Below are 55589 nucleotides of genomic sequence, written 5' to 3' on the forward strand. Positions count from 1 at the left end.
CTCTCAGCCTGAACACCCGGCTTGCGGCCGACAGCGCACCCGTCAGGTCGGCACGGCCGCCAGTGCCCTGGTTCGTGCTCGGCTTTGTTGCCGTCGTCTGCGTCAACAGCGTCATTGTCATCCCTGCCGATGCCAGGAAAATGATCGTGACTCTGACGACCTTCCTGCTGTCGGTTGCGCTGCCGCCATGGGCTTGGAGACCGATATCTCCAAACTCCGCGCGCAAGGACTCCGTCCCGCTATACTGGGTGCCTCGGCGTTTCTCTTTATCGCGAGCTTTTCCTTACTCCTCATCAAACTTGTAGGATGATCTCATCATGACGCTTGAACAGCTCCGGATCTTCGCCGCGGTTGGCGACAAGCAGCATGTTACCCAGGCGGCCCACGAGCTGCATCTCACGCAATCGGCCACCAGTGCAGCGATCGCTGCACTGGAAGGGCGTTATGGCGTCAAGCTGTTCGATCGCGTCGGCCGCGGCATTGTGCTCACTCACACGGGCCGCACCTTTCTTGCGGAAGCGCGCGCGGTGCTGGCGCGTGCCCACGCCGCCGAGCAGGTCTTGCGCGACCTCGCCGGCCTGAAGATGGGCAAGTTGGTCATTGCCGTCAGCCAGACTGTTGCCAATTACTGGCTGCCATCGCGTCTGCAGGCCTTTCAAGCAGCCCATCCGGGCATCGACATCGACGTCAGGATCGCAAATACGGAGCGTGTTGCAGCGGACGTGCACGAAAGCCAAGCGGATATCGGCTTCATCGAAGGCGACATCGACGACGGCGCGCTGTCCGTCCGCCGCATCGATGGTGACACACTGGTCATCGTGGTCGGACAAAAACATCCATTCGCGCGACAGAGAAGGCTTCCGGCCGACTGGCTGACCAGAACGCCGTGGATCCTGCGGGAACCGGGCTCGGGCACCCGCAGGATGTTCGAACTGGCACTGAAGAAGCGCGACTTGCGGCTCGCCGACCTGACCGTACAGCTCGAACTTGCGTCCAACGAAGCCATCCAAACCGCCATCGAGTCAGGTTTTTGCGCTACGGCGATCTCCGATCTGGTTGTCGAGAAATCACTCGCAGCCAAGACGCTGGTCCGGCTCGAAGGGGAGCTCGCCAAACGTTCCTTCTATATCTTGCGCCACAAGGAGCGGCACGTGAGCAAGGCCGAAGCAGCTTTGCTGACGAGCATCGGGGCCCCGAAATAAGCGGCCTCGTCCTGCAAGAACGGACAAAACAACGGCAGGTGCAGAGCAGACGCTCCCCGACGAAGCCGATGTAGCTGCGATCGTCGACTATCTCGTGAGAACCAAGGGCAAGAACTAGCAATCGAGAGCACCGTGATGAAGCGGTTACTTCTGATCGAGGACGACGAAGAGCTGGCTGAGCTAATAACGGCCGGGCTCATCGATCACGGCTTTGGGGTGGAGTGGGCGTCAAATGGGCTCGAAGGTCTGGACAAGGCTCGTTCGTTAAAGCCGGATGTCCTGATCGTCGACCGTCAGTTGCCCGGAATGAACGGTCTTGGGGTCATTGAGCACTTGCGCGATGAACAGGTGCGAACACCAGTCTTGGTGTTAAGCGCGCTTCGCGCAGTCGAGGATCGCGTCCAGGGACTACGTGTGGGAGGGGATGACTATCTCACCAAACCGTTCGCGCTTGTCGAGCTCGTTGCGAGAATAGACGCGCTGCTGCGTCGGCCCTCTGACATGCGCGAGACCATCCTGCGTGTCGGGGCGATCGAGCTTGATCTTATCGAGCGAACCGTGAAGCGCCGCAACCGCCAGATCAAACTCTTGCCGCGGGAATTTCGGCTGCTCGAATATATGATGCGGCGAAGCGACCGGTTGCTCACCCGGGCAATGCTGCTCAAGGATGTTTGGAACTACAATTTCGTGCCGGAAACCAACCTTGTCGACGTCCACATGAGCCGCCTGCGCCACAAGGTTGACGGCTCGGGTGGAATGCCGATGATCTACAATATCCGTGGTGCCGGCTTTATTCTTCGTGAACTCGTCGGCAATCCGGTTGTCTCACCGATTGCGCGCTCGCGCATTACAGCTAGGGCCTGAATTTTTGTGCTCCGCTCTTGCGCGCGCCGATGGGCGGTAACTTTACTCATCTCCCGGCAACTGTTCGGGCGTTGTCACGCGCAGGAGTGAGAAAATCATCCCGACACCAGGGTCGCACTATGTCTCGGGCCTCCGAGCATCGATGTCGGTTCGGGCCGAAGCCTTGTCTTGTCCTCGCCGCGCATTGCGATCTTAAACGCTCATCCAGATGCCGCCGAATGCGAACCGGGAGCGGTCGTGTTGACCGCGAACCACATGACCTAGCGCGGCCCTGTAATTCCAGCGAGCACGGGTCGTGCGAGCCGGAGGTTCCGGCATCGTTTCATCCCATGGAGCGATCAGATCGATCTCATAATTGTGTTGGAGCGCCACCTCGCGGCTCCTACCTCACAAGGAAGGCGGGCGTGTGGACAATGCTCCATTCGTTCGCCGTAACAAGCAACAAGGAGACACGGATGACGATCGATAACTCACGGCGCACCGCTCTTGTCGGCTTTGGAGCGTTGGCGGTCGGCGCCGCTGCGCTTGCAGCTGGTCCCTCGCGCGCCGCGACGGCTGAGCGCATCATCCCGCCCGGCGCCCGGGAACTCTCCGATTTGATGGAAAAGCTGCGCCGCGCGCCCCGCCGGCGAGACTTCAAGACCGTGCCGATGATTCTTCAGCATCCCGATTTCTGGGACAATGAAGCGCTCAGGGAGATCATCGCCTATCGCGGCACCCACAAGCAGGTGTGGGACAACACCAATATTGCGGGTCCTTGGCTCAACTTGATGCGCAATTCGATCAATGCGCAGATATTCTCCTTCGGACACAAGGATTTTCTTGCCGTTTCCGCCACGCACGGCACGGCCCACCTCGCCTTGTTCGATCAGGCGATGTGGGACAAGTACGAACTCGCAGCACTTGCCGGCGCCAAGTTCAGGACCAACACGCTGGCAGTGCCCAAGCCGGTCGCAACTGCTTTCGCAGAAAGTGAAGATCCCAAAAGCGTGTTCGGGGCGGACGGCGACACCGTCCCGGCGCTGCAGGCCCGCGGCGTGGTGTTCATGGCTTGCCATAATGCGATCTGGGAGGTCACGGCAAAGCTCATCGGCTCCGGCAAGAATCCGGATCACACCTCGCACGAAGCGATGGCCGCCGAGCTAACCAACCATCTCATCGACGGCGCGGTGCTGACCCCCGGAATCGTTGCGACGATTCCGGAGCTGCAGCAGGTCGGCTTTCACTATGCAGCGTGAGAAGGTTCAAATGCGCAAGACTGCCTTTGGCGCCGCCATGCTGGCCGCCGTCCTCGTTCTGCCGCTCGCTGCACACTCCGCGGAGCCGGTCCAGCACGATTCGATTTTTCCACCCTGGCAGCACGGAGAGAACAACGACGCAACGCGGCGCGGGCTCTCATTTACAGTTCCTCAGGTGGACGACCTCGCCGATTTCCATGGCAACGTGTCTGACCCGAAACTCGTGCTCTACGTCGGTGGCAATTACTTCTTCGCCATGGCACCGCTGGTTGCGGCCTTCGAGCAACAGCATCCCGAGTTCAAAGGCAGAATTTACTGGGAGACTCTTCCGCCCGGCCTGCTCGAGAAGCAGATCGAGGCTGGCGGTATCGTCACCTCGGGCAATATGACCTGGACGGCGAAGCCGGATGCCTATTTTGCAGGGCTCAAGAAGGTTCAGGGCCTGATCAATCAGGGCGTGCTGACCGGTCCGGCCGTTCCTTACGCCACCAACACTCTGACCATCATGGTGCCAGCTGGCAATCCGGGCCATGTCAAGAGTCTCTCCGATCTGGCGCGGCCTGACCTTCAAGTGGTCATGCCGAATCCCGACTTCGAAGGTGTCGCCCGTCAGATCGAGGCGTCGCTGAAGAAAGCCGGCGGCGACGCCTTAGCCGCGACCGTCTACAAAACGAAGGTCGCCGACGGCAGCACGGTTCTGACCCATATCCACCATCGACAAACGCCGCTCTTCCTGATGCAGGGACGCGCGCAGGTAGGCGTGACCTGGCAGTCCGAAGCGATCTTCCAGGAGCAGGCCGGGCATCCGATCGGCCATATCGACATCCCACCCGCACAGAACACAACTGCGATCTATGCCGGCGCCGAAGTAAGCGGAGCTCCGCATGCGGAGGCAGCGCGGCTCTGGCTCTCGTTCGTCCGCTCGCCCAAGGCGCTCTCGATCTTCGAGCGCTACGGATTCAAGCCGTTCACCACAGCTGCGTCGGCCGGCTGATCGTTTGAGGAGAAACGCGCCCATGTCCACTCTATCTTTCACATCTGCACCCAACGTACGACAGGTCAACAATGCCGTTGGCCTGACCGAGGCACAACGCATGTGGCGCACGGCCGCGCTTGCCTTGCTGTCGGTCCGCGTCATTCAAGGCTTCATCTACTGGGGCGGCGGCTCCCGGCGCTTCATCTACGCGCGCTCAAAGCTCGACCCGAGCGCACACACGTGGATGGCGAACAAGTTTCAGACCGCAATGCCTGGAGCGCTGTTCGGCACCGACCACCTGATCAGCTTCATGCTGCATCACTTCTGGCTGCTCTATGCCGGCGTGATCCTGTTCAGCGCCGCCGAACTCATCGTCGGCGCGATGCTGATGGCCGGAGCCCTGACCCGCGTCGCCGCTTTGGTATCGATGGGTTTTTCTGTGCTGCTGATGGCGATGTTCGGCTGGCAGGGCGCGACCTGCATCGATGAATGGACCATGGCGGCCTGTAATCTCGCGATGGGTGCAACACTACTGCTCGGCGGCAGCGGCGCCTGCTCGATCGACAACGTTCTGATCCGGCGCAATCCCGCGCTGGCAGAAAAATACTGGTTCCGCTGGATGGCCGGAAGCCTGCCGTTGCCGCTCAAGGACATCGCCTTCCGCCACCTGGCGCTCGCGGTGCTCGGTTTCGTACTAGTGTTCGATATTGGGACCTACAGCTACTATCGCGGCTCCGTGGTCACGCCGTTCCATGGCGGACCGGTCAGCCCGACGAAGCATCATCTCACGCTCAGCGACGCCAGATTGCTGCCGGATGGCTCCGTTCGCTTTCACGCCTATCTCGATGCCGGTACGCCTGAAGCGCCAGTGCATGTCGTCGCAGCCGACCTGCTTGACGCCAACAGCCAGCCAGTCGCGCATTACGACGCCGCCGCTCTCTCCGCATTGCCGAAGACCGCTTTCGTGAACGATTACGCCTACAACAAGTTCGCGCCCGGTCCATTCGGGATCCGAGCTCCGATGGGGGCTGCCGCCACGGTGACACTGCCTGCCTCTGGTGCTGCTCCCCAAGCGAGATTCATCCGGCTCACGGATGTCGACGGCCGAACCTTCTCGGCAACGCTCGACAGCAAACCGTAGGCTGCTCGTGGCACATGACGCAACGCGGAACTCAGCGGCACTGCTTGTATGAAGAAGATTTTAATGGGTGAGCGAGCGGCTGCCCACTAGCTAAACATTGTCCGCACAACGAGGGACACTGATGTTCTGCAGATCCGGTGTACGACAATTTTTGAAGGAGAAGACATGAACCCGAAGCGAATCCTTGGCCTTGCGATTGCAGCCTCCGCCGCCCTTGCTTCATCCGCAGCGCTCGCTGCGACAGGGACGCCGGAGCGCGTGCGCGGGACCATAGCGTCGGCCACCGCGGACTCGGTGACCGTCGATAGCCATACGGACAAACCGGTCACGGTTGCCCTGACGGGCGACACCTCATACTTGAAAGTGGAAAAAACGAACCTCAACAAGGTTGAGAAAGGCAGCTACATCGGCACCGCAACCAAGGACGTCGGGGGCACGCAGGTTGCGCTGGAAGTCGTGATCTTCCCGCCCTCGATGCGCGGCGCGGGTGATGGCCACTACGCCTGGGATAAGATCCGCGACACGACTCTCTCCGGGGGCGCGCAGACCAGCAGCAGCATGACGAACGGCAATGTCTCTGCCGTCTCGACCTCGGCGGCGACGGTGAACAGTACGATGACCAATGGCGACGTCGCCGCGTCGCAGTCGCAGGGTGGCCTTACGCATCTTGTCGTCACTTACAAAGGTGGCCAGCAGGACGTGCTGGTGCCTCCGACCGCTCCGATCGTGACCTTCCGCCCCGGCACGAAGGCCCTGGTGGCCAAGGGGAACGATGTTTTCATCAAGGCGGCGCAGACCGGCTCGGGTCTCGTGGCGAACACGGTCGCGGTCGGCGTCGACGGCGTGAAGCCGCCGATGTGATGCCACTCCCCGCCACCGGCGCGGGAGCTTCCCACCGCGAGAAGGAACATCCGCTATGGGACAACGTGAAACGAGCCGCCGCCTGACACATTCTTCCGCGATCCGCGTCATGCACTGGATCGGCGTCTATGCCATGGGCTGCATGATCTTCAGCGGCTGGGAAATCTACAACGCCTCGCCCAGCCTGCACTTCCTATTCCCGGCTTGGACCGGCCTCGGCGGCTGGCTGGGCGGCGCGCTGGCTTGGCACCTGAGCGCGATGTGGCTGCTGTTCGCAGACGGCATCGCCTATCTGGTCTATGGCTTCGCCAGCGGTCATTTCCGGCGCGACCTGAAACCGCCGCGCCCCGCCGAGCTTGGGCAGGACCTGGGCGCCGCGCTGCGCTTTCGCCTGAAGCACCACATGGGGCACTACAACGCCGTGCAGCGCGTGCTCTACGCCGGGGTCATCATCGCCGTCATCCTGCAGGTGATGACCGGGCTCGCCATCTGGAAGCCGGTGCAGTTAGGCTGGCTGGCTGGGTTGTTCGGCGGTTATCCGATCGCCCGCGGCATCCACCTCGCCATCATGTTCGGCATCGTCGCCTTCGTTCTTGTCCACGTCGCGCTGGTGATGGTCCACCCGCGCACGCTGAAGTCGATGATCGTCACCGTGCCGCAGAGATCGAGGAAAGCCGATGAGCGACCAGCGTAACAAACCGGCCGTCAGCATGGCCGAGATCAGGCCGGAGCTGGAAAGGCTGCACCGGCGCGGCTTCCTGCGGGGCGCGCTCTCGCTCGGCGCCTCGCTTGGCTCGCTGACGTTGCTGACCGGCTGCGACCTTTCGACCCATTCCGGCGTCGACGGCGCGCTGGAGGCGATCCTGTGCTTCGACGACCGGGTCCAGGCGGCTCTGTTCAGCCGCAAACGCCTGGCGAAGACCTATCCGGCCAGCGCCATCACTCGCCCGTTCCGCTTCAACGCCTATTACGCGGAGTGGCAGGTGCGCCCGGTACCGGATAACTGGGTACTCAGTGTCGCCGGCCTCGTCGCCGACCGGCGGCCGTGGACGTTGCCGGCGCTGATGGCGCTGCCGCAGCAGGGGCAGATCACCCGGCATATCTGCATCGAGGGCTGGAGCCAGATCGGCCAGTGGAGCGGCGTGCCGCTAGGCGCGTTCCTGCGCCGTGTCGGCGCCGACCTGTCAGCCCGCTACGTCTATTTCAAATGCTTCGATGGCTATTCGACCAGCATCGACATGGCGAGCGCGCTGCAACCGCAGACCATTCTGGCGCTCGACTTCGAGGAAAAGCCGCTGGCGCCGCAATGGGGCGCGCCGCTGCGGCTTCGCATCCCCACCAAGCTCGGCTTCAAGAGCGCCAAGAACCTGGAGGCGATTGAGGTCACCAATAAGTATCCCGGCGGCTATTGGGAGAACCGGGGCTATGATTGGTTCGCTGGCGTTTGACGGCGCCGCTGGAAATGCAGCAGATCGTTGATCCATAATCCCTCCCCGCTTAAGCGGGAAGCATGCACGGGCGCACATGACCTGGACGCTTTCAGTCCGACTGTCTGCTGAGTGGCGGATATCCGCGCGGCATTGACCCAACAGCCAAACTGGTCGGAGCAGGGCGATTGCTACGCCCCGGCAAAACAATCATTCAGGTGCCGACGCGCCAAGAGCTGAACGCGTTTCGGCAATACCTGGGGCGCTGTTCGGCGTCGATCACCAGATCAGTGTCATGCTGCACCACTTCTGGCTGCTCTATTCCGGTGCTGATCCTGTTCAGTGCCGCCGAACTCATCGTCGGCGCGATGTTGACGGCGGGAGCCCACGTCGCCGCATTGATGTTCGGCCGGCAGGGCGCGCCCTGCATTGACGAATAGACAATGGCCGCGTGCAATCTCGCGATGGGTGCAACGCGTCCACTGCGAAATCGTACGGTCGGTTACCTTGTGCTTCGAGCCAATCGAGAACTCCCGCATCTGCATCGTCGACCGGCCGCGTTCCACGGATTGCCTCTAAGTCTGCTCGGTGTCATTCTTGACTGATCCAGTCCGGTCTGCCTGCCATTTGATGTCCGCTCCGGTCCAAAAGCGACCGGTGCGCTGCATCGCCGCGAAATGGGGCATCGGTCGCGTTGCGATCGGCCGCAGCAATTTCGATCCTGCGCAAGTATACCTGCCGATGCTGAAAGACCGGCCGACGGTTGTGCCAGCGGCAACGACTTCGTCACCGGCATAAATCGAGGCCGTATCGACATGGCAACCCTTACTTGCGAGAGGCGTTCCGTTTCATCGGTAATCGGCAACGTGCGCTTCGTGCCGATCGGCCCGCAACGCTAACGCCAGTGACGCAGCCTCCGCCAACGGCGACGGTGCAAACGTTCGTATGATCCTTCCATCCTTTATCCATATAGACGATCGTATACGCGTACAATTGAGCGAGCCATCCCGGCGCCTCTAATCTCCGTGCTAATCGACCGCCTGCAGTGACTGACGTCTACTACTCCGTCCAAACGGATTCTCAATGCATCAGCTGCGCTACCTCCCGACGAATGCCAACACATCACGGCACATACTGTACGATCAGCCGGCTGATCTGCACCGCTTCTGTCGACGCGGTTGTGAGCAAGACGAGCTCGCGATGCCGTCCCTGCAACGCTGGAAACGGCGTGACGACACTTTCCTCATAGAACACTTTCGGCACCGCCACAGGCACTTCGAGGCACGGACGAGGACATGTCATGAAGATCGGAATTGTCGGAGCGGGAGCCGTCGGGGCTGCATGTGCAATGGCAACCCTCATGAGAGGTTGCGCCAGCGAGTTAGTTCTGGTCAACCGAGGCCGCGATCGCGCGAAAGGCATGGCGATCGACATGGGCTACGGGGCCCCCTGTCATCCACCACCAGGGTGACAGATGGGGACTATTCCGATCTGGCAGGCGCCGCGCTCGTCATGATCACCGTCGGCGTCAACGAGAAATCCGGCGGGGCAACGGATCGCAGCGATCCGCTAGGCCGCCTGCGCCTCCTGGAAAAGAATGCATAAGTCTACCGTCAGGTAATTCCGCCGATCACCGCAGCCGCGCCGAACGCTGTTCTGCTCGTCGTCACTGACCCTCCTGATCCGCTTGCCTATCTGACACGCGAACTGGCCGGTCATGAACGCGTTCTCTCTACCGGCACGCTGCTCGACAGCCTGCGCTTTCGCGTGCATTTGGGCCGAAGGCTCAAGGTAGCTCCGACAGACGTTGAAGCGCAGGTTCTCGGCGAACACGGAACATGCCAGATCTTTCATTGGTCTGCCGCCCGCGTAGGCGGAGTCCCGATCTTGGAGGCGCTTGAGCATTCCGGCCTGATGCGGGGCGATAACGTCCGCGCGACGATAGAGAATGAAGTGCGCTATGCAAACATCACGATCATCGAAGGTATTGGCGCCAGCCAGTATGGAATTGGAATGGTTTGCGCACGGATCGCCGAAATCGTGCTGCGCGACGAACGCGCCGTAGTACCGATTGGGGTTTACAACGCAAAACTTGGAGTGACACTCTCGCTACCCGGCGTGGTCGGCCGCGACGGCTGCCTCCAAATCCTTCTCCCTTCTCTGTCGAATGACGAACATGCTGGCCTAGAAAAGTGCATCGAAACACTGCATAAGGCCCAAGAGCGAATTCGCTGACTATCTATCGGAGCAAATGCGACCAGAGCTCCGGCGCACGCACAGACCGGACTGAGCCACGGGACGATTACGGGAAAGCCCTCGGCAGCCGAACGTTCATGCCGCCGCACGAACAAGGCGCGCAGCCCCGATCTCCTCGAAGAGATCATCGACACCGGCAAGTGCGAAGCCGATCGCAGCCTCGTCAATGAGGCGCCCGTCGCGCACCTTCTCATGCACGCCGCCGATCACGATCTGTGGCCGGAGAACAGGACGTGCCGGTATCGACGCGAGCGTCTCGTTCATCTGCTGCTGCGCACGCACACCACCGGTGAAGGCTGGAGAGGCCGTCATTGTCAGCACCGGCTTGCCCTTCAGTACCGACACGCCGTAAGGCCGAGAGGCCCAGTCGAGCGCATTCTTCCGGACGCCCGACATGCCATGATTGTATTCCGGCGAGATCATGATCACGCCGTCGCTCGCGTCAATCGCCGAACGCAAGGCACACACCGATTCAGGTGCGTGCTCGCCGTCATCATCCTCGTTGTAAAGCGGAATTGCGTGCAACGGGAAAATCTCAAGTGCAGCCCGGGACCCAAGCGCGCCCTGTAGGCCGCGAAGCACTGCCGTGCTGTTGGAGGCGCGGCGCAGGCTGCCGGAGAGGCCGAGAAGCGAGAGTTGGGTCATCGGGAGCGGCTCCAAAGGGGTGGAATTTCAATTGGCGACCAGAGGAGCATCACGACGACACCGATCGGCTCAAGTAAATTCGATTTTAAGTTCGACCCCGTGTATAGCAACAGGATCGGCCACCTCAACAGCCGGTCATGCATTCCGGGTTCTTGACGTCAGGCCTGGGATCGCCAACGAACATATTGCGATTTGGCATCTTGATTACGGCAAGCGACTTGGCATCAAGCGTCGCATTCGCCTGCAGCAGGCCGTTGAGGCTAAGGATATAGGCGGACAACGCATAGACGTCGTCGTTGCTTAGCGATTGCGGCGCGTTCTGTGGCATGGCGCGGCGGATGTAATCAAACAAGGTCGGCGCGTATGGCCAATAGCTGCCGATTGTACGTACGGGCTTTGGCGTTCCGAGCGTGCCCTGCCCGCCGACGAGCCGGTCGCCGACACCGCCCTCGCCCTTTGCGCCGTGACAGGCCGCGCATTGCTGATCGAATACTTCACTTCCATGGCTGACGGTGCCGCTTCCGGGCGGCAGGTTGCTGCCGTCGCCGCCGACATCGATGTTCCAACCTGCGATCTCCGCAGGCGTCGCCGCGCGGCCGATGCCATACGGGCTTTGCGCCTCCGCGCGGGTCGCGCATAGCAGTATAGCAACAGCGAACGCTGCGGGCACAAGCCTAGGCGTTGGCATTGGTCACCTCGCCGTCTTCAGCAATACGCCAGGGCCAGATCGCGTTGTTATGGTAGACGTAATTATCGCCGCGTACCGCGAGCAGTTCGGCCAGCGTCGGCTGCACGTAGCCGGTCTCGTCGACGGCGCGGCTCTGAATTACCGCAGGCTTGCCATCCCAATGCCACGGCAGACGGAAGCGGGTCAGCGCCCGCGTCAGCACCGGCTCCTGCAGTTGTGCCACCTGCCAGCTCTTTCCGTCATCGACCGATACATCGACACGCCTGACTTTGCCGCGTCCGCTCCAGGCGATGCCGCTGATTTCGTGGAAACCCGGCGCTGTCAGCCGCTGGCCGCCTGACGGCCGCGTGATGATGGATTTGGCTTCCATGTAGAAGGTGAACTCGCGCGCCGTACCGTCGGGCATTGGGTCGGTGTATTTGGAGGTCTCCTCGCGCGAGTAAGCCGGCTCCGCGGCGACATGCAGGCGGCGCAGCCACTTCACATTCATATTGCCTTCGAAGCCCGGTACCAGCAGGCGAAGCGGATAGCCCTGCTGCGGGCGCAGCCGCTCGCCATTCTGGCTGTACGCCAGCATCGCATCGTCAAGGCATTTTTCGATCGGAATACTTCGGGTCATTGCCGCGGAATCGGCGCCTTCGGCCACGACCCATTTTGCGCCTGGCTGTAATCCTGCTTCCTGCAATACCAGTTTCAGGCTGACCCCGGTCCATTCGGCGCAGCTCACCAGCCCGACGAGATCGGAAGCTGTCTTGCCGTAGGGCTTTTTGTATTCCGGGTTGCCCGAGCATTCGAGGAAATAGATGTGTGATTCCGAAGGAAAGCGACGGATGTCATCCATGGTAAAGATCAGGGGTCTGTCGACGAGGCCATGGAGCATCAGCCGATGCTGTGCAGGATCAATGGTGGGAACGCCGCCATGGTGGCGCTCGTAGAACAGACCGTTCGGCGTGATGATGCCGTCGAGATCCTGCAACGGCGTCCGCCCCGAGGCGGAGAGGTACTGCTTCAGATCTTTCGGAATATTCTTGACTACATTCTTCTCGAACGTCGATGGCGTTCCATAGGGCTGGCTTCCCAAGGGATCGCCAGGCGTCTTCATCCATTGCGGGACATTCGGAGGCAGGTTCCCTGCATTTTCCGCCGCCGACGCTTTGCTGCCGACGAAACCAGTCGCAACGGCGGCCCCGCCCACCAGCGCACCACCTTCTATTAGAAATCGTCGGCGGGATGTGGAGGTAACATTCTTGTCGATGTCGGTTGGCCTGGTCATTCTTATCCTCTACGCGAAATCGGTGTGCCTGGAACAAATCGGCGAGGCGCGGCCCTGTCCCAGAGGAAGGCATCCTGATGGTAGTTAGAAAGCGCGGCGGTGCTTGTCGCGGATTGCTACGCCTTATCCGCTCTTGCCGATCCAACAGGGCAGACAAGAATTACCTCCGTCTGTCCTTCCACTCAGATGCGGAAAGGGCCGCGTCATTCCGATGCGGCCATTCTCGAAGCGTTGCGAACATCAGCGACAGAATCGCTGCCGCACTAAAAAATCCTGAATTTGTTCATCGTCGTTCTCGTCGTTCGGCTGTTGCCTTCGATGTGTTCCGCTACGTCAATTGTTCGACGCAGAATGGGGATTACTTGATGACACCCGCCACACGGTGTCTCCAACGTCGTCCGCGATCAGCAGTCCGCCGGTCCGATCGACTGCCAAACCAACCGGTCTTCCGCGCGCGTGATTGTTTGGATCGAGGAAGCCGGTGACGACGTCCTGCGCCGGGCCACTGGGTTTTCCGCCGCTGAATGGCACGAACACTACCTTGTAGCCGTTGAGAGGCGTTCGATCCCAGCTTCCATGTTCGCTGACAAACGCACCGCTGCGATAGTTTGCCGGAAGCCCGGCGCCTGTGTACATGGCTACACCCAAGGGCGCGACGTGGGAGCTCAGCGCGTAGTCCGGTACAATCGCCTTAGCCGCCAGATCGGGACGTTGAGGCTGGACCCGCGGGTCGAGGTGCCGGCCGTAATAGCTATAGGGCCAGCCATAGAAACCGCCGTCCTGTACAGAGGTCAGATAGTCCGGAACCAGATCGGGGCCGATCTCATCGCGTTCGTTGACGATGGCCCAGAGTTTGCGGGTCTCGGGCTCCCACGCGAGGCCCGTGGGATTGCGCGTGCCGCTGGCGAATATGCGATGGGCGCCCGATGTCAGGTCGACCTCCCAGATCGCGGCTCGTTCATACTCGGCTCCAATTCCGTTTTCGGTGATGTTGCTGTTGGATCCAACACCGACATAGAGTTTGGAGCCATCCGGGCTGGCCAACAAAGCCTTGGTCCAGTGATGATTGATCGGGCCGCCAGGAAGGTCGGCCAGCTTGGTGCCAGGGGCAGTGATGCTGGTTTGCCCTTCCTGATAGGGATAGCGGACGATGGCGTCGGTGTTAGCGACATATAGATCATTACCAACTAAAGCGACGCCGAACGGCGAATTGAGGTGATCCAGGAAGACGGTTCGGAGATCGGGAATCCCATCGCCATTGCTGTCGCGCAGCAGCGTGATGCGGTTTCCGCCCTTGGCTGCGGCGCCGGCGAGCCACGTTACCCAGTCGGTGAGGATGTCCTTGGGCCGGTGAGTCGGCGCTTTCGGACCATTGCTCTCGACCACCAGCACGTCTCCATTAGGCAGGACGTAGAGGGAGCGCGGATGCTGGAAGCCAGTCGCCAATGCATGGACTTGCAGCCCCTCCGGCACGGTGGGAGTTTCATTTCCCCATGCGGCGACTCTCGCGATCTGTATCGGCGGTACCAAGTACTGCTGTAGCGCGGGCAGCGGGGGATTGGCACCGATTTCTTTCCTCGGATCGCCGCCCTCATAATTACAGCCAGCGAGTCCGAGCCCGGCGACGGCGACAAGGAGGGCGGCGAGGCGCGAAAGCTTCGCCGAGCGCGCATTCTTGAGCGTATACATCATGCTCATACTCCAAACCGGTGGCGATTTGTCAGGGCCCTGGCGGCCAGCGCCGTCAACGCGAGAACGATGACGACAAGCGTCGAAAGCATCAGGCCGGTCGGTACCACAGCGGTATAACCGTCGCGGCTATGAACGAAGGCGTTGGTGAGCGCGAGCAAGACCGCGATCGCGTAGCCGATCGCGCGGGGCCAGGCCGGCCTGTCGATTCGCGTTCCGCCCACGAGATCGATCACGTAAGCAATAGCGGCCAGCCCCGCCATGATCAGGCCGGCGGTGATCAGCCAGATGGAGAACCTCTCCCACATCACATCGGGCATCTGCCAATAGACAATGTCTGTGACCAGAGCGCCCGCGAAATAGGCGGCGGAAAACGACACCAGCATCCGGTGGAACGGTCGTCCACGCAGTCTCCGCGCTGGCCTCAAATCGACATCGCGTATAAAAGTTGTCGCCGTCACCGTAGTGTCCTGCATGCCTCAATCCTTCGCAACGATCCGCGCATCTGCGCCCCCGCCCCGACTTTCGGGCATTTAGTCGCCTTCAAACCTGAATCCTCTAAATTCGAGTTTAGTCTTCTGAGATCAATTTTGGCGGCTCACCCGCGCCGCGAGATTTTGCACTTCGACGTTGTACCGGTAGTGCACGGGTGCTCGCGGTCCAAATCCCGACTACTTCGAGTCTGGTCTTCAGAAATCGATCGCGGATAGGGCAATCCCAACCGCTCGGCGCGCGAGCGGGAGGCGTAAGATGCTAAAGAGGTTCCCACTCGAATTAATCACGGCGATTCCGGCCGCAGCCTCGGCGCCGGAGAGGACGGTGGCCGGCACGATCCGGAATACCGGGAGGTTAGCGAAAATGCCGAGGCGAAGGTTAGCGAAGAGTCTCGTTCACCTCCGCCCTCACAACACTAAACGCCAATTTAGTTGGGAGCCCGCAGCGCGTCGCTACATAGAGGAGAAGATGACGACGGCAATCGCGCCGCGGACAAAGGAGTTCTCAAATGGCCTGGAAAACACCGAAGATTTTTGAACTGCAAGTTGGCATGGAAATCAACATGTACGCCTGCGCAACGAGCAAGTAGCTTCGGCAACACCGTTAGGCCAAGCACCGGGTACGGTCCCTCGGGGGGCCGTGAAGTTTGTCCCCGGAGGAAGGTGCAGCCTGCATCCAACGCTTCAGGATGAAGCGCCATGACACTTGTTCCTGACTTCGTTCATCGCAAAACTACAAGGGATCTGGACTGGGGCAAGCTCTTTGCGAGACGCCGTGGATCGTCACGCACCCACGATGTGATTGTTGCTGCCACGATGCTCGCATTGCTTGTCGTGGCAATCGCGACCCGCGCCACCATCTCTGATGAAATCGCGGATAGCAACGTGGATCGCCAGAGTTATGTTGCGTTTGTGCTCGACGTCGTCGCAACCCTGGGCTTGAGCATTGGACTGGCGTTGCTGCTGTTCTCCAGTCGCGCCCGCGCTGACGACGAAGGAGCGGGGTTATGAGCAACCCCTTCTCGCGCCGCCGATTTCTGCATACTGCACTTGCTGCGAGCGTACTGCCGATCTTGCCCGATGCCGCGCGCGGGGCTCCGCCTGCTCCCAAGCGTCTTGTCGCAGGAACGCGCATGCTGGAGGTGAACGGCCGACCAGCCAAAGTCTTCGGGCTGACAGGTCCGGACGGGCGTCCCGGCATTCGCCTCGCTGCGGGTGAACGATTTCGCGTGGAGCTCGCCAACGAATCCGGCGCACGCACTCTTGTCCACTGGCATGGGCAGCTTCCACCCTGGACGCAGGATGGTTTTCCCTGGCCGCAGACCCCGCCGATCGCAAACGGCGCTGTTCAATCTTATGACTATGCTCCGATTCCCGGCACGTACTGGATGCACTCGCATCACGATGTGCAGGAGCAGAGCCTGATGACCGCGCCCCTTATCGTCCATAGAGACGCGGAGCTTCGCGAGGATCGCCAGGACGTCGTCCTCATGCTGCATGACTTCACCTTCCGAACGCCGCAGGAGGTGCTCGCGGGTCTCACTGGCACGAGCGTCGCCGCTGCACAGGCCGTGGCGCGCAAGGCCGAGGAGGCCCCAGCTAGCAAGGGCGACGCCACTGCACCCAAACCACGCGTCGTGAAAACGGACGCCGATGTGCCAGGCGTAGCAATGCCCGGAATGACCGTGCCAGCACCAGGCGACACGCAAATGCACATGGATCTGAATGACGTTCACTACGACGCGTTCCTTGCCAATGATCGAACCTTGGCAGATCCCGAGATCGTGCCCGTCGAACGCGGCGGTCGCATACGCCTCCGGGTCATCAATGGCGCGTCCTCAAGTCAGTTCTGGGTCGACCTCGGTGAACTCGTCGGCCGCGTGGTCGCGACCGATGGCCATCCCGCACATGCAGTGGCGGGCAACCGCTTTCCGCTCGCGATGGCCCAACGCCTCGATATACTCATCGATTTACCGGGGGCCGGCGCGTTTCCCATTCTTGCACAACTGGAAGGCGACAGCCGGCAGACGGGGATCGTCCTGGCCACGCCAGGTGCGCGCATTCCGCGGATAGCCGACGGCGCGCAAGCCGCCCCGCCGGTCGACCTGTCGCTGGAGGCCCGGCTTATGGCCGTGGAGCCGCTGCCGCCGCGCTCCGCGGATATCGTCCAGACCATCGTTCTCGGTGGCGGAATGAAGCCATATGCATGGTCCATGAACGGCGAGTATTGGCCGCGGGTCTCGCCGCTCATGCTCACAAAGGGACAACGCGTCGAGATCGATCTGGTCAACCGCACCATGATGGCGCATCCGATCCATCTGCACGGCCATGTGTTCCAGGTGATCGCTATTGATGGGCAACCGATTCACGGGGCCGTGCGCGACACGCTCCTGGTGATGCCGATGGGCCGGGTCCGGATTGCTTTCGACGCCGACAATCCGGGACGATGGGCGTTGCACTGTCACAATCTCTACCACATGGTTACCGGCATGATGACAGAGTTCAGATATCCGGGAATTGTCATTTGACGGTCCGCTTCGTCTCCAGCCCGTCACAGGTGGTCGCGAACTGTTCGATGTGAAGGACACAGCATGATGCTCGATTGGAACGACTATCGCAAACAACTGGCGGCCGGCGTCAAAGAAATCGGCCAACTCAGCCCCGACACGATCAAGGGATATATGGCCCTGAGTGCGGCTGGCCAAAAGACGGATCTGCTTGGCGCAAAAGTCCGCGAACTCATCGCTCTGGCGGTGGCCGTCACCTTGCGTTGCGACGGTTGCATTACGGTGCATACTGAGGCCGCAATCAAACGCGGCGCGACCAAGGAAGAGATTGCCGAAGCTCTGGGAGTCGCCACGGCCGTCAACGCCGGGGCTGCGCTTGTCTACTCCGCACGTGTGATAGATGCGTTCAACGAATATCCGAGCGCTGCCTCGCCGCGCACGCCGGATTCCCTCGCCAATCCGCGGGGGTAAACTCGGATGCTCGACCGCGTGCTCAAGTCTTGGTGCACGCTGCATCGCCCTGATATATTCGGTTGCCCCTGGATGGCCGGGCTGCTCAGCTTTTTGACCTGGCTCCATTTTCGAGATGTCGGGCTCTTCCTGATCCCGCCTTTCGCGGCGACACTGACGATCCTGGTCTATCTGCCGAATGTCCCGATCGCCCAACCCATCGCAGTGGTGTTCGGCTCGGTATTCGGCGCTGCGATAGGTACCGTGCTCAGCGTGGTACTTGGCTTCGGTCCCGGCACAGCGCTGCTGGCAGCGCTCGCCGCGATGATCATCCTGCCCTTGCTCCGGGTCTTTCATCCGCCAGCGGTTGCTCTGGCGATGTGTCCTGCTCTGTTGCACTCCGGACCATGGTTTGCGTTTCCGGTCGTGTTGCCCTTCACGCTTGTCGCGGTGATCTCTCGCGCGGTGCTGAGCCGCCTGGTCAGCAACTGGTCGCAATACCCTGCGCCGTTCTGAGCTGCCTGCCGGGTGTTCTGTACGGGAAGATCGCCCGTCGGACGTCAGGCAGCACGGGCGTCACCGTGTGCAAACGGAGACGCCCGCGGCCGAACAATTGGTCCAATGCGACTACTCGGCCGCCAGCACACTGTGTTCCAGCCCGAGGGCTTTGGCGACGCCAGCGCCGTACGCAGGATCGGCACGGGTGCAATTGACGACGTGGCGCTGCTTGATGTGCAGCTTGGCATCGCCCATTGCGCGCGCCGTGTTTTCGAACAGCGCCCGGCGCTGCGCCGTGCTCATTTTTCGGAATAGGTTGCCCGGCTGCTCCCAGTGATCATCGTCGACGCGATGATCGAAGTGCGCCGCTTCGCCCTCGATCGGCATGGGCGGCTCGGCGAAATCGGGCTGGTTGTCCCAAAGTCCTGCACTGTTGGGATTATAGGTAAGCGCTCCGCCCGAATTGCCGTCGGTGCGCATCTTGCCATCGCGGTGATAGCTGCGGAACGGGCATTGGGGGGCATTGACCGGGATGTGGTTGAAATTGATACCGAGCCGGTAGCGCTGGGTGTCGCCATAGGAGAACAGTCTTCCCTGGAGCATCTTGTCCGGCGAGAAACCGATGCCGGGCACGATGTTGGCGGGTGAGAAGGCCGCCTGTTCCACTTCCGCGAAATAGTTCTCCGGATAGCGGTTGAGCTCCATCACGCCGACCTCGATTAGCGGATACTCCGCCTTCGGCCAGACCTTCGTCACGTCGAAAGGATTGTGCCGATGCGTCTTCGCCTGAGCGTCAGTCATCACCTGAATGAAAAGCGTCCATCGCGGAAAGTCGTCCTCCTCGATCGCGTTGAGGAGGTCGCGGCCGTTGCTTTCGCGATCCCTGGCGACGATGGCCTCGGCCTCCGCGTCGGTGAGGTTCGCGATTCCCTGCTGGGTGCGGAAGTGAAACTTGACCCAGACACGTTCATTGGCGGCATTGATCATCGAGTAGGTATGGCTGCCGAAGAGATGCATGTTGCGGAAGCTCTTCGGGATGCCGCGATCGGACATGGTGATGGTGACCTGATGCAGCGCCTCGGGGAGCAGCGTCCAGAAATCCCAATTGTTGTCCGCGCTGCGCAGCCCGGTGCGCGGGTCGCGCTTGATGGCATGGTTGAGATCCGAGAACCGCAGCGGGTCGCGGAAGAAGAATACCGGCGTGTTGTTGCCGACGATGTCCCAGTTGCCCTCCTCGGTGTAGAACTTGAGGGCGGTACCGCGAATGTCGCGTTCCGCATCGGCCGCGCCGCGCTCGCCGGCGACGGTCGAGAAGCGCGCGAACATCGGTGTCTGCTTCCCGATCTTCGAGAAAATCCTGGCCTTGGTCAAACGGGTGATGTCGTGGGTCACCGTGAAGGCGCCGTAGGCACCCCAGCCCTTGGCGTGCATACGCCGCTCCGGGATCACCTCCCGGTCGAAATGCGCCATCTTCTCGATCAGCCAGATATCCTGCAGCAGCGCCGGACCGCGTCGACCGGCCGTCATGATGTTGGTGTTGTCTGCGACCGGCGCCCCGGTTGCGTTCGTAAACAGTTTCTCTGTAGCCATGATCAGCTCCTCTGTTGTGTTAAATCGCGTACGCAGTCATTGAGCCTGCCTGTTCGGCCGACGTTTGGAACAGCGTCAGTGCTTTGCTTTCGATCGTACGGGTAGCGGGGCTTACCCGCGCCAGGCAGATCCTCGGATGACGCTGCAGAAATTGCTGCGATGGAAGTGTGGATCCTTGTCCGCGAGCACGTCTGCATTGACGTTGCCGAAGGTCGTCTTCGGCTTGTGCTTGTTGCCGTCGTAGAAGGCTTGGATGATGTCTTCTTTGAAACGCGCGCTACGCGGATGGGCATGCACCACCGCCTCGCGCTCGGCGGCGCTGTATTCGGGATAAGCCAGTCCCATCACATCCATTTCGACGCCGGCCGTCACCAGAGCTACGACCGGGTGCATGTGCTGGGGGATACCCGGCGTCGTATGCAAGGCGATCGCGGTCCAGACGGTTTCAATGTCTTGTTGATGGACTCCGTGGCTTCGCAGGAAGTCGCGTGCGGCATTTGCGCTGTCAACCTCGAAGCGTTCCTGCGTGCTGCTGTGCTGATGGGTCAAACCCATGTCGTGGAACATCGCGCCGGTGTAGAGCAATTCGGGATCGAACTTGAGGCCGCGGCTCTTTCCCGCGAGCCCGCCGAAGTAATAGACGCGGCTGGAATGATGGAAGAGCAGCGGCGTTTCGGTATCGCGCACCAATTCAGTGACAGCGCGGGCGAGCTTGCTGTCGGGAACTTTGATCCCCGCAATCGACGAGGTCGCTATCAAGGTCGAAGTCATGGGCCTTCTCCAGTGTGATCCATTGCCGGAAAAGTTGGTCGCGTCGTTGTCCAGCTGCCACCGATGCACTACGTCGAAATCTGCCATTATCGGTCCAAAACAGACACGCCGGTTGCCTATGCCGAAAGCCAACTCTCAGAAGCCAGTCACCCGCACGATCGCGATCCTCGCGCTGCCAGGCGTCCAGCTTCTCGACGTATCAGGCCCGCTTGATGTGTTCGCCGAAGCCAATGTGCAGGCCGGCAGGGAGTCCTACCGACTGCGCGTGATTGCCACCGCCGCTGGCGACATCCGCTCGTCCTCCGGCGCACGGCTGCTGCCGGATGGCGTTATCGGCCACATGCACTTTGAGGCGATCGACACGCTCTTGATCGCCGGTTCGCCGAATGCCGCGCAGATGCAACTCGATCACCTGATCGTGAGCTGGCTGCGGCGGGTCGCTTCGACCGCGCGACGCTACGGCTCGGTGTGCAGCGGCGCCTTTTTCCTGGGCGCGGCGGGCTTGCTCGACGGCAAGCACGTGACCACGCACTGGGCGGTCGCCGAGCGGCTTGCGCGGGCCTATCCTTTAACCAAGTTGGACGCCGACGCCATTCATGTACGCGACGGCAGACTGCGCACGGCGGCTGGCGTCACCGCCGGGCTCGATCTCGCCTTGGCGCTTGTCGAGGAAGACCTTGGTCGCGATATCGCCAAGCGCGTGGCGAGCCAGCTCGTGATGTTCTTCAGGCGCCCCGGCGGCCAATTGCAGTTCAGCCGCAAGGGCGAGGTGGCGCCTTTGGGACGTTCAGCGCTGCAGCAGGTCCAGCGCTTTATCGCCGCGCACCCCGCCGACAATCATGGTGTCGACAAGCTCGCCGCGCGCGCGGGCCTGAGCCCACGCCATTTCGCGCGGCTGTTTCGACATGAGGTTGGGATGACCCCGGCAGCGTGGGTCGAAACCGCGCGTGTCTCCACCGCTCGGCGGCTCCTGGAGACGGGACGCAACGCGCCCAAGCAGGTGGCGGTACAGTGCGGCTTCGCCAACGCGGACACGCTGCGCCGCGTCTTTGTTCGCCATATCGGTGTGACACCTGCCGTGTATCGCAAGCGATACGGGCACGGTTAACCCGATCGCCGCGAACGGTGCGGGATGATTACTAAACTACTATTTAATGGCGCGATCTGGTTTCGGGGCCTAGACCATGCTTGGAACAGCCGCGCCGCGCTTGTCCCTCGCGGCGTTATCATGCGGTTGTGCGGCGGACGGCGTGCGCCACGCCTTAGTCCCTCCTCCCTGCAGGAGGCGGGCGCGCGTCGTCCGACTTTTTTGGAGTAACAGCGCGTCTGCAGCCGCGATCAGTCTCTGCGTGAGCTGGTCCGAAAAAATCGGCCAGCGGCGTTCCAGTGCGACGTGCCGAGTGAAGCATCCTGGCTTCGTGAATTCGAATTTAATAGAGGCGAGAACCAAGCATCCCCATCTTCGCTCCATCGTGGCGGTGGCGTTTGCCTTCCGCGGAAGCGCCGGCGCGAGAAGACCTGTGGCGGATAGTCCGCCAATTCCAAAGGAGAATATCATGAGAGGACGAGTGATGATGATTTTGGCGAGCGCAGTGCTCGCAGGCAGCCTGTTGGCTACTGGTGCCCAAGCCCGCGGCGGTGGTGGCGGCGGCGGTGGTCATGGCGGCGGCGGCTTTGGCGGCGGTCACATCGGCGGCTTTGGTGGCGGCCACATCGGTGGCTTTGGTGGCGGCCGCGTCGGCGGCTTTGGTGGCGGCCACATCGGTAGCTTTGGTGCCGGCCGCGTCGGCAGCTTTGGCGCAGGTGCCATCGCGCATGTCGGCCACGGCCGCTTTGGCGGCGAACGGCACCGCTTCGCCGGCGGCGGCTATTACGACTACGGACTCGGTTGTCCGTACTATCCATACCACACATACAACCATCCGTACTACTGCGACTACTGAACGGATAGGCCGATCCGGAAACCTCGAACGCGCGGCTTCAACGGGCTCACCTCGAGAATTGGCGAAAAACAGAACGCCAGCTCTGCCGGGTGAGCCGAACTGAATGCCGCGCGCCATTGCCGAAGCGAATCAAAGCGGCGCTGCTACAGAGGCCCGCGAGCGGCCGCTTTCGTGCAGTAAGGAAGTTTTTGAAAGCGCGCCCAATGTTTGAATTCGAATTTAATGTCCTAAACGTCAATTTAATAGGCCGTCCGCGCGCTACGCCTATCATCTGGTGATCCGCTCGACTTTCAGTGGCGGACGATATCCAGCCTGCACGACGGAGCGACTGATATGAGCATTGAGGGACAATTCGCAGGCTTCACAGTTCGAACACGGCGCGAACCAGCGTTCGCTAGAAGCGGGCGCGGCAGAAGTTACCTCGACGGCATCAGGCGTTTCGCGATGCTGGAAAGACACGAGGAATACAACCTCGCCAAACGTTGGCGCGAACACGGCGACCGTGATGCTGCGAATCAGCTCGTTACAAGTCATCTGCGTCTCGCCGTCAAGATCGCCATGGGTTACCGCGGCTACGGTTTGCCCGTTTCGGAAATTATCGCTGAAGGGAACGTTGGCCTGATGCAGGCCGTGAACCGCTTTGAACCTGAAAAAGGCTTTCGCTTTGCCACCTACGCGATGTGGTGGATCAGGGCTTCCATACACGATTACATCCTGCGTTCGTGGTCACTTGTGAAGATTGGCACCACCGCGAACCAAAAGAAGCTGTTCTTCAAGCTACGATCCGCGAAAAGCAGGATCGCCGCATTGGAAAGCGGCGACCTGCACCCCGACCAGGTGGCACTGATCGCAAAGGACCTTGATGTCACGAGCCAGGACGTCGTCGACATGAATCGACGGCTCGGCGGTGATAAATCGATCAATGCTCCGATGCACAGTAACGGTGAAACCGGCGAATGGCAGGATCATCTCGTTGATCAATCTCTCTCGCCGGAAGCCATCGTGGTCGAACAGGACGAGAAGGAGCGCCGGCTCAAGGCTTTGACCGCCGCAATCGATGTGCTGGACCACCGCGAGCGCCGCGTCTTCGAGGCGCGACGTTTGGCCGACGAACCAATGACACTTGAGGACCTGGCGGCGAACTTCAATGTCTCCCGCGAACGCATACGGCAGATCGAGGCGCGCGCGTTCGAAAAGGTGCGAAAAGCGGCCAAGAATCTCGCCTTGCAGGCACCGGCGTAGGTTCAGCAGGCTTGGGCGGGCTGAACCAGGTTCCGACCCGCCCTTTAAATTCCCGTCGCTAATCCGCAGATCAGCCCGCTCCCTTAGAGCATTGCACTGGTCAGATCCCTTGAGATTGATGCCCGCACGTCCGCGCGCGTGCCCTCCACGTCCGGCTTTCGCGAAGCGCGGATCAAAACCGGAGTCGACTTGTAGGACGGCGTTCCGGATTTAGCGTCGTAATGATCGAGCGCAACCAGGACATTCGCCTCCGGATAATACGTCGCGATCGAACCCTGCGCGATATTGTAGGCGACAGCCGTCAGGTTGCGCATGATCCGCTCGCCAGCTTTCGATCTGGTATCGGACACGACGGTGATATCGACGGGATCGCCATGCTTCAAGCCGCAGCTGGCGAGGTCGCTCTCATTGACGAACACAACGTTGCGCCGCCCCGTAATTCCACGATAGCGATCATTCATGCCGTAGATCGTCGTGTTGTACTGATCGTGACTTCTGATCGTTGCGAGCGTGAGGGCTTCACGATCCGGCACGCAGGGATCCTCATCTATCCCGGGATAAACGATGAAATTGGCCTTCTTCGTCGGCGTCCGCCACCGCTTTCAGAGCGCCCCACCCCGCCGCAGCTCCCTCGTATTCGTGGACGCCTACGACACCATCGTCGCTCATTGTGCTCTCCATAATCGCGGTGATGTATGGCCGAAAGACCATTTCGGTGTCGGAACGACGTTTCCATCTGAGATCATGAACGTCGCCATCGAGCGCGATATGCTCAACTAAAAAAAGATTTAGCGTTGGGAAAGTTGCTCAGTCGCGCCAGTCATCGGCGCCAGCTAGAGCGGATCTGCGTCAGAGAATAAACGCATTTTTAATTGCACCGATCGGGACGCCAGCCATTTACTGGTCGAAGCCTAAAACCGGCAGCGGCTTGCGGAAAGGTGCTCGCTTCCGATGCCGACAGCTCTCGCCGCGACGTCGCGGGTTTCGACAGGGGAATGACAATGAGATTCGCGTTGATTGCTGCAGTGCTTCCGGCGCTCTTTGCCTGCAACGGCGCCATCGCACAGGTTGGTGCATTGCCGACGACGCCCACACTTGGCGCGACCTCGCCGCTTGGACAGGGCCCCGGTACGTCAGTCGGACCGACCGGAATCCCGCTTGGGTCCACCGAGATCATCTCGGGGGGACTTAGTCCAGCGCCCACCGGCGTGACCGGCACAATTACAATACCGAGCACGAGCAGCGGCACTGCATGCACGACCGTGGGAACCTCACCATCAACAATGTTCGGATCCACTACGAGTTTCGATGGCGGCGGAATGGGAATGGGCGTTGGAAGCGGAACGCCTGCCACTGCGGGAACGGCCGGCGGGGCAACGTCAAGCAGCACGGCGATGTCCGGATCGTCAGCGTCATCGGGGATCTCGAACTCTTCCGGACCCTTGAGCACGTCGGCAGTGTCGACCACCTCAGGAACGTTGGGCACGGCGGGAATGTCGGGAATGTGCGGCTCCGGCTCAAGCAGCGTGGCCTCATCGTCGACCCCAACATCAACGTCGCCGACCGCGCCTGGTGGCGTCAATCGAACCGGAATTCCGTTTGGTTCGACCGAGATCAGCAACCTTGGGGTCAGTGGCACGCCGGCGGTGCCATTGCCGACCATCTCGCCAACGCTCGGTATCGCCGGAACTTCTGCTCCGGCGGTGCCGCCGGTGCCCACGGTTACATCTCCGTCCACGGCTTCATCCTCCACGACAGGCACAAGCAGCTTCCAGTGTCTCAGCACAGGTACCGGCTGCTGAACAGTCTTGTGTCTCAACGAGGAGCATCATGAAACGCAAAATCCTTGTGTCGTGCTTGCTGACTGCCGTTTGTGCGGCCGGCGGCCTGCTGTACTCCATACATTCTCATCCCTTCGAGAAGGCGGATGCCTCGCCCGCTCCACCGACGGTGCCGATCGTCGCCACGACGGTCGCGCAGCATGACGTGCCGATCTATCTTACGGGCGTCGGTACGGTGATCGCGTACAACACCGATGTCGTGCGCGCCCAGATCCAGGGGCAGATCATCAGCATCAACTTCACCGAAGGCCAAACCGTGCATGCAGGCGACCTGCTCGCGCAGATCGACCCACGCCCCTACCAGGCCCTGGTTGATCAGTACACGGGCAATCTGGACCGCGATCAGGCGCAACTGGTAAATGCCCAGGCCAATCTCACCCGCTACACGACGCTGGGCGAGAAAGGCTGGGCAACTCCGCAATTGCTCGAAACACAAAAGGCGCAAGTCGGTCAGCTGAAGGCGGCCATCAAGGCCGATCAGGCGCTGATCGACGCTGCGAAGGTGCAGCTTAGCTTCACACGCCTGACGTCGCCGATCGATGGCGTGGTCGGGATTCGTCAGATCGACGTCGGCAACATCATCAGTCCGTCGACTGCAAACGGCCTCGTCGTCGTCACGCAGCTCGACCCGATTTCGCTGATCTTCACGTTACCGGAGACGGTCCTGCCGCAAATCCAACAGCAACAGCAACAAACCAAAACGGCGCTCCCGGTTCTCGCCTACAGCCAAGACAATTCAGTCAAACTGGATCAGGGCGTGCTCGGACTCGTCAACAATGAGATTCTTCAGACTACCGGCTCAATCCAGCTCAAGGCGAATTTTTCCAACAAGTCGCGCCGGCTCTGGCCTGGCCAACTCGTCAACGCGCGACTGCTGGTCGACACGCGGCACAACGGCCTGACCATTCCCGCGGGCGTCGTGCAGCAAGGCCCGACCGGCCCCTACGCCTACGTGGTCAATCCGGACAACACCGCCGCAGTTCGCCAAATCAAGGTCGCGCAAATCAGCGACGGACAGGCGCTGATTGATTCCGGCCTGCAGGCAAACGAGCAGGTCGTGGTCGATGGGCAGTACAAGCTGCAGCCGGGGGCGCATGTCACGATGCTGCACGGCAAGGCAGCACAGGAAGAAGCCGCACAGGACGCCCTGCAGGCGCCCATCCCATGAACATTTCCGCACCCTTTATCTATCGGCCGATCGCGACCGCGCTGCTGATGGTCGCCCTGTTGGTGGGCGGTCTGGTCGCCTATCCGCTGTTGCCGGTCGCGTCGCTGCCGAACGTCAACTACCCGACGCTCACTGTCACCGCGCAGCTCCCGGGCGCCGATCCGCAGACCATGGCCTCCACCGTAGCTTCGCCGCTCGAACTGCAATTCGGGGAAATCCCGGGTCTCACCCAGATGACGTCCGCCAGCGCGCTCGGCTACACCCAGATCACCCTGCAGTTCGAGCTGAATCGCCAGATCGACGGCGCGGTCAGCGACACGCTGTCGGCCATCAACGCCGCCAATGCGTACCTGCCGGCGGGCCTGCCCTATCCGCCACTGATCCGCAAGGTTAACCCGGCGGAGACGCCGATTTTAGTTCTGGGCATCACCTCGGACAGCCTGCCGCTGACCGTTGTCGACGCCTACGCGCAAAATATTCTGCTGCAAAAGATCTCGCAGGTATCCGGCGTCGGCCTCGTCGGCGTCGGAGGTACACAGCAGCCGACCGTCCGCGTCCAGGTCGATCCGGAGGCACTGGCAGCTCGCGGCATCAACCTCGAGGACGTGCGAACGGTGCTTGGGCAAGCGAACGTCGACCTCCCCAAGGGTACGCTCAACAGCCCGCGCCAGACCTATACGCTGAACACCAATGATCAGCTGTTCAAACCCGACCAATACGCTGACCTCGTCATCGCCTATCGCAACGGATCGCCGGTCCGCATCCGCGATATCGGCCGCGCCGTCAGCGCGGGAGAAAATGAGTTGATCGCCGGCTGGTACAACAACAAGCGGGCGATCATTCTGGCGATCCAGCGTCAGCCCGGCGCCAACGTTATCGAAACGGTGAGTCGGATCAAGGCGATGATGCCTGTGCTTCAAGCCTCGATCCCGGCTGCCGTCAAGGTAAATGTCATTTCCGATCGTACCCAGACCATCCGCGCATCGGTCGCCGACGTGCAGTTTACCCTGCTGCTGACCGTTGCACTGGTCGTCATGGTCATCTTCATATTCCTGCGCAATCTCTGGGCGACCATTATCCCGGCTGTCACCGTGCCGTTGTCATTGATCGGCACTTTCGCGGTTCTCTACGAAATGGGCTACAGCCTGGACAACCTTTCGCTCATGGCCCTGTCCATCGCAGTCGGATTCGTGGTCGACGACGCCGTCGTCGAGATCGAGAACATCACACGACATATAGAGGATGGCATGTCGCCGTATGACGCGGCGCTCAAGGGGTCCGGCGAGATCGGCTTCACCGTCATGGCGATCACGTTCTCGCTGATTGCGGTGTTTATTCCATTGTTCTTGATGGGCGGCTATGTCGGCCTGCTGTTCCGCGAGTTCGCGATCACCGTGAGCGTCGCGCTCGTTCTGTCGCTGATCATCTCGCGGACGCTCACGCCGATGATGTGCGCTTATCTGCTCAAGCCTGAAAGCAAGGAGCACGGGTGGCTCTACCGGATGTCGGAGCGCGGCTTTGACGGTCTGCTCTACGCATATGAGGGCGGCCTCAGGATCGTGCTGCGTCACCGCTTCACCACGCTGATGGTGATGCTGGGCACGATTGCGCTGACCGGTTACCTCTATGTTGTCATTCCAAAAGGCTTCTTCCCCCAACAGGATACCGGATTGATCATCGGGCAGTCAGAGGCGGCACAGGACATTTCCTTCCAGGCGATGAAGGAGCGCCAGCAAGCCTTGCTCGACGCCATCATGAGGGATCCGGCCGTCGCGACTATCGGTTCGGCCGTCGGTGCCGGCGGCGGCAGCTACACACTTAACGATGGCCGCGTCTTCATTCAACTCAAGCCCGCCAACCAGCGTGAGCCGATCGAGAAGGTGATCGCCAGGCTGCGGACCAACCTGGCCAAGATCCAGGGCATTACGCTCTACATGCAGGCGGCCCAGGACATAACGGTCGGGGCGCGGCTGAACAAGACCCAATTCCAGTACACGATGAACGACGCCGATCCCGGCGAGCTCAGCCATTGGGCGTCGCTGTTCCTTGACAAGTTCAAGTCGGTTCCCGGCATCACCGACGTGGCCACCGACCAGCTCAGCTCCGGCCCACTGCTCGACATCACGATCAAACGCGAAGTCGCATCGAGCTACGGCATCCTGCCTTACACAATCGACAATACGCTCGACGACGCCTTCGGCCAACGCATCGTGTCGACTATGTACACCACGCTCCAGCAATACCACGTCATTCTGGAAGTGAACCCGAAATTCCAGTACGGCCCCGAAGCGATCAACGGCATCTACGTCAAATCGTCGAGCGGGCAGCAGGTGCCCTTATCCACGCTGGTCGATTCAGTCGTGAAGGTCGCGCCCCTCGTGATCAACCACACCGGCCAGTTCCCGTCGGTGACGATCTCGTTCAATCTCGCGCCGGGCACCGCGATCGGCCAGGCGGTCAGCGCTATTCAGGCGGTCGAAAAGGAACTGCATCCGCCTCTCTCAGTGCAAACCAGCTTCCAGGGCAACGCGCAGGCTTTCGGTGCGTCCCTGAAGAGCACGCCGATCCTCATCCTCGCCTCGCTCTTCGTCATCTATATCATTCTCGGGGTACTCTACGAGAGCGTGATCCACCCGATCACCATTATCTCCACGCTGCCTTCGGCCGGCGTCGGCGCACTGCTGTTGCTGATGGCGGCTCACTATGATCTGAGCGTGATTGCAATCGTCGGCATCATACTGCTGATTGGCATCGTCAAGAAGAACGGCATCATGCTGGTGGATTTCGCCTTGCAGGCCGAACAGAACGAGGGCCTCTCGACAGAGGAATCGATCTATCAGGCCTGCATCAAGCGCTTTCGTCCCATTCTCATGACGACGATGGCGGCGCTGCTTGGCGCCGTGCCGATGATGGTGGGTACGGGAGTCGGCTCGGAGATTCGCCAGCCGCTCGGCTACGCCATCGTCGGCGGTCTGGCCCTGTCCCAGATTCTCACCCTCTATACGACGCCGGTCGTCTACATCTACCTCGACCGGCTGCAAACCAGGCTGTTCGGCGAAAAGAAGCGAGCGGAGACCGGACTGGCTGAGGCGACGCCTGCAGAATGAGACGCCTGCAGAATGAAACGTGTCTCGACCGGCCCCGCTCCATCGCTTCGACAATTGCGCGCGCCCTGCAACGCGGATCACTAAACTCCAATTTAGTGGTCCTCCAATTGTCCGTCGCTTAGCTTTCCAACTGATGATCCAAATTGATCCAGGACGCCATGAATTCTTCTGCAATTCGCATCGTCAGCCCCGCTGAATTCGATCAAGGAACCGCGCAGACGCCGGGCTCCGAACGTCGCGCCGCGATCGCACCGGCACTTGGCATTGCGTCGGCCATCTGGGGCGGCCTGTTCGAAGTAGAGCCGGGATCGCGGACGGGAATTCATCATCACGGAGAGCAGGAAACGATCGCCTACGTACTCTCGGGAGTCTGCGAAATTCGTTGGGGCATAAGTGGAGAATCAGTTGCGCGCGCCGAGGCCGGCGATTTCATTCATGTTCCCGCCTTTCTGCCCCACATGGAAATCAACCCCTCGAAATTCGAACCATTTCGATGGGTGGTCGTGCGCAGCACCGCGACACCCATCGTCGTCAACCTTCCGGACGACGCCTGGCCGTGAGCGGGTGTCTTCCTGCTGAAAGCAGGGCGGCACCGGACCGTAAGCCCGATGCCTTCCTGCAACTAGCCTTGACTTTGCGAACATGGAGCAATCATGGACGACCACGAATCCAATAGAGAACCGGATGCACCAATTCGATTTGAGGTTACCCGCCGCACCGTCATCGAGGCCGGAACTACCGCGATGTTGTTGACCGCGCTTCCGCGCGCCGCTATCGCCGCCGGTTCCGTCAACAACAATGAGCCGGCCCCGCCTCCCGTGAGCGTCGCACTTCAGATCAACGGCCGTCCGCATTCGCTGACGCTTGATCCCCGAACGACACTGCTCGATGCCTTGCGGGAACACCTCGCGCTGACCGGATCGAAAAAGGGGTGCGATCACGGCCAATGCGGTGCGTGCACGGTGCTGATTGAAGGACGCCGCATCAATTCCTGCCTGACGCTTGCTATGATGCATGATGGCCAATCGGTCACCACGATCGAGGGGCTCGTGCAAGGCAAGAATTTGCATCCATTGCAGACAGCCTTCGTCGAGCATGACGGTTTCCAGTGCGGTTACTGCACTTCCGGCCAGATCTGCTCGGCCATCGGAATGCTGGCCGAAAGCCGGTCGGGCATGCCGAGCTACGTGACCGAGGACTTGACGAAGTCTGCCGCTGAACTCACCGATGCGGAAATCCGCGAGAGAATGAGCGGCAACATCTGTCGCTGCGCAGCCTATCCCAACATCGTGGCGGCCATCAAACAAGCTTCAGGACTCTGACATGAAAGCCTTTACCTACCAACGCACCGATTCGACGGCGCAAGCGGCCGCCGCCGCTGTCCAGCCCGGTGCGAAAATCATCGCCGGCGGCACTAATTTGCTCGACCTGATGAAATTGCAGGTCGAGACACCTTCGAATCTGGTCGATATCAACCGCCTGCCGCTCGACAAAACCGAAGAGACGCCTGACGGCGGACTGCGTATCGGCGCGCTGGTTCGCAACAGCGATCTCGCTGCCGACCCGCGCGTACGGCAGCGCTACGGCGTGCTCAGCCGCGCGCTGCTGGCAGGCGCCAGTGCGCAGTTGCGCAACAAGGCAACGACCGGTGGCAACCTGCTGCAGCGAACACGCTGCTACTATTTCTATGACATCACAAAGCCCTGCAACAAGCGCAATCCCGGCTCCGGCTGTGCGGCGCTCGCCGGCTTCAACCGCATTCACGCCATTTTGGGTGCCAGCGAGCACTGCATTGCGACGCATCCGTCCGACATGGCGGTGGCGATGCGGGCGCTTGACGCCAAGGTAGAGACGGTCAATCGTCATGGCGAAACCAAAGTGATTCCGATCGCGGAGTTCTATCGTCTTCCCGGCGACACTCCCGAGATCGAGACGTCGCTCAAGCCAGGCGAGATTATCACTGCGGTGACGCTGCCTCCGCCGCCTCCAGGTGTGCAGGTTTACCGAAAGGTCCGCGATCGTGCTTCCTACGCCTTTGCGCTGGTTTCCGTCGCCGCAATCGTCGATAGCACGCGCGGCCGGATCCGCTCGGCCCGGCTGGCCTTCGGCGGGTTGGCGCATAGGCCGTGGCGGGTGGCGCAGGCCGAGCAGAGGTTGGTCAACGCAGCTGCGAACACGACCACTTTGAACTCGGCCGCAGATGCCGTTCTCGAAGGCGCGCGCGGGTTCGGCGGCAACGATTTCAAGGTGCCGCTGACGCGGCGCACGCTGCACAGCGTGCTTGCAGAGACGACCCGGACCTGAGGGAGCGAACGCATGGAAATGAACTCACCCGTTGGTCCCAATGCCCTCGATAGACCAGGCATCGTCGGCAAGCCACTCGACCGCGTGGACGGGCCATTGAAGGTTACCGGCGGCGCGCGCTACGCCTATGAGATGCAACAGGACAGCGTGCTGTATGGTTTTGTGGTCGAGGCCTCGATCGGAAAAGGAAGGATCAAATCGATTGACACGCGGGCGGCGGAAAAGGCGCCGGGCGTCGCGCTGGTTCTCACCCATCGCAACGCGCCCGCGCAAGGCACCGGCAACCACCGCGAAGCGCATCCCGTGCTCACCGGGCCGCAGGTGACGCGCTACGGCCAGCCGGTTGCGTTCGTGGTTGCGGAAAGTTTTGAGCAGGCCCGGGCGGCGGCTTACCTCGTAGACGTAAAATACGATCGGTCGAACGGGAAATACGCGCTGCGTAGCAACCTCAATGAGGCGTGCGTCCCAAAGCCAATCGATGCGCCAGCAGCCGACAGCGCGGTGGGCGATTTCGCAAGCGCATTCGCCGGTGCTCCGGTGCAACTCGACGTGACCTATACCACTCCGCTGCAGAGCCACGCGATGATGGAACCGCATGCCACCCTTGCGGCGTGGGACGGCGACAAGTTGACCCTGCACACGGCAAATCAGATGCTCAACCAGGGTCAGCGGGTGATCGCGACGACCTTGAAAATTCCCGCCGAAAACATTCGCCTGATCAGCCCGTTCATCGGCGGCGGCTTTGGAGGCAAGCTGTGGGTCAACGCCGATGCCGTCCTGGCAGCTATCGCATCACGGCAGCTCAAGCGGCCGGTAAAAATCGCGCTGACGCGGCAGCAGATCTTTCACGTCACGACGCACCGCTCCGACACGATCCAGCGGCTGCGCCTGGGCACCGATCGCGAGGGCCGGATCCTCGCCATCGGCCACGACGTTTTCTCGGGCAATCTGCCCAGCGAGCAAACCTATGAGGGCGCTGCCCTCCAGACCCGCACCCTCTATGCCGGGCCCAATCGATTGACACGACACCGTCTTGCACCACTGGATATTCCGGTCGCCTCGTCAATGCGCGCGCCCGGCGAAGCCGTCGGCTTGATGGCGCTCGAATGTGCCATGGACGAACTTGCGGAGAAGTTGAATCTCGACCCGATCGAATTGCGCATTCGAAACGAGCCGAGCGAAGACCCGGAAAAGCATATTCCCTATTCCAGCCGTCACTTGATCCCCTGCATGCAGGAAGGTGCGCGCCGCTTTGGATGGGACAAACGCAATCCAAAGCCGGGCCAGCTTCGCGATGGACGCTGGTTGCTAGGGATTGGCATGGCCGCGGCAACACGCGGCAATCCGCTTCTGCTTTCGAAGGCAAATGTCCGACTGGATCCCGACGGTACTTGCACCGTGCGAATGGCGATGACTGACATCGGCACCGGCACCTACACCATCCTGGCGCAAATCGCAGCGGAGATGCTCGGCCTGCCGACGGAACGCGTCCGGGTCGAACTCGGTGATACCAGCTTTCCGCAGGCGGCAGGTTCAGGTGGCTCATGGGGCGCGGGCAGCTCGGGCTCCGCCCTGTTCGAGGCATGCAATGCGCTGTGCGAAAAGCTGGCACGGACCGCCGGCATGGATTCGGCAACCGCAACGTTCGCCAACGGCAGTATCGCATCGGGCGAACAGTCCAGAAAGCTGACGGACCTTGTGGGCGCCGGGATGGAGGCAGACGGCGAAATTCGGCCCGGCAGCAACAACAAGGAATTTTCGCAACAATCTTACGGCGCGCATTTCGCCGAGGTCGGCGTAGATGAAGACACCGGTGAGGTGCGGCTGCGGCGCATGCTCGGCGTATTCACCGCCGGCCGTGTTCTCAACGCAAAGACAGCACGCTCACAGGCGATCGGCGGAATGGCGTTTGGCGTCGGCGCGGCGTTGCAGGAAGCGATGGCGCTCGATCCGCGTTTCGGCTTGTTCGTCAATCACGATCTCGCAGAATACCACGTGCCGGTGCACGCCGACATTCCGGCGATTGACGCCATCTTTCTCGACGAGTTGGACGACAGATCCAATCCGCTGAAAAGCAAGGGCATCGGCGAACTCGGCATCTGCGGCGCCGGCGCCTCGATCGCCAATGCGGTCTACAATGCGTGCGGCGTCCGCATTCGAGACTATCCGATCACACTCGATAAACTGCTTTCCGGGCTGCCGGTGCGCACATGACCCGCATTGAAGCGACAAGCCGCCGTCGTCGCCCGATCGCAGTTGCCTCGATCGCAATTGGCGCAGCGGCCATCCTAGCAATTTTTCTCGCTGCCCCGCGCAGCGCGGCAGCAGATCGGGAGACTGCGCCCTCACCTCGGGCAACCGAATATCTGCCGAGGATCAGCGACCTGATGATCGAGACCATTCAACCGCGGCATGAGCGGCTCTGGCGCGCCTGGCAGGATGGCAGCTGGGACTTTGCAGCCTACGAGCTTGGAAATCTCAAAGGCGCGTTCAATCGCCTGGGCCACGCCCACCCAACTCAAGGCAACATTTCCCTCCCGGACATGATCACCTCCGTCACGGAGCAGCCGTTTAACGAACTCGGCACCGCGATTCAATCCAAAGACGGCGCAGCATTCGCCAAGGCCTATACCGATCTGACAGATGCATGCAATTCATGCCATCAGGCCCTCAATCACGGCGTGGTTGAAATTCGCGTGCCAAACCGGACATCAACATCGGATTTGGGCGGCACCAGCGCGCCGCGAAATTGATGCTCGCAATGCGCGCGCTGACCCTGATAGCCGCTCGATCCGTGGCATTTTCTAAATGCAAATTTAATGGCTCTCGATACGCGGGAACCTATCTTTTAGGTACCTAATCACTTCCAAGCCAAGAGAGGTTACATGTTTTCGAGACGGGATATGTTGGTCGTGTCCGCTGCGGGCGCTGCGATGACTGCAAGTACGGCGCACGCTGCCTCTTTCGGCAATCCGGACCAGCCGCCACAAGGCGCGGTCAACGCCAAAGGCCCGGGTAATCTCAGGGATCCCGGCCCGCAAAACGAGGCCATCGGCAGCCAGTTTCCTTCAGCGCAGTTTCCTCCGGCAACCGATGTCGGTGGTATGCCGATGGACTGGGCCTCTTTCAACAACGCGCCAAGGCGCATCCAGAACGGCGGTTGGGCGCGCCAGGTAACCCAGAAGGATTTCGCGATCTCGGACACCATCACTGGCGTCAACATGCGGCTGACGGCCGGCGGCATCAGGGAATTGCACTGGCACCAGGCCGCCGAGTGGGCGATCATGACCTACGGCAGTTGCCGCGTAACGGTTCTCGACGCCCTTGGCCGGCCATACGTTGCCGACGTCAATGAGGGTGACCTCTGGTATTTTCCGGCCGGTCAGCCACATTCGCTGCAGGGTCTCGGCCCGGACGGCTGCGAATTCGTGATCTGCTTTGACGACGGCGACGCCAGCGAGTTCAATACGCTGCTGGTGACCGACTGGTTCGCCCATACGCCTCCGGAGGTGCTTGCCAAGAATTTTGGCGTTCCGGCTGAGACTTTCGCCGAGATCCCGCTGCAAAACCTCTGGATCTTCCAGGGGAAGCTGCCCGGCGATTTGGCAGCGGATCGCGTTGCTGTCAGTAAAGCCGGACGCGTTCCGCCCCATCCATTCATCTTCCGGCTTGCAGCGTCAGCTCCGACGAAAGAGTCTAGGGGCGGCGACGTGCGCGTTGCCGACAGCAACAACTTCACGGTTTCGACGACAGTCGCGGCCGCGCTGATCACGGTTCGTCCCGGCGGCGTGCGAGAGATGCACTGGCATCCGAACGCCGACGAATGGCAGTACTACATCAAGGGCAAGGCACGCATGACGGTGTTCAATACTGGACCGAACGCGATGACGATGGATTTCAACGCGGGAGATATTGGCTACGTCAAGCGCAATCTGGGACACTATGTCGAGAATGTCGGCGATACAGATCTGGAGTTCATCGGGGTGTTCAGGGCGCCCCGCTACGAGGAGATCTCTCTTTCCGACTGGTTGACACACACGCCGCCGGCGCTGGTCGCCCAGCATCTGAACGTAGACGAAGCGACCATCGCGAAATGGCCGGACAACGCTCCGGGCATAATGCCGAAATCGTAGATCGAGGAAACCAGTGTTCGCGTGCGCCCGACATGGCCAAGGTCCTTCTACGGCATGGGAACCGTGGGAAAGAAAGATATGGACGCACTCGACAACGTCAGGCTCGGTATGACAGCGGAGCATATTGTCACCGTGACCTCGGAGATGACCGTCGGTTATTTCGTCGCGAACATGCCGCAGGTCTATGCCACGCCGATGATGATCCTGCACATAGGAATGGCGTCAGGCTCCGCTATAGCGGCGCATCTGCCAGAAGGCTTTGTCAGCGTCGGCATGGACGTGAAAGTTCGTCACCTCGCCGCGACTCCGGTCGGCCGCAAGGTCCGTGCCTTCTCTCGAGTCGTCCAGATCGACCCAAAGAGCGTCGTCTTCGACGTCGAGGCCTGGGACGGCGAGCGCAAGATCGGCGATGGCACCCATCGCCGAGGCATCGTCGACGTGCTGGAGTTCGAGAAGCGGTACGGCGTAAGACAGCTCGCCACGAGCGTTGCTTGATGGCTCATTGGGCCTCACTTTTCTCGATATCGGTGTTCGTCCCCATCGCCACTGCGAGCACCGCGAGCCCTACAGGCAAAGCCAGGGACCTGAGGCCAATTGCCGCCTCGCATATCGCTCCCAGGCCGCAACCAATGGCAAAACCGACGATCGCTGGCCAGGTCAGCATCGCTCGGTCGCGCGCCCTGGCGGCGTTGGACGGCTTGCGGCCGAACGTCACCTCACCGATGTCCATCACGAAACGTGTGATATTGGTTGTCATGACCGCGGTCGACGGCACGCCTTTCAGCGAGATCTGAACGAGTGCGTTTTGCACGGCCATCGCCGAGACGCCGAGCATTCCCGCAACGATCGCCTTCGTTGCCTGCGGGTCCACGCTCGCACCGGCTAAAGCACACAGGGCGAAGAAGCCGGCGAGCAATGACAGCTGCAGCACAAGGAGCGATCGTAATGAGGCGAATCCGATCCTCTCCAGACCGCCGGCCAGCAATCTGCTCAACCCGAGCGCCGCCACGAAGACGGGGACTGATAGAATGTTCGCTACTGGCGCGTGGCCGCCGGTGGCCAGATGTGCGACAAGGACGACAAGATTGCCTGTAACGTGGGCGGTGAACAGGCCCCCAAGTCCGAGAAAGCTGATTGCGTCCACACTCCCCGCGATAACGCTGAGCACGGCCGGCAGCATTCCCGCATTTCGCGCGATCGCCATGAGGACAAACTAGTGCCCGTACCGGCCGCCCGGCCGGACTTTTCCCCGGAAGACGCTGTAGCTGACCAGCGTGTAGATCAGCATCAGCGGAAAGACGATCGCCCCGCAGCCCCAGAACATGAACACCAGACTGGATTGCGGTGCGGCAGCCTGGTCGACGGTGATGACGGAGGGGATCATGTAGGGCCAGAAGGACAGCGCCAGCGTGCCGAACGCCGACATGAAGATCAGCGCGACCATGTGGAACGGCAAGTAGTCGTTGTGGTTCAGGATACTGAGCGCGAGCACTGTCGCCGAGATCGCGCCAATCGCCGGGAATACGAACAGATATGGCCGGTCGATCCAGCGTTGCAGGATTGGAAGATTTTCGGCCAGGGCGTAAGCGAACACAATCACCAGGAACGCCAGTACGCCGACCGCGAGTACGGGAATTTGGCGGCGGGCAACGTCGCGAACCTCGCCCTCGCATTTCCTGATCAGCCAGCAAGCGCCAAGAAGCGCGTAGCCAAGGCACAGGCCGATGCCGCAAAGGACCGCAAACGGCGTCAGCCAGCCCACCTCGCCGCCGGAATACTGGCCGTTCGTGAACGGCAGTCCTTCCACCAGCGCGCCAACCGTCAGTCCCTGGATGAACGTCGCAATCAGCGAGCCGCCGGCAAAGCTCAAATCCCAGATCCAGCGCAGCCGTTGCGTCTTGTAGCGAAACTCGAACGCCACGCCGCGCAGGATCAGGCCCAGTAGCATGGCAATGAGAGGGAGATAAAATGCTGAGAGCAAATTCGCATAGACGATCGGGAAGGCTCCCCACAGAATAACCGCGGTGACTACCAGCCAGGTCTCGTTGCCGTCCCAGATCGGCGCGACCGAGCTCAGCATCGCGCCACGCCTGGCGTCCCCGCGTGCCAGTCCGAACAGCAAGCCGACCCCGAGATCGACGCCGTCGAGCAGCACATAGAGCAGGACGCTGATGGCCAGAAGCGAGACCCAGAACATGACCATGGCTATTCTCCGGCAACGAGGTGGCTGGGCTCTTCAATGAGTTCTTCGTCGGCCAGCGACATCGGCCGGTTCGGAACCGCGAGATGCGGAACTCCGAACTGCTTTCGGGCCGGTCCGGTGCGGATCAGCCGATAAATGTAAAATGTGCCGAACAGGAAGATGAAGGCGTAGACCGCACAGAAGATCACCAGCGAGATCGTCGCCTGCCGCGCGGTCAGGAATGGCGTCATGGCATCTGCGGTTCGCAGCACGCCATAGACCACCCAGGGCTGGCGGCCGACTTCAGCGGTGAACCAGCCGGTGATGATCGCGACGAAGGGCAGTGGAAAGCTCAGGAACGTCAGCCAGAGCAGCGGGCGATTGTACGCGAGGCGATGCCTGTAACTCAGATAGCTGCCGAACCAGGCGAGCCCCAGCATCAAGAGACCACATCCGACCATGAGCCGGAATGCGAAGAACGGGATGACCACCGGCGGCCAGTTCTCCGGAGGAATGCTGTTGAGTCCTGTCTCCTTCGCAGTGAGACTATCGGAGTCAATCAGGCTGCCGAAAGGAGATGGCAGCGTAATCGCGAAAAGGTTGCGCCGGTTCTTCACATCCGGCCATGCGAACAGCACTTCAGACCCCGGCTGTTCATCATTCCAGCGTCCCTCGATCGCAGCCATCTTGGAAGGCTGATAGGTGTTGACATAGATGCCGTTTAGATGCCCGAAGAACAACTGAATCGGCATCAGCACGGCAGCGAGACCAAGCCCCATGCGCAGCATGATCCGCGCCTCGGCGTGATATATCTTCCGCAGCATGTACCACGCGCCGGTCGCGGCCACGCAGAAAGCGCCCGTAAGATAGGCGGCAAGCAGCATGTGCGGAAATCGCGACCACACTACCGAATTGAAGAGGATCTTGGTCCAGTCGTTTGGAGCAAAGACGCCGTTTTCCAGGACATAGCCTGTTGGCACCTGCATCCAGCTGTTGTTGGCCATGATAAAGAACGCGGAAAACGTAGTCCCCAGCGCCACCATCGCGGTTGAAAATAGATAGAACCATGGCGGCACGCGGCTACGGCCAAAGATGAGTACCCCGAAGAAACTAGCCTCGAGCATGAACGCCCAAAAGGTCTCATACATCAGGAGCGGACCCTGAATCGGCCCGGACATTCTGGATAGCACGCTCCAGTTGGTGCCGAACTGGAAAGCCATCACGATCCCGGATACGACGCCCATCCCGAACGCCACCCCGAATATCTTCAGCCAAAATTCGAAGATTCCGCGATAGACCGGACGACCCGTCGCAAACGACAAGGCTTCAAGGACGGTGAGCCAGGCCGCAAGGCCGATCGTGAAGGACGGAAAGATAATATGGAACGTGATGGTAAAGGCGAATTGAATCCTGGAGAGAAGAAGCGCTGTGATATCCATCGTCATTTCCTGCCCAAAACCAGATCAACGAACCCGAACGTAGTCATGGCCCAACCGTGAGCCATTAAATTCGCCGTTAATCCGCGATCAGAAATTGATGCGGCTATTGCTCTCGGCGAATGCATCGAGCATGGCCGAGAAGCGATCGTTCCTCCGGTACGAGATACAGCCTGGGCAAGTTGCGTCGCGTCACGCTGCAGCACTGCCTGACGGGGGAGCCATGAATTCCGGACCGACCGGATCGGTGATGGTTTCGCGCAAGATCCGTTCAATTTCGGCCTTGGCGGCGGCATCGAGCGACCAGCCAGTCACCTCGTCAACGGGCCGCAACTGATCAGGATGGCGCGCACCCCACAGCGCCGTGGTAATGCCCCGATCGAGCATCCAGCGGACCGCCAGATGAATGACGCGTTTGCCGAAGCGTTGCGCGAGGCGATCGAGCCTGGTCACGGCAGCCAGGTACTGTGCGAAACGCGGTTCCTGGAACTTTGGATCGGTGCGCCTCAGATCGTCGCCACCGAAAACCGCACCTGCCCGCATTCGTCCCGATAGCAGGCCACGGCACAGCGCTCCATATCCCAGCATCGCGATCCTGTTCCTCCGGCAATAGGGCAGAAGGTCGCTCTCGATTCCGCGTTCGAACAGATTGTAGGGCGGCTGCAGCACGTGCAGCGGCGCGATGCGTCGAAACCGCTCCATCTGGAGGACCGAGAAGTTGCTCACGCCGATGGCGCGAATCTTCCCTTGCGCGAACAGGGTGTGCATTGCGTCCGCGGTCTCTTCGATCGTAATCAGCGGATCGGGCCAGTGAACCTGATAGATGTCAATGTAGTTGGTCCGAAGCCTACGCAAGGACTCTTCAACCTCCCACATGATGCGGGTGCGGCTGGCGTTGCGTGATACCTTTCCACCTTCCCATTGAAGTCCGGCTTTGGTCGCAATCAGCACTTTGGAGCGCAGTCCGCTTTCGTCGATCGCCCTGCCTACGATTTCTTCGGAGCGGCCAAATCCATAGACCGGGGCCGTATCAACGAGGTTGATGCCGTGCTCGAAGGCGGCCCGGATGGTAGCGATGGATTCGGCTTCGTCGGTTCCGCCCCACATCCACCCGCCGATCGCCCAAGTACCGATTGCGACCGGCGATACCCTGAGCGACGTACGGGGAATGCCTGTCAACTCCATTCTCGTTTGGAGAGCGTCCGCTTGGTCGGTCATGATGCTGTTCCTTCTTCGAATGCGTGTGCCTTTGCGAGTGTGAGCGGCGGACAACGCCCAGACTCAGTCGGGATTCACTGAGGGTATGGTGTAGAGCCCCGCCTCTTCCTCGGCGATGAGCGCGAGCGCGGTCCAGTCGAGGTCGCCGTAACCACGCGCGATTCCCGTGATCAACCGGTCCCTGACCACGCCAACTGACGGCATCGGGACGCCCGCCCTCTCTGCTTCCGCAAGCGCCAGGCGCACGTCCTTCAGCACGAGGGGCAAAACAAATCCGGGCGCATAGGTCTGCCTAGCGATCTTGTCACCGTAAATCTTGTGCGCGCGCCCGCCGAACATTGTGCCGGTCATGATGTCGACGAAAGTCTGTGGATCCCGTCCACGCTTTCGGACTACGGCCACGACTTCTCCGAGCATCTCCAGCGCCGTCGCGCTCATCATATTGCCGAGCAATTTGATGAGGTTGGCGTCTTGCGGGTCGGCGCCGACCACGAATGTCCTTTGTCCAAGATTGTCGAGGATCGGCTGGCAGCGCTCGACATCGGCGGGAACGCCAGCGGCGATGATGAACAACTGGCGCGCCTTGGCCGCATCCGGATTACCGAATACCGGCGCGGCTACATAGCCCTGCCCGTTGCGCGCATGCTCGCTGGCAAGGAGCGACGCAGCCGCCGTGCTAATCGTGCTCATCGACAGATGGATCGCGCCAGGCATCAGACCCGCGGTTAGCCCTTCGAGGCCGATTTCTCTGCGACCGAACACGACTTCGCGTACGGCATCATCGTCCGGCAACATGCTGATGACGATCTTGCAGTCGAGCAGATCGCCAATATCGGTCGTCGGTCTGAGACCGAGTGCCTCAAGCCTGCCGATCTGGTCCGGGCGGCGGACATAGCCGATCACCCGTCGTCCGCTGGCTGCGAGGTTCGCGGCCATCGCCGCTCCCATGTTACCAAGGCCGACAAAGCCGATTTCGCCCACGACCGGCTGCTCAACAACCGCTGCAGCATCGCCTCGCCGGCCAGGCAAATTCCCGGGTGCACTTGCGATGGCATGAGGAGAGATTGGCTGGTGTTTGGACATGGCGGCTCCTGGCTGGGCGCAACGCATCCTTTGATGCGCACCTTGCGACGACATATCCACTAGCTGGTGAAGAGCGCATGTTGTCCTTGTCTCGACTTGCCGCGCTATTGAGTTTTCTTGCTTAGATTTCGTGAAAAGGCCTGTACCATGTGGCACGTGCCGGCTTGCCGCTTGAGCACTGCGTACGCCGGCTTCGAAATAAATGCGAATTTAGTCTCTGAACGAAAATTTAATGGCGCCAACAATTCACCGGCTTACTCTTTAACCGGTCTGTCGCAACGACCGTCCGCAAGATGGACAACGCTCTTTCAATCGCAAAGCGGCAATGAAGACGACGTGATCCCAATAACATTCCCCGTGGGTCGAAAATGCTGGCTGAGGACAAGGGCTAATGCCCGCATCAGGAGAGCACAATGAGTGGAATCGGCACTGCCGGTGTTCCTTCGTCCCCGCTGCCGATTGTCGCGATTTCCCCGCCCGATATCGCACGTCGCCATTTGGCGAATTGGGGCAGGATACAGGCTGACAACGTAAGAGTTACCCGGCGCGAGACTTTCGAAGATGGCTTTCAGGCACAACGACATTTGCTGATCGCTTACGAACGCGCAGAACGGCATGACGGCGAGACCCTAATCGAGGGTTTACCAAAATCGACCTTGCGCGAATTCAATTGCAAGCTCAGCTTCGTGCCGGCCGGTCATCGGTTCTACGGATGGCAGAGGCCGCGGGTGCTGACGCGCGCCACTTATATCTATATCGATCTGCCGGATCGGCTGTTTGATCGAGGTTCCGGCTTGGCCTGTCCGGCGCTCAGCCCGCGGCTGTTCTTCTTCGATCAAGCCGTCTGGGACACCGCGCTCAAGCTCAAGGCCGAAGTCGGGAATTCCGATCCGTGGAGCCGCGAGTATGCGGATGCTTTGAGCCACGTGTTAATGCACGAGCTCTTCCGACTCGAACGAACGACGCCCGCCGCGGCGAGACCGGTTCGCGGCGGCTTACCAGCATGGCAGCAAAAACGGGTGGTCGAGTTCATCGAAGAGCATCTCGCGGAGGAGATTTCGCTGGCGGCTCTCGCAGAGCTCGTCGATCTGAGCCTCTATCATTTTGCGCGTGCCTTCACGCAATCGTTCGGCGCGCCCCCGCATCGCTACCATATGGCCCGCCGAATGGATCGCGCCAAGGGCCTGTTGCAGAAGCCGGCGCTCTCAGTGACGCAGATCGGTGCCCGGATTGGCTTTCGCGAAACGAGTTCGTTTACGAGGGCATTTCGCAAATTCACCGGGCTTACGCCGACCGAATATCGCCGTCACCGAGAGGATTAAAGTCATAAGCGCGAAACCACCACGCTCATGGCCGTGGCGAAGGCGACTGCCTTGCCGCGGCGCACTGATTTCCAGTTGACCACTTCACCTCGTGGCTCGACGCGATTGATTTTCTCCTGCGGTTTGGGTTGGCAAAATCTCCAAGCGGTCGCCGGATAAGGCCAACGCACGACCGCATCTTCGCCGCGGAGCCCGTTGGGCCTCTTGAGATGAGTGTGGCGCGGCTACCACTGCAACCGGAATTTTCTGGCATCACTGCATACGGCGCCTGATACTTCTTGCCGACCAATTTCGTACCAGCTTACGATCGTGCATGTTGAGCCACGGAGGCTCGCAATGCAAAGCTCGGCATTTTTTGCTGTAGTGATTATCGCAGCCGGTGGCGCCTCCTGCAGAGTCGAGGCGTCGGCTGCGGAGCTCGTCCCGACCGGGGCTTCCGCGGCAACGGTGGCTTCCGCGTCAAAATCGTGCACCGACGGTTGGGGCTTTATTGCCACGGACTGCCAGCTGACTTGGCAGGGCATCACGATCTACGGCGCGATTGACGCGGGGTTCGGCTGGCAGAGCCACGGCGCGCGGTGGGACCCGCGATCCGCTGTCGGAGCCTCATACTTAATCCAGAAACAGAACAACTCGGCGCTTTGGGGCCCTGCACCCAACGCGATGACCAACTCATTCATTGGAATCAAAGGAACCAAGCCGATCGGCGGGGACGTCTCTGTTATCTTTGCTCTAGACGCCGGGTTCGACCCGTATTCCTTGCGATTCTCCAATGGACCGGGATCGGTTGCTGCGAACGCCGGCATCCCCCAAAATTTTGCAACCGCCTACTCCGATTCAAGCCGAGCGGGTCAGTGGTACAATGGCCAAGGTTATGTCGGCCTCAGCTCTGCGACTTATGGCACCCTGACCGTTTTCCGACAGAACTCGCTGACCCTGGACGCTGTCTTCGACTACGATCCGTTCGGCGCCTCTTACGCCTTCTCACCTATCGGCTTTCAGGGGATAACCTGCGGCGGCGGCAATACCGAAAACTGTAGAAACTCGACATCACTAAAATATCGGGTCAACGTCGGCCGATTTCGGGCAGCGGCCCTTTGGCAGTTCGGCGGCTACGCCCAGAACAATGCCTCAAATGGCGCATACCAGTTCCAAGCCGGCGGCGATATCCCAACATGGGGCAAGGGTGTGCTCTCGGTCGACGCAATTTACAGCTATGTCAGAGATTCCGTGTCACTCGCACTCGCGCCGGGAAGCAATGACCCCAATGGGGTGCCGATACCCCCGTTCTTGCCACAGACACTCACCGCGACGATTTCCGACAATGAAGCCGTGATGCTTGTAGCCAAATACACGAACGGACCGCTGAAACTGTACGCCGGTTACGAACATATTCGATATATGGCGCCTAGCAATCCGCAGACCGCTTTTACCGATATCGCGGGAACCTTTCTCTGTCTGGGCTGCGATGTGCTCAACAACACGAATATTAACAATACCGCCTTCGGCGTGAACGGTCTTGGTAACAAGACTTTTCAAGTCATGTGGGTCGGAGCCAAGTACGCCGTTACCGACAATCTGGATGTGATCGGCGCCTATTACCACTATATCCAGAATTCTTTCTTCGGCACCGCCGCCGGGGGGCCCGCCCCCTGCTTCGGCACCGAGCACCCGCAATGCGCCGGGACATTCGATGGGATCTCTGCCGGTGTCGATTGGCGGTTTGCACCAAAGTGGGATCTCTATTCCGGGATTATGTTCACGCAAGTGAATGGTGGATTGGCCTTCGGCTTTCTCCAGCGCAACAACATCGCTCCTACGGTTGGGTTGCGGTTCCGCTTCTGAAGGCCGGCCGCGACCAATCTGGGTTGTGCTTCGAGGGCGGCGCTGACGCACACGTCGGTGACTGGAGCAAGTACGAGTCCGCTGTTGCTACGTCGCGTCATTTCGCTGCTGCGCAGCAACCGCTCAACCTTAGGAACAAAACGGACTCAACTTCGGTGCGTCACGCGAGCTGGCGGCAGCTCTCCCCGTTGATCCAGTGAACGGGCGGCGTGCGCAGGCGCGCTGGACCAACAAATGTCGTCTTGGAAAACGGCCTTGCTTGCCCGACACGCCATCGTGGACGTCAGGTAGGCATGTCAATCAAGGAGGGACCGAGCCCACATCATCAATCGTTGAACTTCGGTCCGGCATGATAGCGGTGTGCATCGGCCGATTGCGTGACGTATCCCGGCGCCGTGGCGTTCCCGTGCCCCCAGTAACCGCCCGCGGTGTACGGATTGCCCGGTCCCAGATTTTGACAGTTTGCGTCGGGGTAGAACTGCGCGCAATAGCCGGGGTCTTCGATAACAGCCTGCGCCAAAGCGGGGGTTGCAAAGGCTGCGACGGCGACGGCGACAGCCCCAATCAATGCTCTTTTCATCTTGGTCTCCTTTTGGATGATACGGTTACATCGGTACCCAATGGGGGTGTCGCCGCCAGTAAAATACGTTTGAAAAATCGCTGCAGAGCGACAGGCTCGTGCGCTGATCTCGTTCAAAGAATTTAATGGCCCGAGCGAGCCCGCAGCCTATCTGACCAAAGACGTCACGACGGAGATAGGCATCCAAATGATCAGCACCGGAAGAAGGAGCGTATTGAGAACGGTCGCTTTGACCGTGGCCACGGGCGCAATTGGTCTTGCGTCGGCCGTCAAGCCGACTGCAGCGGCCGCCAAGTCGGCATTGGTGCCCGCCGGTGCCACGCATCTCGACGCGTTGATGAAGCGTCTCGCGCAGGCACCCCGCCGTCGCGATTTCAAGACCGTACCGATGATCCTGGACCATCCAGAGCAATGGGATCACGAAGCATTGACCGAAGTGCTTTCGTACCAGCCTGCCGCCAAACAGGCATGGGACAATACCGACATCGCAGGACCCTGGCTCAACATGATGCGCAATGCACTCAACACGCAGATATGGTCGTTCAAGCATCCGGATTTCCTCGCTGTTTCGGTTACACATGGTACAGCTGATCTCGCGCTCTACGATCAGACCATATGGGACAAGTATCAGCTTACGAATTTGGCTGGTGACGAGTTCAAGACCAATACGCTTATCATCGAGCGGAAAGAAACAGCTGCCGATGCCGCGAACTACGAGGATCCGACGGGGCCCTTCTCAAGCGATGACACTTCCATACCTGCGCTGATGCGGCGCGGCGTTGTTTTCATGTCCTGTCACAATGCGATTTGGGAACAAGCAGCCGCTCTCATCAAAATCGGCCTCAACCCCGACAAGCTCTCTCATGCCGCGCTTGCGGCGGAATTGACCAATCATCTCGTGGATGGCGTCGTTCTGATCCCCGGCGCGGGCGGGACGCTGCTCGAACTACAACAGGTCGGTTTTCACTACGCATAGGAACGCCGAAATCCCGCACGAGATCCAATTCTTCACCTATCGGGTTCAAATCAACCGGCGAGCATCGATGTCTACGCTTACGTTCGACGGCAGCGCTTTCGAATGTAATGACGGTGGCGCTGAAATCCCATGACGGCAGCGTGCTCGAGCTGTGGTACGGTACAGCGCTCAGCCGCCTGCCAGCTTCCGCGATCAGCAACGAGTTCGCCTACAACCGCTTTGCGCCGGGCTTGTTCGGCTTGCGGGCGCGGATGGGAGCGATGGCGACGATCACATTGCCCGCGACCAGCAGGGTGCCGATCATCGGAATCCATGGGGCGGCCAAATTGAAGCTACACACCGTCAATGGCAATACATTTGACGTAGCTGTCAGCGCGGAATAGGTAAAAGAGGAGAGCACGTCACCCTCTGCTTTTCCAAGGATCACTCATTCCAAACGCAAGGATGGCTGCGCGCTTGGGCATCGCGACGGCCGTCAATGCCGGCGCCATACTCGTCTGCTCCGCTTACAGGACTATGACCAGGTGACCGCAGCGTGAGCATTCTACAGTACTATTGTCCGTTCTGGCGGGATGAAGAAGGCTTCGGGCGCGAACTGAATTTGCCTTGATCGCGCCGACTGGTGTCGGGAATCCGCATCTTATCCCAGCGTACTGCCGCTGCTCACGCTGGTACCGACGGACAACCGATCTCGACGACACACCCGGACCCTGCACGGATCGTGAACCGGAAGTCGTGCAACTTTACAATCGCGGCCACGAGATTCAGACCGAGACCCAAACCTGACGTGTGTCGTACTTTATCCGACCGGTAGAAACGACCTAGCACAGCGTGACGTTCGCGTTCGCTTATGCCGGAACCGGTATCTCTCACACGCACGATACCTTCACGGTTACCGTGAATTAGTCCGATTTCCACCTGCCCTCCAGCGGGAGTATATTTGATAGCATTGTCAACGAGATTGGCGACAGCCTCGATCAGCAAGTCCCGATCGCCATGCACGGTTAGTTCGTGCGGCGAGTTGATCAAAAGAGCAACCCCCTTATCCTCCGCTATCGGCTCGTACATGTCAGCCACTTCGCGGATGAGTTCCGCGAGGGCTACATTTCCAAAGCCAGCGGATCGCTGACTTTTCTCGATTTCTGTCAGTCGCAAAATGGCGGTAATGATGGATAATGACTGATCCAGTGCCTCGGTCGTTCTGTCTGCAACCACCTGGAGCTGCTCAAGCGTCGGGGCATTGGAGCGACCGCGCTCAAGTATCAGCCGCGCACGGGTAAGCGGGGTGCGCAGATCATGGGCGATGTCACTGCCGACACCCGCAAGGGATTGGATGAGAGTCTCCATCTCATCGAGCATGCCATTGACGATCATCGCAAGTCTGGAGAAGGGGTCGTCGGTGTTTCGATGCGGCAGTCGTTCTCGGAGATCGCCGGCTACGATGCGCTGAACGCGATCGTTGACCTCGACAATGCGCTGGCGGGCACGAGAGCTCAGGACCACACCAACCGCGAGACAAAGAAGCACGGCAGGAACCACACCAAGGGCAAACGCCCCGCCAACGACGTGCGCGATCTCGGCGACTTCGTCGATATTTCGTCCGATCGCCAGCACATCACCATTCGGCAACCTTCGCGCGATCAGGCGGACCGCCTGTCTTTCCGATCCACTTTCGTCCATCCTGTCGACCACGGTGCTTTGTACGGCGATATCGGTCTTGAGATCGGGCGGTAGATTGTTCAGGTTACCCGACATCCTGCGGCCGTTTGCGTCAAATAATGCCGCAAGCCGAATGCGCCACGGATCCTGCTTCAGATGTTCATCGATCGCGTCCAGCCTGCGCTCGGATGACAAATGCGCAAGGACACTCATTTGCGAAGCGATCATACGGTCGGATCGAACCGTCAGGTCATGTTTCGTTTTCAAGTAGACGAAGGCAAGCAGCGCAACGACAAAGCCCGCGAACAGCGCCGCCACCAGCAAAGTCCACTGCAGCGTTGTCGAGCGCGCGAACTCAGTCAATTGCATCACATTGTCCCGCCGGAAGAATACAGAGGCGTTGAAGTTCCTGCCTGGCTTTCAGGGACACCTGCGAAGCTTGGGCAGAGGTCGTCAACATGAGCCCGCTGCCTTCACTCGTTTGGCCTGCACCAATCCAGGCGCTTCCCCTGGCCAGTCAGGGATCAACCTAATCTGATTGCGAAAATGGCTCGATCCTACAGAGGGTTGCTTGGAACATCGTAATGGTATGCGAGACCTATACGCTGGTTTAGCCGCCGCAGCACTCGATCCGACAGCGGTTAAAACATACCGATGTCAGAGAATGCTGGCGTTCATCGCCTCACTTGCCGGCAACGCCGCGGTGTCGATTCAGAGCGGTTTCGATGCAGCCAATCAAGACGGGGCCGGCGAAGGGTTTGGCCAGGAAGCAAATGGCTCCGACCTTCAGCGCCCGGGCACGGACACTTTCATCGGGGAACGCCGTGATAAAAATAAACGGCACGTCGTTGCCCCGAGTGCGCACGTGCTTCAGGAGGTCTAAACCGCTCATACCGGGCATCTGCACATCCGCAACGACACACGAAGAGTCGTCCAGGTGGGCCGATTGCAGGAAGTCCTCGGCCGACGCAAATGTACGTACCATGTATCCATGCGAGCTGAGGAGATTGTCGGTTCCTGCGCGGACGGATGCATCGTCGTCAATGACGGAAATCACCGAAAGCGTTGACAAGGTGGGCCTTCCTGACGCCGGAGCAAAGCATTCAACTCTAGCACGCCCCGCCTAAAATGGGCTGCAGATCAGGATTCCGAAATCATACTTAGGTTTGTACTTCAATAAATTGGTCCGCAATCACGCGCACTGCGAGCTTTATGGGGACTGAAGGCCGACGTCTATTTCGCCCCCTTGAGGACTGTCAAGTATTCGACGATCGCACCGACATTCTCCGGGGCTACCGGGGCCTTGTAATTGTTGATCATCTTGTCGACTGCCGCCGTCCAGGCTTGTTTCGACAACGACGGCTGATTCAGGACCATGCCCGCCGAATGACACGCGAGACAGTTGTTGTTGATCGTGTCCGCACCAGGACCGGCAGGGAACATCCTGTCGCTGTCGGGCAGATCAATCTTTACCGACTTCAGTTCGAATGGCGAAGCGGCGCAGACGTCGGTAGACATTGACACAACGATCAGTAGAACGACGACCGGCAGCCGATTGCGACGCATCGTGAGTTCTCCGTCATAGCGCAATGACATCGGTCGATTCGATGACATTCCGCATGAAGCCCGCGGGATTCCAGTTCTGTGTGTCGGGTTGCGCCACGCCGTTGCTGTTGGTGCAGCGGATCAACAAGCCGTACGCTCCGGGAGCAGGCAGCGTCAATTGCGTTTGCCACTGCCGAAATCCATATTTGCCTTCGTCCTTTCCCAGCTGAGCCTGATGCCAGGTTTGGCCGCGGTCGATGGAGAAGTCCACACTTGCCACGCCGCAATCGCCACCGAACGCAATGCCGCGCAATGTTGTCGGTGCAGCGGCGCTCACCTTGCTGCCAGACGAAATATTGGTGACGAAGGATCTTGGGACCATTTTGTTGATGGGAATCATCTTCACGCCCGTTTGGCCCGGCTTGATGCTGGCGTGAGGGGTATCGGGAATCGTGTAGGCGACTTTTGTCCAGTAGTTGGTGTCCGGTTGATCCAGCACCTCAATATCGTTCAACATCTTGACCCAATAGGTCGCATACCAGCCGGGCACAACCAGCCGCAGCGGAAATCCGTTCACCAATGGCAGTTGCTCGCCATTCATGGCATAGGCGATCATCACTTCGCCATCGCGCGCGTGGTCGATCTCCAGCGACTTCATGAAATGCGGCGCATCCGCCACGACGGGCTCATCCAGTCCTTTGAATCGCACCTGCACGGCGCCCGGTTTTACGCCGGCCTTGTCCAGCACGTCCTTGAGGCGGACCCCCGTCCAGAGCGCATTGCCCATGGCGCCATTTGCCCATTCCCCGCCGGGCACGCGAGGCTGGAAGAAGCCGCGCGAGTTGCCCGAGCACTGGTTCACTGCAGACAATTGAACACTTGGCAGTCCGCGAAGGATATCATGCAGCGACAACGATAAAGTTTGATTCACATGGCCACGCACCGTCAGGGAGAACTTGTCGATATCGATTTCGGTCGGGATAAGCGCCCAGTGCCAGCGAACATAGAACTGGCCGTTGGGGGTGAACACACCCTTGTCGAAAACCTCAAACGGGGTTTCCAGGAGCGGTGGACGGGTTCGTTGCAGAATCATCGCCCCCTTCTGCGGGAAGGCCGTCGTCATCTGTCGCGCTCCCGGACCACCAGGTAGCGGAAGGTCGATCATTCTTTCGGCCCAAGCTGGTTTTGAGAGGGCCAGGCCTCCCACACTTGCCGCAGCAAGCAATTGCCGTCGCGTAATCAAAGGAGCATTTTTCTCTGGCATTCGACCCTCCGCGGCACTCGTCGCAAGAATCAGAGGTCCGTTGCGTAATCGATGAGACCCAGATTTGCGTCCCTATCGTGTTGTTGCCAGCCTAGTCTGATCAGGGCGCCCGCTCGACGGTACGAAGGTTGAATCGGATGTCGTGTTGGTTTGGGAACCCTATACTTTGGTTTTACCGCCGCAAGATCGCTCCAAAACGCTCATCAGACAGAGGCTATCTCGCTGAGCCCACAAGGATCGGTGGTGCCAGCATCGCCAAATCGAAAACTCGATCCCGAACAAGGATGCAAGTTACATACTTATCGCTGCGGCTTGCCGCGACGAACTCCGAGCGTCTCAGCTTTTCTCAACAGATCGGCCAGCGACCTCGCGCCCATTTTCTTCATGACGTGCCCCCGATGGATCTTCACGGTAATCTCGGCAAGTCCAAGTTCGGCAGCTATTTGCTTGTTCAACAGGCCAGACGACACCAACGCCAGAACCTCCCGCTCGCGAGCACTCAGGGTCTCAAAAAGAACCTGCAAGTCCGCGACGATCCTGTCGGCCTCACGCCGCTCCCGATCGCGTCCGATCGCCTTCACGACCGCGTCGAGCATATCCTGATCGCGAAACGGCTTGGTCAGGAAATCGACTGCTCCACCCTTCATGGCCCTGACGGTCATCGGAATGTCGCCATGGCCGGTCATGAAAATAATTGGAATGTTAATGTTCGATTTGGCCAGCTCGGTTTGAAAATCCAGGCCGCTCAATCCGGGCAGCCTGACGTCAAGCACCAGGCAGCTGGCGATATCCGGAAGCTTACTTTGCAGCATCTCGGATGCCGTACCGAACACCTCAACCCGCAGTCCCACCGACTCAAAGAGATTGCTGAGCCCTCGGCAAACCGAGGCGTCATCCTCGACAATGAAGACGATCGCTTCCTTGGCACTCGATTGTTCATCCGATGATTTTGGACGCTCGGTCATGACGCGTCTTCCTGATGGAACGGCAATACGAACTGAAATGTAGCACCGGGTCCCCTGCTTCGGGAAGCCGATACACGTCCTCCGTGAGCCTCTAGGATTGAGCGGCAAATTGAAAGCCCCCGATGATGCGGACCGGCTATTCAAGGCCTTCTTCCGCACCAAATCCGACGGCATGGGGATGGGGCAGTTCTATACACGAAATCGCAAAATGGCTGATGGGCGTCGTGTATGGCGCTATGCTGTCGCCATTTTTCGGGTTCCGGTTCGACATCGTCCGCAACGTCCCAGCGAGCCAGGCCCGGTCAGGCTCGCCGGCGCGATGCCAACGGAGTTGAGGTGATCGGACACGCGGGTGATCCTATGATCCGGTCCTGTCTTCCAGAACTAGTCGGACGCCGTTTCGGCATAATCGCGAAAGCGCTGCTCGCTTTCGCGAAGCGCCTCTTCCGCCCGCTTGCGGTCCTCTATGTCGGTAGATGATCCGTACCATTTGACAATGTTGCTCCGCTCATCATGCAGCGGCCCGGCTCGAAACAAAAACCAGCGATACTCACCATCGAAGCGCCGCAACCGAGCTTAAAGCTCGCCTCTCACGCCGGATTCCCGTATCGCGCTCCACCTCTGCAACATGCCCTTTTTGTCATCAGGATGAAAAGCGCGAGGCCCAGCCCATTTCGGCCTGGTCCAGGGAAAGGCCGGTATAATCGAGAGCTGGTTGGTTCAGGAAATCGGGAACGCCGTCGGCTCTAGCACACCAGGCCAGCGTCGGGATTGTATCGATGACCAGTCGAAGGCGGTCTTCGGACTTTTTGATTTCGTCAATCCGCCTTTGTCCGCTTCTTTTCCATCGCGGCCTCCTCTTCCACTGGTGAGTCGTTTGCAAGCAGATCGTGTAATCCTGCCCATAAACTTCAGTATGCTCGCGCGATTCCTTTCAATACCGGACGCTTACCTAGGTACGATTGAGCCACCAGTCCCTATCCTCCTAGTCTTGCTGCAGATCGAAAGAGCCGATTGCAGGTGACACGATGTCCGCGATCCCAGTCGAACAGATCAAGCGCAACCGCCACGAGACCGGCGGACTGAAACACATCCCTGTCCCTTCGACGAACGAGACTTGTGCCAGCACAGGAAGTCTGCTGCTTCACCTGCGGAGGCAGCATATGAGAGTGAAACTCGGCGCACAATGTCCCTACACGCGGCGGGACCTGGCAGGCCACTACGATCCTGACGCGATTCTTCAGCTTTGCGCCAACTGCGACGGCGAACAAAAGGCAAGCACAAAATCGAGAGGAGGCAAAAATGCGCAGCAATTCCAAATATACCCCCGCCGGCGCAGCCAAGCGTTGCCCGATTTGCGAAGGAAAATTCGGCCTCGTCAGGCACTATTCCTGGCGGACCGCGCTCTGTTCCAAGAAGTGCGCTGACCGCTTCAGGATCCGTCGGGAATGTGACCGCAGATGGTTACACTGGTTCCAGCCTGCTTGAGCATCGCGCGACAAATTCGCGAAGTTGGGAATTCCTGAGCAGTAAGGAGGTTGCGCAATGAACCCTTTCTGCAAATCCTTGCAGAGCATTTGTCTCTGCTGCGTGTCTATGATGCCGGTCCAAGCGCAAAATGCTGGGCTTCACCGCCATCCGCCGCAGGACCAGCTCCTGCACGAGAAATTCTATTCAACATGGCACATGCCCGACAATCCCGCCGTTAGCTGCTGCAATGATGCGGACTGTTATCCGACCGAAGTCAAGTACCTCGACGGCAATATGTACGCAAAGCGCAGAGAAGATGGAAAGTACATTCCCATTCCACCGGAAAAGGTCGAACGGAACAGAGATAATCCGGATGGCAGAAATCATCTCTGCGCGCCCCCACCCAGTGCCTCCCACTCGTCCGATACCGTATTCTGCTTCGCATTGGGAGGCGCCACATGAGATTTGTAGTGGTAAATGAGAGGTCGCCCCGCCGACCCTCCCTCTGTGTGATGTGCGATCAGCCGATCGAAGCAGGCTATCTCCGGGAAATCGGAACACACCTCACCTATTGCAATCACGATTGTTACCAAGATCACTGCCAGAGTGCGTTCCTGTTTCTCCAAAGCCAGGCAAGAGCATCATGATACGCCCTTGCTCGGTTCGACTCGCCCATGAGCAAAAGGGATTCGGCGACGGGTCCTGCTGAATGATCAATCAATCCGGCCATCGGAGATGAGTCTTCGCGGTCGGCGGAACGGGACATTGCGATGATAGCTTATAGCACCAACCACGATGCCTCAGATCGGAGGGCGTCGAGATTTGTCTGCACGGATCCAAGGGTTGCGGAGCAGAGTCCGGTACAGATGGTGAATTCGTCAATCAGTCTTGGCCTGCATCTGACTCTTGTTCGACGCACGCGAGAATCGCCAATGTTGCGGAGCGGAACGGCGGAGCTTCTGGCCGACATCGAAGGCTTGCCCGTTCTGGTGCGTTTGCTCGTCCAGGATGTGCCGGCAGAAATACGGTCCGATCTCGTCACGGATGCCGATGTTCATTCGCTGCTGTCGACCACGCTCGAAAAGGTGATTGAGCGGATGCGCGGATCACCGCTGCGACGCGACGCCCCGTCAAAGCAGCCGCTCGCCATCGTGGAATTGATCACGGCCGGAATACCTTCGGCCCGGCTGGCGGATCGGCTGACTGACAGGGTGCTGCGCGTGGGCTCGCTGGAGCTTGATCTCATCGATCGAACTGTGAAGCGTGGTGATCGTGGGATCGATCTGCGACCGCGCGAGTTTCGGTTACTCAAGTACATGATGCAACGGAGCGGCAGGTTGCTAACTCGGGCAACCCTCCTGAAGGATGTCTGGAACTATAAGTTCGTCGCGGAAACAAATCTTGTCGATGTTCATATGGGCAAATTGCGTCGCAAGGTCGACGGATCAAATGAGCCCGCCATGATTCGCAACGTCCGAGGGGTTGGCTTCGTTCTCAGTGCGAATCCCTTCCAGCAGAGCTCGTCGACGGCCACCCAACCCTGAACAACCTGGCCATCCATCGCTGCCATCGATCTGATCCGCCGATACGGAGTCTCGCGAATGTTCGACTATAACGGGAGTTTTCAATCTGCCGTTGCTGTGCTGAAGCGGGAGCATCGCTACCGCGTTTTCGTTGACCTGGAGCGCAAAGTGGGACAGTTCCCCCACGCGCTCTGGAACAGCCCGACCGGCAAG

The 55589-nt window shown here is 60.1% G+C and carries 59 protein-coding genes and 3 pseudogenes (2 of these 62 cut by a window edge); 38 read left to right on the plus strand and 24 right to left on the minus strand.

All coding sequences use genetic code 11. The annotated features are described in order from the left end of the window. The 12 genes and pseudogenes from J6497_RS19165 to J6497_RS19215 all read left to right on the plus strand — a co-directional run. Positions 1 to 310: pseudogene (locus J6497_RS19165) on the plus strand (YeiH family protein); it begins 658 nt to the left of the window's first position. 7 nt (positions 311 to 317) lie between these two features. After that, positions 318 to 443 (plus strand): annotated as a pseudogene (locus J6497_RS41590) (LysR family transcriptional regulator); the annotation flags it as partial. A gap of 84 nt (positions 444 to 527) precedes the next feature. Next, on the plus strand, positions 528 to 1202 hold the full coding sequence (locus J6497_RS19170; protein ID WP_312010337.1) for a LysR substrate-binding domain-containing protein: 675 nt from the start codon (positions 528 to 530) through the stop codon (positions 1200 to 1202). A gap of 135 nt (positions 1203 to 1337) precedes the next feature. Then, entirely contained in the window at positions 1338 to 2066 is a 729-nt protein-coding gene (locus J6497_RS19175) for a response regulator transcription factor (RefSeq protein WP_225705830.1), read from the plus strand. A 455-nt stretch (positions 2067 to 2521) separates the two neighbouring features. Then, entirely contained in the window at positions 2522 to 3304 is a 783-nt protein-coding gene (gene tetH / locus J6497_RS19180) for a thiosulfate dehydrogenase (RefSeq protein WP_225705831.1), read from the plus strand. Positions 3305 to 3314: 10 nt separating this feature from the next. After that, on the plus strand, positions 3315 to 4298 hold the full coding sequence (locus J6497_RS19185) for a substrate-binding domain-containing protein (RefSeq protein WP_225705832.1): 984 nt from the start codon (positions 3315 to 3317) through the stop codon (positions 4296 to 4298). Positions 4299 to 4320: 22 nt separating this feature from the next. After that, complete coding sequence (locus tag J6497_RS19190; RefSeq protein ID WP_225705833.1) at positions 4321 to 5421, plus strand: TQO small subunit DoxD; 1101 nt, start codon at positions 4321 to 4323, stop codon at positions 5419 to 5421. Positions 5422 to 5586: 165 nt separating this feature from the next. Continuing rightward, positions 5587 to 6282: a metal ABC transporter permease gene (locus J6497_RS19195; RefSeq protein WP_225705834.1), complete on the plus strand. Its 696-nt coding sequence runs from the start codon at positions 5587 to 5589 to the stop codon at positions 6280 to 6282. A gap of 55 nt (positions 6283 to 6337) precedes the next feature. Next, positions 6338 to 6976, plus strand: coding sequence for a cytochrome b/b6 domain-containing protein (locus J6497_RS19200; protein WP_225705835.1), 639 nt, complete (start codon positions 6338 to 6340; stop codon positions 6974 to 6976). After that, positions 6960 to 7730, plus strand: a complete 771-nt coding sequence (locus J6497_RS19205; protein ID WP_225705836.1) for a molybdopterin-dependent oxidoreductase — start codon at positions 6960 to 6962, stop codon at positions 7728 to 7730. The genes J6497_RS19200 and J6497_RS19205 overlap by 17 nt, the downstream gene beginning before the upstream one ends. A 167-nt stretch (positions 7731 to 7897) precedes the next feature. Then, entirely contained in the window at positions 7898 to 8149 is a 252-nt protein-coding gene (locus J6497_RS19210) for a hypothetical protein (RefSeq protein WP_225705837.1), read from the plus strand. 274 nt (positions 8150 to 8423) lie between these two features. Then, positions 8424 to 8599: pseudogene (locus J6497_RS19215) on the plus strand (FMN-dependent NADH-azoreductase); the annotation flags it as partial. A 232-nt stretch (positions 8600 to 8831) separates the two neighbouring features. On the opposite strand, the gene J6497_RS19220 reads toward J6497_RS19215, so the two are convergent. Continuing rightward, the gene (locus tag J6497_RS19220) at positions 8832 to 8978 is read right to left on the minus strand and encodes a hypothetical protein (protein ID WP_225705838.1); all 147 of its coding nucleotides are present in this window, start codon (positions 8976 to 8978) and stop codon (positions 8832 to 8834) included. A gap of 31 nt (positions 8979 to 9009) precedes the next feature. Here J6497_RS19220 and J6497_RS42010 point away from each other — a divergent pair, with 31 nt between their 5' ends. After that, positions 9010 to 9180 carry a lactate/malate family dehydrogenase gene (locus J6497_RS42010; RefSeq protein ID WP_225705839.1) on the plus strand — a complete coding sequence of 57 codons (171 nt, stop codon included), beginning with the start codon at positions 9010 to 9012 and terminating at the stop codon, positions 9178 to 9180. A 98-nt stretch (positions 9181 to 9278) separates the two neighbouring features. On the opposite strand, the gene J6497_RS19230 is transcribed toward J6497_RS42010, so the two are convergent. After that, positions 9279 to 9563, minus strand: a complete 285-nt coding sequence (locus tag J6497_RS19230; protein ID WP_225705840.1) for a hypothetical protein — start codon at positions 9561 to 9563, stop codon at positions 9279 to 9281. Between J6497_RS19230 and J6497_RS19235 the strand changes: the two genes are divergently transcribed. Next, the gene (locus J6497_RS19235) at positions 9477 to 9944 is read left to right on the plus strand and encodes a Rossmann-fold NAD(P)-binding domain-containing protein (protein ID WP_312010328.1); all 468 of its coding nucleotides are present in this window, start codon (positions 9477 to 9479) and stop codon (positions 9942 to 9944) included. The genes J6497_RS19230 and J6497_RS19235 overlap by 87 nt on opposite strands. 96 nt (positions 9945 to 10040) lie before the next feature. On the opposite strand, the gene J6497_RS19240 is transcribed toward J6497_RS19235, so the two are convergent. The 5 genes from J6497_RS19240 to J6497_RS19260 all read right to left on the minus strand — a co-directional run bounded on the left by J6497_RS19240 (position 10041) and on the right by J6497_RS19260 (position 14736). Continuing rightward, entirely contained in the window at positions 10041 to 10610 is a 570-nt protein-coding gene (locus J6497_RS19240; RefSeq protein WP_225705841.1) for an NADPH-dependent FMN reductase, read from the minus strand. Positions 10611 to 10734: 124 nt separating this feature from the next. Continuing rightward, positions 10735 to 11298: a c-type cytochrome gene (locus tag J6497_RS19245; RefSeq protein WP_225705842.1), complete on the minus strand. Its 564-nt coding sequence runs from the start codon at positions 11296 to 11298 to the stop codon at positions 10735 to 10737. Then, positions 11285 to 12571: a sulfite dehydrogenase gene (gene soxC / locus J6497_RS19250; RefSeq protein ID WP_225705843.1), complete on the minus strand. Its 1287-nt coding sequence runs from the start codon at positions 12569 to 12571 to the stop codon at positions 11285 to 11287. Before soxC ends, J6497_RS19245 begins: the two co-directional genes overlap by 14 nt. 333 nt (positions 12572 to 12904) lie before the next feature. After that, on the minus strand, positions 12905 to 14260 hold the full coding sequence (locus J6497_RS19255) for a PQQ-dependent sugar dehydrogenase (RefSeq protein ID WP_446479928.1): 1356 nt from the start codon (positions 14258 to 14260) through the stop codon (positions 12905 to 12907). A gap of 5 nt (positions 14261 to 14265) precedes the next feature. Continuing rightward, on the minus strand, positions 14266 to 14736 hold the full coding sequence (locus J6497_RS19260) for a DUF2231 domain-containing protein (protein ID WP_225705845.1): 471 nt from the start codon (positions 14734 to 14736) through the stop codon (positions 14266 to 14268). A gap of 527 nt (positions 14737 to 15263) precedes the next feature. Here J6497_RS19260 and pqqA point away from each other — a divergent pair. The 5 genes from pqqA to J6497_RS19285 all read left to right on the plus strand — a co-directional run bounded on the left by pqqA (position 15264) and on the right by J6497_RS19285 (position 18227). Then, positions 15264 to 15344 (plus strand): pyrroloquinoline quinone precursor peptide PqqA, encoded by an 81-nt coding sequence (gene pqqA / locus J6497_RS19265; protein WP_225705909.1) that lies wholly within the window; start codon positions 15264 to 15266, stop codon positions 15342 to 15344. A 109-nt stretch (positions 15345 to 15453) separates the two neighbouring features. After that, a complete protein-coding gene (locus J6497_RS19270; RefSeq protein WP_225705846.1) occupies positions 15454 to 15765 on the plus strand; it encodes a hypothetical protein in 312 nt (103 codons plus the stop codon). Then, positions 15762 to 17282: a multicopper oxidase family protein gene (locus J6497_RS19275; RefSeq protein WP_225705847.1), complete on the plus strand. Its 1521-nt coding sequence runs from the start codon at positions 15762 to 15764 to the stop codon at positions 17280 to 17282. The genes J6497_RS19270 and J6497_RS19275 overlap by 4 nt, the downstream gene beginning before the upstream one ends. A gap of 66 nt (positions 17283 to 17348) precedes the next feature. Further along, a complete protein-coding gene (locus tag J6497_RS19280; protein WP_225705910.1) occupies positions 17349 to 17732 on the plus strand; it encodes a carboxymuconolactone decarboxylase family protein in 384 nt (127 codons plus the stop codon). A 6-nt stretch (positions 17733 to 17738) separates the two neighbouring features. Then, the gene (locus J6497_RS19285; RefSeq protein ID WP_225705848.1) at positions 17739 to 18227 is read left to right on the plus strand and encodes an HPP family protein; all 489 of its coding nucleotides are present in this window, start codon (positions 17739 to 17741) and stop codon (positions 18225 to 18227) included. A 111-nt stretch (positions 18228 to 18338) separates the two neighbouring features. Here J6497_RS19285 and J6497_RS19290 read toward each other — a convergent pair whose 3' ends face one another. Together J6497_RS19290 and J6497_RS19295 are read right to left on the minus strand one after the other, a co-directional pair. Continuing rightward, positions 18339 to 19799, minus strand: a complete 1461-nt coding sequence (locus J6497_RS19290; RefSeq protein WP_225705849.1) for a catalase — start codon at positions 19797 to 19799, stop codon at positions 18339 to 18341. A 111-nt stretch (positions 19800 to 19910) separates the two neighbouring features. Continuing rightward, positions 19911 to 20570, minus strand: coding sequence for an HD domain-containing protein (locus J6497_RS19295; RefSeq protein ID WP_225705911.1), 660 nt, complete (start codon positions 20568 to 20570; stop codon positions 19911 to 19913). A 118-nt stretch (positions 20571 to 20688) separates the two neighbouring features. Between J6497_RS19295 and J6497_RS19300 the strand changes: the two genes are divergently transcribed. The 3 genes from J6497_RS19300 to rpoH all read left to right on the plus strand — a co-directional run bounded on the left by J6497_RS19300 (position 20689) and on the right by rpoH (position 23755). Further along, a complete protein-coding gene (locus tag J6497_RS19300; RefSeq protein WP_225705850.1) occupies positions 20689 to 21678 on the plus strand; it encodes a GlxA family transcriptional regulator in 990 nt (329 codons plus the stop codon). 448 nt (positions 21679 to 22126) lie between these two features. Beyond that, positions 22127 to 22513: a hypothetical protein gene (locus tag J6497_RS19305; RefSeq protein WP_225705851.1), complete on the plus strand. Its 387-nt coding sequence runs from the start codon at positions 22127 to 22129 to the stop codon at positions 22511 to 22513. A gap of 333 nt (positions 22514 to 22846) precedes the next feature. Further along, complete coding sequence (rpoH, locus tag J6497_RS19310) at positions 22847 to 23755, plus strand: RNA polymerase sigma factor RpoH (protein WP_225705852.1); 909 nt, start codon at positions 22847 to 22849, stop codon at positions 23753 to 23755. Between the two features lie 83 nt (positions 23756 to 23838). On the opposite strand, the gene J6497_RS19315 is transcribed toward rpoH, so the two are convergent. Further along, positions 23839 to 24288 carry a molybdopterin dinucleotide binding domain-containing protein gene (locus J6497_RS19315; protein ID WP_225705853.1) on the minus strand — a complete coding sequence of 150 codons (450 nt, stop codon included), beginning with the start codon at positions 24286 to 24288 and terminating at the stop codon, positions 23839 to 23841. A 31-nt stretch (positions 24289 to 24319) separates the two neighbouring features. On the opposite strand from J6497_RS19315, the gene J6497_RS19320 reads away from it, so the two are divergent. Then, positions 24320 to 24535 (plus strand): hypothetical protein, encoded by a 216-nt coding sequence (locus tag J6497_RS19320; protein ID WP_225705854.1) that lies wholly within the window; start codon positions 24320 to 24322, stop codon positions 24533 to 24535. Positions 24536 to 24623: 88 nt separating this feature from the next. Here the strand turns inward: J6497_RS19320 and J6497_RS19325 are convergent, their stop codons facing one another. Further along, entirely contained in the window at positions 24624 to 25493 is an 870-nt protein-coding gene (locus tag J6497_RS19325) for a hypothetical protein (protein ID WP_225705855.1), read from the minus strand. Positions 25494 to 25585: 92 nt separating this feature from the next. Between J6497_RS19325 and J6497_RS19330 the strand changes: the two genes are divergently transcribed. The 9 genes from J6497_RS19330 (at position 25586) to J6497_RS19370 (ending at position 36803) form a co-directional block, all read left to right on the plus strand. Beyond that, complete coding sequence (locus J6497_RS19330; RefSeq protein ID WP_225705856.1) at positions 25586 to 26764, plus strand: efflux RND transporter periplasmic adaptor subunit; 1179 nt, start codon at positions 25586 to 25588, stop codon at positions 26762 to 26764. Continuing rightward, positions 26761 to 29871 carry an efflux RND transporter permease subunit gene (locus J6497_RS19335; protein ID WP_225705857.1) on the plus strand — a complete coding sequence of 1037 codons (3111 nt, stop codon included), beginning with the start codon at positions 26761 to 26763 and terminating at the stop codon, positions 29869 to 29871. The genes J6497_RS19330 and J6497_RS19335 overlap by 4 nt, the downstream gene beginning before the upstream one ends. Before the next feature lie 143 nt (positions 29872 to 30014). After that, on the plus strand, positions 30015 to 30431 hold the full coding sequence (locus tag J6497_RS19340; protein WP_225705858.1) for a cupin domain-containing protein: 417 nt from the start codon (positions 30015 to 30017) through the stop codon (positions 30429 to 30431). Positions 30432 to 30524: 93 nt separating this feature from the next. Beyond that, positions 30525 to 31193, plus strand: coding sequence for a 2Fe-2S iron-sulfur cluster-binding protein (locus J6497_RS19345; protein ID WP_225705859.1), 669 nt, complete (start codon positions 30525 to 30527; stop codon positions 31191 to 31193). A gap of 1 nt (position 31194) precedes the next feature. Then, positions 31195 to 32175, plus strand: coding sequence for an FAD binding domain-containing protein (locus J6497_RS19350; protein WP_225705860.1), 981 nt, complete (start codon positions 31195 to 31197; stop codon positions 32173 to 32175). 12 nt (positions 32176 to 32187) lie between these two features. Beyond that, positions 32188 to 34389 (plus strand): molybdopterin cofactor-binding domain-containing protein, encoded by a 2202-nt coding sequence (locus J6497_RS19355; protein WP_225705861.1) that lies wholly within the window; start codon positions 32188 to 32190, stop codon positions 34387 to 34389. After that, positions 34386 to 34928 (plus strand): cytochrome c, encoded by a 543-nt coding sequence (locus tag J6497_RS19360; protein WP_225705862.1) that lies wholly within the window; start codon positions 34386 to 34388, stop codon positions 34926 to 34928. Before J6497_RS19355 ends, J6497_RS19360 begins: the two co-directional genes overlap by 4 nt. A gap of 132 nt (positions 34929 to 35060) precedes the next feature. Further along, the gene (locus J6497_RS19365; protein ID WP_225705863.1) at positions 35061 to 36308 is read left to right on the plus strand and encodes an oxalate decarboxylase family bicupin; all 1248 of its coding nucleotides are present in this window, start codon (positions 35061 to 35063) and stop codon (positions 36306 to 36308) included. Between the two features lie 78 nt (positions 36309 to 36386). Beyond that, positions 36387 to 36803, plus strand: coding sequence for a thioesterase family protein (locus J6497_RS19370; RefSeq protein ID WP_225705864.1), 417 nt, complete (start codon positions 36387 to 36389; stop codon positions 36801 to 36803). A gap of 4 nt (positions 36804 to 36807) precedes the next feature. Here the strand turns inward: J6497_RS19370 and J6497_RS19375 are convergent, their stop codons facing one another. The 5 genes from J6497_RS19375 to J6497_RS19395 all read right to left on the minus strand — a co-directional run bounded on the left by J6497_RS19375 (position 36808) and on the right by J6497_RS19395 (position 42227). Beyond that, entirely contained in the window at positions 36808 to 37488 is a 681-nt protein-coding gene (locus J6497_RS19375; RefSeq protein ID WP_225705865.1) for a YoaK family protein, read from the minus strand. Positions 37489 to 37521: 33 nt separating this feature from the next. Further along, positions 37522 to 38511: a cytochrome d ubiquinol oxidase subunit II gene (gene cydB, locus J6497_RS19380; protein WP_225705866.1), complete on the minus strand. Its 990-nt coding sequence runs from the start codon at positions 38509 to 38511 to the stop codon at positions 37522 to 37524. A gap of 2 nt (positions 38512 to 38513) precedes the next feature. Further along, entirely contained in the window at positions 38514 to 39929 is a 1416-nt protein-coding gene (locus J6497_RS19385) for a cytochrome ubiquinol oxidase subunit I (RefSeq protein ID WP_225705867.1), read from the minus strand. Positions 39930 to 40118: 189 nt separating this feature from the next. After that, entirely contained in the window at positions 40119 to 41144 is a 1026-nt protein-coding gene (locus J6497_RS19390) for an aldo/keto reductase (RefSeq protein ID WP_283844568.1), read from the minus strand. 63 nt (positions 41145 to 41207) lie between these two features. Then, entirely contained in the window at positions 41208 to 42227 is a 1020-nt protein-coding gene (locus J6497_RS19395) for an NAD(P)-dependent oxidoreductase (RefSeq protein WP_225705868.1), read from the minus strand. Positions 42228 to 42640: 413 nt separating this feature from the next. Here J6497_RS19395 and J6497_RS19400 point away from each other — a divergent pair, with 413 nt between their 5' ends. Then, entirely contained in the window at positions 42641 to 43549 is a 909-nt protein-coding gene (locus J6497_RS19400) for a helix-turn-helix domain-containing protein (protein WP_225705869.1), read from the plus strand. A 336-nt stretch (positions 43550 to 43885) separates the two neighbouring features. After that, complete coding sequence (locus J6497_RS19405) at positions 43886 to 45394, plus strand: porin (protein WP_225705870.1); 1509 nt, start codon at positions 43886 to 43888, stop codon at positions 45392 to 45394. 325 nt (positions 45395 to 45719) lie between these two features. Here J6497_RS19405 and J6497_RS19410 read toward each other — a convergent pair whose 3' ends face one another. After that, complete coding sequence (locus J6497_RS19410) at positions 45720 to 45974, minus strand: hypothetical protein (RefSeq protein WP_225705871.1); 255 nt, start codon at positions 45972 to 45974, stop codon at positions 45720 to 45722. A 187-nt stretch (positions 45975 to 46161) separates the two neighbouring features. Between J6497_RS19410 and tetH (J6497_RS19415) the strand changes: the two genes are divergently transcribed. Further along, the gene (gene tetH, locus J6497_RS19415; RefSeq protein WP_225705872.1) at positions 46162 to 46950 is read left to right on the plus strand and encodes a thiosulfate dehydrogenase; all 789 of its coding nucleotides are present in this window, start codon (positions 46162 to 46164) and stop codon (positions 46948 to 46950) included. 113 nt (positions 46951 to 47063) lie between these two features. Beyond that, positions 47064 to 47333 carry a hypothetical protein gene (locus J6497_RS19420; RefSeq protein WP_376708233.1) on the plus strand — a complete coding sequence of 90 codons (270 nt, stop codon included), beginning with the start codon at positions 47064 to 47066 and terminating at the stop codon, positions 47331 to 47333. 280 nt (positions 47334 to 47613) lie between these two features. Here the strand turns inward: J6497_RS19420 and J6497_RS19425 are convergent, their stop codons facing one another. From J6497_RS19425 to J6497_RS41595, 7 genes are all read right to left on the minus strand, one after another. Continuing rightward, complete coding sequence (locus J6497_RS19425; protein WP_225705874.1) at positions 47614 to 48978, minus strand: sensor histidine kinase; 1365 nt, start codon at positions 48976 to 48978, stop codon at positions 47614 to 47616. 313 nt (positions 48979 to 49291) lie between these two features. After that, the gene (locus J6497_RS19430) at positions 49292 to 49681 is read right to left on the minus strand and encodes a response regulator transcription factor (RefSeq protein WP_225705875.1); all 390 of its coding nucleotides are present in this window, start codon (positions 49679 to 49681) and stop codon (positions 49292 to 49294) included. A 161-nt stretch (positions 49682 to 49842) separates the two neighbouring features. Further along, positions 49843 to 50205, minus strand: coding sequence for a c-type cytochrome (locus J6497_RS19435; protein WP_376708234.1), 363 nt, complete (start codon positions 50203 to 50205; stop codon positions 49843 to 49845). Then, positions 50189 to 51418, minus strand: coding sequence for a molybdopterin-dependent oxidoreductase (locus tag J6497_RS19440; RefSeq protein WP_225705876.1), 1230 nt, complete (start codon positions 51416 to 51418; stop codon positions 50189 to 50191). Before J6497_RS19440 ends, J6497_RS19435 begins: the two co-directional genes overlap by 17 nt. Before the next feature lie 299 nt (positions 51419 to 51717). Then, positions 51718 to 52383, minus strand: coding sequence for a response regulator transcription factor (locus J6497_RS19445; RefSeq protein ID WP_225705877.1), 666 nt, complete (start codon positions 52381 to 52383; stop codon positions 51718 to 51720). Next, on the minus strand, positions 52380 to 52523 hold the full coding sequence (locus J6497_RS42015) for an ATP-binding protein (protein WP_376708236.1): 144 nt from the start codon (positions 52521 to 52523) through the stop codon (positions 52380 to 52382). Before J6497_RS42015 ends, J6497_RS19445 begins: the two co-directional genes overlap by 4 nt. Positions 52524 to 52767: 244 nt before the next feature. Beyond that, positions 52768 to 52953: a PAS domain-containing protein gene (locus J6497_RS41595; RefSeq protein WP_312010331.1), complete on the minus strand. Its 186-nt coding sequence runs from the start codon at positions 52951 to 52953 to the stop codon at positions 52768 to 52770. A gap of 1832 nt (positions 52954 to 54785) precedes the next feature. Between J6497_RS41595 and J6497_RS19455 the strand changes: the two genes are divergently transcribed. Together J6497_RS19455 and hemA are read left to right on the plus strand one after the other, a co-directional pair. Then, positions 54786 to 55397 carry a winged helix-turn-helix domain-containing protein gene (locus tag J6497_RS19455; protein WP_225705878.1) on the plus strand — a complete coding sequence of 204 codons (612 nt, stop codon included), beginning with the start codon at positions 54786 to 54788 and terminating at the stop codon, positions 55395 to 55397. A 57-nt stretch (positions 55398 to 55454) separates the two neighbouring features. Beyond that, positions 55455 to 55589, plus strand: partial view of a 5-aminolevulinate synthase gene (gene hemA, locus J6497_RS19460; protein ID WP_225705879.1) — the beginning only. The gene runs 1128 nt beyond the window's last position; only the first 135 of its 1263 coding nucleotides appear in the window; its start codon is at positions 55455 to 55457; its stop codon lies off the right edge, out of view.

Origin of the sequence: Bradyrhizobium cenepequi, assembly GCF_020329485.1 — a bacterium.
GTDB classification, from domain to species: Bacteria; Pseudomonadota; Alphaproteobacteria; order Rhizobiales; family Xanthobacteraceae; genus Bradyrhizobium; species Bradyrhizobium cenepequi.

What these genes read in the sequence shown, in the direction of transcription:
- J6497_RS19175 (WP_225705830.1), top strand. Translation starts at nt 1,338, where the DNA reads ATGAAGCGGTTACTTCTGATCGAGGACGACGAAGAGCTGGCTGAGCTA.
- tetH (WP_225705831.1), top strand. Translation starts at nt 2,522, where the DNA reads ATGACGATCGATAACTCACGGCGCACCGCTCTTGTCGGCTTTGGAGCG.
- J6497_RS19185 (WP_225705832.1), top strand. Translation starts at nt 3,315, where the DNA reads ATGCGCAAGACTGCCTTTGGCGCCGCCATGCTGGCCGCCGTCCTCGTT.
- J6497_RS19190 (WP_225705833.1), top strand. Translation starts at nt 4,321, where the DNA reads ATGTCCACTCTATCTTTCACATCTGCACCCAACGTACGACAGGTCAAC.
- J6497_RS19195 (WP_225705834.1), top strand. Translation starts at nt 5,587, where the DNA reads ATGAACCCGAAGCGAATCCTTGGCCTTGCGATTGCAGCCTCCGCCGCC.
- J6497_RS19200 (WP_225705835.1), top strand. Translation starts at nt 6,338, where the DNA reads ATGGGACAACGTGAAACGAGCCGCCGCCTGACACATTCTTCCGCGATC.
- J6497_RS19205 (WP_225705836.1), top strand. Translation starts at nt 6,960, where the DNA reads ATGAGCGACCAGCGTAACAAACCGGCCGTCAGCATGGCCGAGATCAGG.
- J6497_RS42010 (WP_225705839.1), top strand. Translation starts at nt 9,010, where the DNA reads ATGAAGATCGGAATTGTCGGAGCGGGAGCCGTCGGGGCTGCATGTGCA.
- J6497_RS19230 (WP_225705840.1), bottom strand. Translation starts at nt 9,563, where the DNA reads ATGAAAGATCTGGCATGTTCCGTGTTCGCCGAGAACCTGCGCTTCAAC.
- J6497_RS19240 (WP_225705841.1), bottom strand. Translation starts at nt 10,610, where the DNA reads ATGACCCAACTCTCGCTTCTCGGCCTCTCCGGCAGCCTGCGCCGCGCC.
- J6497_RS19245 (WP_225705842.1), bottom strand. Translation starts at nt 11,298, where the DNA reads ATGCCAACGCCTAGGCTTGTGCCCGCAGCGTTCGCTGTTGCTATACTG.
- soxC (WP_225705843.1), bottom strand. Translation starts at nt 12,571, where the DNA reads ATGACCAGGCCAACCGACATCGACAAGAATGTTACCTCCACATCCCGC.
- J6497_RS19255 (WP_446479928.1), bottom strand. Translation starts at nt 14,260, where the DNA reads ATGTATACGCTCAAGAATGCGCGCTCGGCGAAGCTTTCGCGCCTCGCC.
- J6497_RS19260 (WP_225705845.1), bottom strand. Translation starts at nt 14,736, where the DNA reads ATGCAGGACACTACGGTGACGGCGACAACTTTTATACGCGATGTCGAT.
- pqqA (WP_225705909.1), top strand. Translation starts at nt 15,264, where the DNA reads ATGGCCTGGAAAACACCGAAGATTTTTGAACTGCAAGTTGGCATGGAA.
- J6497_RS19270 (WP_225705846.1), top strand. Translation starts at nt 15,454, where the DNA reads ATGACACTTGTTCCTGACTTCGTTCATCGCAAAACTACAAGGGATCTG.
- J6497_RS19275 (WP_225705847.1), top strand. Translation starts at nt 15,762, where the DNA reads ATGAGCAACCCCTTCTCGCGCCGCCGATTTCTGCATACTGCACTTGCT.
- J6497_RS19280 (WP_225705910.1), top strand. Translation starts at nt 17,349, where the DNA reads ATGCTCGATTGGAACGACTATCGCAAACAACTGGCGGCCGGCGTCAAA.
- J6497_RS19285 (WP_225705848.1), top strand. Translation starts at nt 17,739, where the DNA reads ATGCTCGACCGCGTGCTCAAGTCTTGGTGCACGCTGCATCGCCCTGAT.
- J6497_RS19290 (WP_225705849.1), bottom strand. Translation starts at nt 19,799, where the DNA reads ATGGCTACAGAGAAACTGTTTACGAACGCAACCGGGGCGCCGGTCGCA.
- J6497_RS19295 (WP_225705911.1), bottom strand. Translation starts at nt 20,570, where the DNA reads ATGACTTCGACCTTGATAGCGACCTCGTCGATTGCGGGGATCAAAGTT.
- J6497_RS19300 (WP_225705850.1), top strand. Translation starts at nt 20,689, where the DNA reads ATGCCGAAAGCCAACTCTCAGAAGCCAGTCACCCGCACGATCGCGATC.
- J6497_RS19305 (WP_225705851.1), top strand. Translation starts at nt 22,127, where the DNA reads ATGAGAGGACGAGTGATGATGATTTTGGCGAGCGCAGTGCTCGCAGGC.
- rpoH (WP_225705852.1), top strand. Translation starts at nt 22,847, where the DNA reads ATGAGCATTGAGGGACAATTCGCAGGCTTCACAGTTCGAACACGGCGC.
- J6497_RS19320 (WP_225705854.1), top strand. Translation starts at nt 24,320, where the DNA reads ATGAAATTGGCCTTCTTCGTCGGCGTCCGCCACCGCTTTCAGAGCGCC.
- J6497_RS19330 (WP_225705856.1), top strand. Translation starts at nt 25,586, where the DNA reads ATGAAACGCAAAATCCTTGTGTCGTGCTTGCTGACTGCCGTTTGTGCG.
- J6497_RS19335 (WP_225705857.1), top strand. Translation starts at nt 26,761, where the DNA reads ATGAACATTTCCGCACCCTTTATCTATCGGCCGATCGCGACCGCGCTG.
- J6497_RS19345 (WP_225705859.1), top strand. Translation starts at nt 30,525, where the DNA reads ATGGACGACCACGAATCCAATAGAGAACCGGATGCACCAATTCGATTT.
- J6497_RS19350 (WP_225705860.1), top strand. Translation starts at nt 31,195, where the DNA reads ATGAAAGCCTTTACCTACCAACGCACCGATTCGACGGCGCAAGCGGCC.
- J6497_RS19355 (WP_225705861.1), top strand. Translation starts at nt 32,188, where the DNA reads ATGGAAATGAACTCACCCGTTGGTCCCAATGCCCTCGATAGACCAGGC.
- J6497_RS19360 (WP_225705862.1), top strand. Translation starts at nt 34,386, where the DNA reads ATGACCCGCATTGAAGCGACAAGCCGCCGTCGTCGCCCGATCGCAGTT.
- J6497_RS19365 (WP_225705863.1), top strand. Translation starts at nt 35,061, where the DNA reads ATGTTTTCGAGACGGGATATGTTGGTCGTGTCCGCTGCGGGCGCTGCG.
- J6497_RS19370 (WP_225705864.1), top strand. Translation starts at nt 36,387, where the DNA reads ATGGACGCACTCGACAACGTCAGGCTCGGTATGACAGCGGAGCATATT.
- J6497_RS19375 (WP_225705865.1), bottom strand. Translation starts at nt 37,488, where the DNA reads ATGCTGCCGGCCGTGCTCAGCGTTATCGCGGGGAGTGTGGACGCAATC.
- cydB (WP_225705866.1), bottom strand. Translation starts at nt 38,511, where the DNA reads ATGGTCATGTTCTGGGTCTCGCTTCTGGCCATCAGCGTCCTGCTCTAT.
- J6497_RS19385 (WP_225705867.1), bottom strand. Translation starts at nt 39,929, where the DNA reads ATGGATATCACAGCGCTTCTTCTCTCCAGGATTCAATTCGCCTTTACC.
- J6497_RS19390 (WP_283844568.1), bottom strand. Translation starts at nt 41,144, where the DNA reads ATGACCGACCAAGCGGACGCTCTCCAAACGAGAATGGAGTTGACAGGC.
- J6497_RS19395 (WP_225705868.1), bottom strand. Translation starts at nt 42,227, where the DNA reads ATGTCCAAACACCAGCCAATCTCTCCTCATGCCATCGCAAGTGCACCC.
- J6497_RS19400 (WP_225705869.1), top strand. Translation starts at nt 42,641, where the DNA reads ATGAGTGGAATCGGCACTGCCGGTGTTCCTTCGTCCCCGCTGCCGATT.
- J6497_RS19405 (WP_225705870.1), top strand. Translation starts at nt 43,886, where the DNA reads ATGCAAAGCTCGGCATTTTTTGCTGTAGTGATTATCGCAGCCGGTGGC.
- J6497_RS19410 (WP_225705871.1), bottom strand. Translation starts at nt 45,974, where the DNA reads ATGAAAAGAGCATTGATTGGGGCTGTCGCCGTCGCCGTCGCAGCCTTT.
- tetH (WP_225705872.1), top strand. Translation starts at nt 46,162, where the DNA reads ATGATCAGCACCGGAAGAAGGAGCGTATTGAGAACGGTCGCTTTGACC.
- J6497_RS19425 (WP_225705874.1), bottom strand. Translation starts at nt 48,978, where the DNA reads ATGCAATTGACTGAGTTCGCGCGCTCGACAACGCTGCAGTGGACTTTG.
- J6497_RS19435 (WP_376708234.1), bottom strand. Translation starts at nt 50,205, where the DNA reads ATGTCATTGCGCTATGACGGAGAACTCACGATGCGTCGCAATCGGCTG.
- J6497_RS19440 (WP_225705876.1), bottom strand. Translation starts at nt 51,418, where the DNA reads ATGCCAGAGAAAAATGCTCCTTTGATTACGCGACGGCAATTGCTTGCT.
- J6497_RS19445 (WP_225705877.1), bottom strand. Translation starts at nt 52,383, where the DNA reads ATGACCGAGCGTCCAAAATCATCGGATGAACAATCGAGTGCCAAGGAA.
- J6497_RS19455 (WP_225705878.1), top strand. Translation starts at nt 54,786, where the DNA reads ATGTTGCGGAGCGGAACGGCGGAGCTTCTGGCCGACATCGAAGGCTTG.